This window comes from Photorhabdus luminescens subsp. luminescens (genome assembly GCF_001083805.1).
Lineage (GTDB): Bacteria > Pseudomonadota > Gammaproteobacteria > Enterobacterales > Enterobacteriaceae > Photorhabdus > Photorhabdus luminescens.
In genome coordinates, this window is the sequence record NZ_JXSK01000005.1 from 288358 (window position 1) to 346028 (window position 57671).

The 57671-nt window shown below is 50.8% G+C and carries 43 protein-coding genes and 9 pseudogenes (2 of these 52 only partly in view); 13 read left to right on the forward strand and 39 right to left on the reverse strand.

The features are described from left to right. Positions 1–986 (forward strand): annotated as a pseudogene (locus TI10_RS14385) (MalY/PatB family protein); its annotated part reaches 7 nt to the left of the window's first position; the annotation flags it as partial. 134 nt (positions 987–1120) lie between these two features. Here the strand turns inward: TI10_RS14385 and TI10_RS14390 are convergent. The 7 genes and pseudogenes from TI10_RS14390 to TI10_RS26665 all read right to left on the reverse strand — a co-directional run bounded on the left by TI10_RS14390 (position 1121) and on the right by TI10_RS26665 (position 9524). Beyond that, a pseudogene (locus TI10_RS14390) lies at positions 1121–2091 on the reverse strand (IS30 family transposase). A gap of 96 nt (positions 2092–2187) precedes the next feature. Continuing rightward, positions 2188–2556: a hypothetical protein gene (locus TI10_RS14395; protein ID WP_049584088.1), complete on the reverse strand. Its 369-nt coding sequence runs from the start codon at positions 2554–2556 to the stop codon at positions 2188–2190. After that, complete coding sequence (locus TI10_RS26035) at positions 2550–3035, reverse strand: lysozyme (RefSeq protein WP_081348040.1); 486 nt, start codon at positions 3033–3035, stop codon at positions 2550–2552. The genes TI10_RS14395 and TI10_RS26035 overlap by 7 nt, the downstream gene beginning before the upstream one ends. Before the next feature lie 213 nt (positions 3036–3248). Beyond that, a pseudogene (locus tag TI10_RS14400) lies at positions 3249–5159 on the reverse strand (type VI secretion system Vgr family protein); the annotation flags it as partial. Positions 5160–5180: 21 nt separating this feature from the next. Beyond that, entirely contained in the window at positions 5181–6521 is a 1341-nt protein-coding gene (locus TI10_RS14405; RefSeq protein ID WP_049584089.1) for a VasL domain-containing protein, read from the reverse strand. A gap of 79 nt (positions 6522–6600) precedes the next feature. Further along, positions 6601–7660, reverse strand: a pseudogene (locus TI10_RS24520) (ImcF-related family protein); the annotation flags it as partial. 1286 nt (positions 7661–8946) lie between these two features. Next, a pseudogene (locus TI10_RS26665) lies at positions 8947–9524 on the reverse strand (Imm43 family immunity protein). Positions 9525–9654: 130 nt separating this feature from the next. Between TI10_RS26665 and TI10_RS14425 the strand changes: the two are divergent. After that, a complete protein-coding gene (locus TI10_RS14425) occupies positions 9655–9828 on the forward strand; it encodes a DUF7706 family protein (RefSeq protein WP_422615682.1) in 174 nt (57 codons plus the stop codon). A gap of 56 nt (positions 9829–9884) precedes the next feature. Here the strand turns inward: TI10_RS14425 and TI10_RS14430 are convergent, their stop codons facing one another. The 4 genes and pseudogenes from TI10_RS14430 to TI10_RS14445 form a co-directional block, all read right to left on the reverse strand. Beyond that, entirely contained in the window at positions 9885–10490 is a 606-nt protein-coding gene (locus tag TI10_RS14430) for a hypothetical protein (protein WP_049584090.1), read from the reverse strand. A 332-nt stretch (positions 10491–10822) separates the two neighbouring features. Further along, positions 10823–11416, reverse strand: a pseudogene (locus TI10_RS23955) (RHS repeat domain-containing protein); the annotation flags it as partial. An 18-nt stretch (positions 11417–11434) separates the two neighbouring features. After that, complete coding sequence (locus TI10_RS14440; RefSeq protein WP_049584091.1) at positions 11435–11938, reverse strand: SMI1/KNR4 family protein; 504 nt, start codon at positions 11936–11938, stop codon at positions 11435–11437. 18 nt (positions 11939–11956) lie between these two features. After that, a pseudogene (locus TI10_RS14445) lies at positions 11957–12433 on the reverse strand (RHS repeat-associated core domain-containing protein); the annotation flags it as partial. A gap of 98 nt (positions 12434–12531) precedes the next feature. On the opposite strand from TI10_RS14445, the gene TI10_RS25125 reads away from it, so the two are divergent. After that, positions 12532–12675, forward strand: a complete 144-nt coding sequence (locus TI10_RS25125) for a hypothetical protein (protein ID WP_155416485.1) — start codon at positions 12532–12534, stop codon at positions 12673–12675. Positions 12676–13355: 680 nt separating this feature from the next. Here the strand turns inward: TI10_RS25125 and xerC (TI10_RS14460) are convergent. From xerC (TI10_RS14460) to TI10_RS14465, 3 genes are all read right to left on the reverse strand, one after another. Further along, on the reverse strand, positions 13356–14360 hold the full coding sequence (gene xerC / locus TI10_RS14460; protein ID WP_049584182.1) for a site-specific tyrosine recombinase XerC: 1005 nt from the start codon (positions 14358–14360) through the stop codon (positions 13356–13358). A gap of 491 nt (positions 14361–14851) precedes the next feature. Next, a complete protein-coding gene (locus tag TI10_RS25130; RefSeq protein WP_139180592.1) occupies positions 14852–15097 on the reverse strand; it encodes a hypothetical protein in 246 nt (81 codons plus the stop codon). A gap of 138 nt (positions 15098–15235) precedes the next feature. Further along, on the reverse strand, positions 15236–18013 hold the full coding sequence (locus TI10_RS14465; RefSeq protein ID WP_049584097.1) for a CHC2 zinc finger domain-containing protein: 2778 nt from the start codon (positions 18011–18013) through the stop codon (positions 15236–15238). Positions 18014–18134: 121 nt separating this feature from the next. Between TI10_RS14465 and TI10_RS14470 the strand changes: the two genes are divergently transcribed. The 3 genes from TI10_RS14470 (at position 18135) to TI10_RS14480 (ending at position 19146) form a co-directional block, all read left to right on the forward strand. Beyond that, positions 18135–18539: a helix-turn-helix domain-containing protein gene (locus TI10_RS14470; protein WP_046973910.1), complete on the forward strand. Its 405-nt coding sequence runs from the start codon at positions 18135–18137 to the stop codon at positions 18537–18539. Positions 18540–18611: 72 nt separating this feature from the next. Continuing rightward, the gene (locus TI10_RS14475; protein WP_049584100.1) at positions 18612–18935 is read left to right on the forward strand and encodes a SymE family type I addiction module toxin; all 324 of its coding nucleotides are present in this window, start codon (positions 18612–18614) and stop codon (positions 18933–18935) included. A 13-nt stretch (positions 18936–18948) separates the two neighbouring features. Beyond that, a complete protein-coding gene (locus TI10_RS14480; RefSeq protein WP_041381610.1) occupies positions 18949–19146 on the forward strand; it encodes a DUF7706 family protein in 198 nt (65 codons plus the stop codon). Between the two features lie 50 nt (positions 19147–19196). Here the strand turns inward: TI10_RS14480 and TI10_RS14485 are convergent, their stop codons facing one another. From TI10_RS14485 to TI10_RS26675, 3 genes and pseudogenes are all read right to left on the reverse strand, one after another. Next, positions 19197–19739 carry an SMI1/KNR4 family protein gene (locus tag TI10_RS14485; RefSeq protein ID WP_012777139.1) on the reverse strand — a complete coding sequence of 181 codons (543 nt, stop codon included), beginning with the start codon at positions 19737–19739 and terminating at the stop codon, positions 19197–19199. Between the two features lie 13 nt (positions 19740–19752). Further along, positions 19753–20025 (reverse strand): hydrolase, encoded by a 273-nt coding sequence (locus tag TI10_RS26670; RefSeq protein WP_012777140.1) that lies wholly within the window; start codon positions 20023–20025, stop codon positions 19753–19755. 117 nt (positions 20026–20142) lie between these two features. Beyond that, positions 20143–20235: pseudogene (locus TI10_RS26675) on the reverse strand (RHS repeat-associated core domain-containing protein); the annotation flags it as partial. Between the two features lie 98 nt (positions 20236–20333). Between TI10_RS26675 and TI10_RS25135 the strand changes: the two are divergent. Beyond that, entirely contained in the window at positions 20334–20477 is a 144-nt protein-coding gene (locus TI10_RS25135) for a hypothetical protein (RefSeq protein WP_155416485.1), read from the forward strand. 680 nt (positions 20478–21157) lie between these two features. Here the strand turns inward: TI10_RS25135 and xerC (TI10_RS14505) are convergent. The 3 genes and pseudogenes from xerC (TI10_RS14505) to TI10_RS14510 form a co-directional block, all read right to left on the reverse strand. Further along, complete coding sequence (gene xerC / locus TI10_RS14505; protein WP_049584182.1) at positions 21158–22162, reverse strand: site-specific tyrosine recombinase XerC; 1005 nt, start codon at positions 22160–22162, stop codon at positions 21158–21160. Between the two features lie 490 nt (positions 22163–22652). Further along, entirely contained in the window at positions 22653–22898 is a 246-nt protein-coding gene (locus TI10_RS25140) for a hypothetical protein (protein WP_139180592.1), read from the reverse strand. A 138-nt stretch (positions 22899–23036) separates the two neighbouring features. Next, positions 23037–25811: pseudogene (locus TI10_RS14510) on the reverse strand (CHC2 zinc finger domain-containing protein). 121 nt (positions 25812–25932) lie between these two features. Between TI10_RS14510 and TI10_RS14515 the strand changes: the two are divergent. From TI10_RS14515 to TI10_RS14525, 3 genes are all read left to right on the forward strand, one after another. Next, the gene (locus tag TI10_RS14515; protein WP_046973910.1) at positions 25933–26337 is read left to right on the forward strand and encodes a helix-turn-helix domain-containing protein; all 405 of its coding nucleotides are present in this window, start codon (positions 25933–25935) and stop codon (positions 26335–26337) included. Between the two features lie 72 nt (positions 26338–26409). Further along, positions 26410–26730, forward strand: coding sequence for a SymE family type I addiction module toxin (locus TI10_RS14520; protein WP_049584101.1), 321 nt, complete (start codon positions 26410–26412; stop codon positions 26728–26730). A 14-nt stretch (positions 26731–26744) separates the two neighbouring features. Beyond that, entirely contained in the window at positions 26745–26942 is a 198-nt protein-coding gene (locus TI10_RS14525) for a DUF7706 family protein (protein WP_049584102.1), read from the forward strand. 39 nt (positions 26943–26981) lie between these two features. Here TI10_RS14525 and TI10_RS14530 read toward each other — a convergent pair whose 3' ends face one another. From TI10_RS14530 to tssB, 19 genes are all read right to left on the reverse strand, one after another. Beyond that, complete coding sequence (locus TI10_RS14530) at positions 26982–27428, reverse strand: DUF6386 family protein (RefSeq protein ID WP_049584103.1); 447 nt, start codon at positions 27426–27428, stop codon at positions 26982–26984. An 11-nt stretch (positions 27429–27439) separates the two neighbouring features. Next, positions 27440–31885 carry an RHS repeat-associated core domain-containing protein gene (locus tag TI10_RS14535; protein WP_244161602.1) on the reverse strand — a complete coding sequence of 1482 codons (4446 nt, stop codon included), beginning with the start codon at positions 31883–31885 and terminating at the stop codon, positions 27440–27442. Positions 31886–31906: 21 nt separating this feature from the next. Further along, the gene (locus TI10_RS14540; protein ID WP_049584104.1) at positions 31907–32326 is read right to left on the reverse strand and encodes a DUF1795 domain-containing protein; all 420 of its coding nucleotides are present in this window, start codon (positions 32324–32326) and stop codon (positions 31907–31909) included. Between the two features lie 44 nt (positions 32327–32370). Further along, the gene (locus TI10_RS14545; protein WP_049584105.1) at positions 32371–34275 is read right to left on the reverse strand and encodes a type VI secretion system Vgr family protein; all 1905 of its coding nucleotides are present in this window, start codon (positions 34273–34275) and stop codon (positions 32371–32373) included. Between the two features lies 1 nt (position 34276). Next, complete coding sequence (locus TI10_RS14550; RefSeq protein ID WP_049584106.1) at positions 34277–35638, reverse strand: VasL domain-containing protein; 1362 nt, start codon at positions 35636–35638, stop codon at positions 34277–34279. A gap of 79 nt (positions 35639–35717) precedes the next feature. Beyond that, positions 35718–39263: a type VI secretion system membrane subunit TssM gene (gene tssM, locus TI10_RS14555; protein ID WP_049584107.1), complete on the reverse strand. Its 3546-nt coding sequence runs from the start codon at positions 39261–39263 to the stop codon at positions 35718–35720. Further along, positions 39260–40693: a type VI secretion system protein TssA gene (gene tssA / locus TI10_RS14560; RefSeq protein WP_049584108.1), complete on the reverse strand. Its 1434-nt coding sequence runs from the start codon at positions 40691–40693 to the stop codon at positions 39260–39262. The genes tssM and tssA overlap by 4 nt, the downstream gene beginning before the upstream one ends. 5 nt (positions 40694–40698) lie before the next feature. After that, positions 40699–41346 carry a type VI secretion system-associated protein VasI gene (gene vasI / locus TI10_RS14565; protein WP_049584109.1) on the reverse strand — a complete coding sequence of 216 codons (648 nt, stop codon included), beginning with the start codon at positions 41344–41346 and terminating at the stop codon, positions 40699–40701. After that, the gene (locus tag TI10_RS14570) at positions 41343–42143 is read right to left on the reverse strand and encodes a helix-turn-helix domain-containing protein (RefSeq protein WP_049584110.1); all 801 of its coding nucleotides are present in this window, start codon (positions 42141–42143) and stop codon (positions 41343–41345) included. The genes vasI and TI10_RS14570 overlap by 4 nt, the downstream gene beginning before the upstream one ends. Next, positions 42140–44785 carry a type VI secretion system ATPase TssH gene (tssH, locus tag TI10_RS14575; protein WP_049584111.1) on the reverse strand — a complete coding sequence of 882 codons (2646 nt, stop codon included), beginning with the start codon at positions 44783–44785 and terminating at the stop codon, positions 42140–42142. The genes TI10_RS14570 and tssH overlap by 4 nt, the downstream gene beginning before the upstream one ends. 10 nt (positions 44786–44795) lie before the next feature. Beyond that, entirely contained in the window at positions 44796–45566 is a 771-nt protein-coding gene (gene icmH, locus TI10_RS14580) for a type IVB secretion system protein IcmH/DotU (protein WP_139180560.1), read from the reverse strand. Then, positions 45566–46918, reverse strand: a complete 1353-nt coding sequence (tssK, locus tag TI10_RS14585; RefSeq protein ID WP_049584112.1) for a type VI secretion system baseplate subunit TssK — start codon at positions 46916–46918, stop codon at positions 45566–45568. The genes icmH and tssK overlap by 1 nt, the downstream gene beginning before the upstream one ends. A 2-nt stretch (positions 46919–46920) precedes the next feature. Further along, entirely contained in the window at positions 46921–47487 is a 567-nt protein-coding gene (tssJ, locus tag TI10_RS14590) for a type VI secretion system lipoprotein TssJ (protein WP_049584114.1), read from the reverse strand. Continuing rightward, complete coding sequence (gene tagH, locus TI10_RS14595) at positions 47487–48773, reverse strand: type VI secretion system-associated FHA domain protein TagH (protein WP_049584115.1); 1287 nt, start codon at positions 48771–48773, stop codon at positions 47487–47489. The genes tssJ and tagH overlap by 1 nt, the downstream gene beginning before the upstream one ends. A 5-nt stretch (positions 48774–48778) precedes the next feature. Beyond that, on the reverse strand, positions 48779–49831 hold the full coding sequence (gene tssG / locus TI10_RS14600) for a type VI secretion system baseplate subunit TssG (RefSeq protein ID WP_049584116.1): 1053 nt from the start codon (positions 49829–49831) through the stop codon (positions 48779–48781). Further along, positions 49795–51642 carry a type VI secretion system baseplate subunit TssF gene (gene tssF / locus TI10_RS14605; protein WP_049584117.1) on the reverse strand — a complete coding sequence of 616 codons (1848 nt, stop codon included), beginning with the start codon at positions 51640–51642 and terminating at the stop codon, positions 49795–49797. Before tssF ends, tssG begins: the two co-directional genes overlap by 37 nt. A 1-nt stretch (position 51643) precedes the next feature. Further along, positions 51644–52084, reverse strand: coding sequence for a type VI secretion system baseplate subunit TssE (gene tssE / locus TI10_RS14610; protein WP_049584118.1), 441 nt, complete (start codon positions 52082–52084; stop codon positions 51644–51646). 6 nt (positions 52085–52090) lie between these two features. Further along, complete coding sequence (gene tssC, locus TI10_RS14615; protein ID WP_049584119.1) at positions 52091–53569, reverse strand: type VI secretion system contractile sheath large subunit; 1479 nt, start codon at positions 53567–53569, stop codon at positions 52091–52093. Positions 53570–53592: 23 nt separating this feature from the next. Next, on the reverse strand, positions 53593–54090 hold the full coding sequence (gene tssB / locus TI10_RS14620) for a type VI secretion system contractile sheath small subunit (protein ID WP_049584120.1): 498 nt from the start codon (positions 54088–54090) through the stop codon (positions 53593–53595). Between the two features lie 908 nt (positions 54091–54998). On the opposite strand from tssB, the gene TI10_RS14625 reads away from it, so the two are divergent. The 3 genes from TI10_RS14625 to gorA form a co-directional block, all read left to right on the forward strand. Beyond that, a complete protein-coding gene (locus tag TI10_RS14625; protein WP_036780207.1) occupies positions 54999–55517 on the forward strand; it encodes an Hcp family type VI secretion system effector in 519 nt (172 codons plus the stop codon). A 632-nt stretch (positions 55518–56149) separates the two neighbouring features. Beyond that, entirely contained in the window at positions 56150–56992 is an 843-nt protein-coding gene (locus TI10_RS14630; RefSeq protein WP_049584121.1) for a 23S rRNA (adenine(2030)-N(6))-methyltransferase RlmJ, read from the forward strand. 111 nt (positions 56993–57103) lie between these two features. Next, positions 57104–57671 carry the 5' end (the start) of a glutathione-disulfide reductase gene (gene gorA, locus TI10_RS14635; protein ID WP_049584122.1) on the forward strand. 785 nt of this gene lie beyond the right edge of the window, so only the first 568 of its 1353 coding nucleotides appear in the window; its start codon is at positions 57104–57106; the stop codon falls past the right edge of the window.

Genomic DNA, 57671 nt, shown 5'->3' on the forward strand with positions numbered 1-57671 from the left:
GTTGGCAGCATGAAGAATTTCTTGGTGCTATTCGTCATTGGTACCAACAACGTTTTAATTGTGAAATTAATACAAATTGGGTGGTTTATGGTCCTTCTGTGATTTACATGGCGTCTCAATTAATTCGTATTTGGTCTAAACCTAGTGAAAATATCGTTGTTCATACTCCTGCTTATGATGGTTTTTATAAAATTATTCAGGAGAATAAGCGGGGATTGCTTCCTTGCCCACTTGAGAAACAAGGCAATAACTGGGTGTGTGATATGGAAAAACTTGAAGTTTTGCTATCACAACCAGAAACCAAAATATTATTACTGTGCAACCCACACAATCCAACGGGCAAAGTCTGGAGTCATTCTGAACTTAAAACGATGTCTGTATTGTGTGAGCGTTATAATGTTAACGTTATCAGTGATGAAATTCATATGGATATAACCTTGGGGGGAACAAAACATATTCCTTGGAGTAAAGTTGCCACGACACATTGGGCATTAATGACCTCAGCATCCAAGTCATTTAATATTCCTGCGCTTACCGGTGCTTATGGTTTTATCAATGATAATCATAGTCGTGAGGCATATTCTCATCAACTAACGCAGTGTGATGGATTATCTTCTCCTGCTATTTTAGCGGTATCAGCCTATATTGCAGCTTACCGGGAAGGACATATCTGGCTTGATGAACTGCGCAATTACCTGAGTAATAACTTGAATTATGTGGCACAAGTACTGAATGCTGCATTTCCACAATTGAACTGGCAACCACCCCAGGCAACTTATTTGGCTTGGATAGACCTGCGTGATCTGAATATTGATGATGATAAATTGCAGCAGATACTTATCCATGAAGAAAAAGTTGCCATTATGCCGGGTAAAATTTATGGTGAAGCAGGTAAGGGATTTCTTCGTTTTAATGCGGGGTGCCCCCGTAGCAAAGTTGAATTGGGTATTCAAAAATTGATCTCAGCGTTGGGAAAACTTTGCTGATAATAAGCTGTTCTAATAGTTGAACAACTTATATTATTAATTATACACTGGTTCAGTGAGAATTGAGTTATCTAATCAACAGAACTCAATTCTTTTCTTTTTGATGGTAGATTCACATAATAAGTGCAACATCGTTAATCTGGAAGTAAACATGTTCGCATACCCTTAAATAATTCATTCGGTGTCTTCCCACCCCGTGTTTTTCGGGGGCGATGATTTAATCTGTTTACCACAAAATTTATTTCCTGATCAGAGACTTCATTAAAATCAGTTCCCTTTGGAAAGTATTGTCTAATTAACCCGTTGATATTCTCATTGATCCCTCTTTCCCAAGGCGAGTAAGGGTGGGCACAAAGTAAATTTCGGTTTCTAATTTTTTACTCATGGTTTCATGATCTGCGAACTCCAAACCGTTATCGAAGGTGATGGTCTTAACCCTTTGTTTTAACGGATATAATACTTTCACCACCGCCTTTGTGACTTCTGATGCTCGCTTGCCATCCAGTTTAACAATAATTGTATACAGCGTTTTACGATCAACCAGGGTTAATAAGGCACGTTTTTTATCTTTCCCATTATCGTATCACCTTCCCAGTCGCCGATACGCTCTTTTTTATCAACGATTTCCGGGCGCTTATCAATACTGACCCGATTTTTAATTTTGCCTCTTTTTTCATAGCAACCATAGCGTTTACGATAGGGTTTTCTAGCAATTCGTAGATGTTGCCATAAATCACCCCCCCTCTATTTTATCTTGATAAATCAGCCTATAAATCGTCTCATGATGCAAAAATATCCCTTTATGTTGCTTCAAATAATCCGCCACCTGCTCAGGACTTAAATCTTTCCAAATTAACCGTTTTATCCATTTTTTTACTTCCGGTGTGATTTTTACGGCTTTCTTAGCAAAATGACGACGAGCCAATCCCTTTAAATGAGCCTGTTCGGGGCAGTATGTCTGGACTTCTTGATTTCTCTTCAATTCTCTGCTGATGGTCGATGGGCTTCGCTTAAGTGACTCAGCAATGAAACGCTGTGAAAAACCCGCTTTTTTTAAACTGGAAATCTGATATCTTTCTGTCTCGGTCAGTTGTGTATAGGCCATAGTGCATTTTCCTGTGGCGGGAAAGGTGCCTACTATAGCAACTGACCGCCTTTCTGAAAAATTGCACTTATTAGTCGAATCCGCCATATCAAATCATTATTGGGAATTCCATTTTCCGATTTCTGATAAAAGCAATTTATTCCCTTGAGTGATTTCTAATATTCCGTCGAGATATATTGTATATGTCGTACCACGATTAATAAATTCATAACCATATAAGTTACAAGTTCCTGTTTTACAGTTTTTATTTAATGTTTTCCCTTTAAGTGTCAGTGTGGCGCTATCTTTTTTTCTTATTCCAGTATACACAACGTCATCACAAGTGACTTCACCTTCTGAGCAAAGAACATTAATAGTAATAATAAATTTCTCTGTTTCCAATGACGAAGTATAAGACGCAAACGATGTATAAGAATGGGAAATGGAAATAATCCCAATAAGAATAGAAAATATTTTTCTTACCATTTTTCATAGACTCCATTATTAAATATTTTTAACTCGGCTTCTCGTCGATTTATTAAGCCTTGATTGACCTTACCTTGTGATTTATTCCATGCTTTCCAGGCATCATCAATGCTGTCATAACCTGTCTTCGCATTTTCATCATTTATCATTTTTACAACAGATGATTTTTCAAATCCACCGATACCAATGTTATACGAAAATAAAACTAAAGCATCATATTCATTTTGTTTTATTTCCTTTGTTATTCCATCGTTCACAGCTTTTTCGTAAGGTGCAAGCGTATCCTTGAATAACTGTTCTGCTTCATCTTCTGTAATGCCATTTTTATATGTGTCCCATTCACTTCTTGAAATCAATTTACCATATCCGATAGTTGCCCCCTTAGTCCAATTATCTATATTTTTACCTGTTTGGTCATCATAGGGTTTCAATCGCAATCCCTCGATTTCTTTTAATAAATTTAATCCATCCTCGCTCATTGATTTTTCATTATCATCTGAAATGGTCTTGTTTTCAGATTGAGGCGATTGGCTTGTGGGTCTTGCCGTAATCGCGCTATTCACAGGTGCAGATTGTTTTTCTCCTCCCTGACTTGTCGAAGGTAAAATGACAGGGGCCGCATCAGGAACAGGGGATTTAGTTGTCGCCCCATCAGCCGCAGGTGAAGCAACGCTGCTTTGACCGCCTCCGTTATTTAAACTAATTTGGGTGCCATTAACCCACACACCGCCCGGATTGAGTTCAATCACGGAATTGCCAAAGGTAAGCTCAATATGCTCTTTGGTTATTACCGTGTTCCCCGCCCCGACGGTGAGGGTGATGTTGTCGCTGGCGGTGTACAGTTGCGTGCCCTCGCCGGCTTTACCGGCGCTGGCCTTGACCTGCACCTGATTGGCGTCGGTGCTGCGCAGCCGGCAGATGGTTTCCGTGAGGCTGCCCTGTTCAATGCGGGTCTGTTCATCCCCGGTCTTTACCGCCACCTGGCGGTTGCCGGTTTCCACCACCAGAGTCTGGTCGTGTTTCACCACCGTGTTCATGTCGCGCTGGGCGTGCAGCGCCAGCTCTTCGCTGCCTTTGGCGTCCTCGAAGCGCAGTTCGTTGTAGCCGTCCCCTTTATGGGTTTTGGAGCGCAGGGCCATCTGGGTTTTGCTGGCCGGCAGGTCGCCCGGCGGGAGATTGCTGGCATGGTAGGCGCGGCCGGTGACTATCGGCTGGTCCGGGTCGCCGTTAAGAAAGTCCACCACCACTTCCTGCCCGATACGCGGTATCGCCAGCATGCCCCAGCCCTGACCGGCCCAGGGCTGGGCGACCCGTATCCAGCAGGAACTGTTGTCGTTGCTCCGGCCGTAGCGGTCCCACAGGAATTGCAGGCGGATGCGCCCGTATGAGTCGCAGTAGATTTCTTCGCCTTCCGGGCCGACCACTTTGGCAATCTGCGGGCCTTCCATCACGGGTTTGGGGAGCGGGGTCGGGCGCCAGTGCTGGTTATCGGGAATGAAGGTGAAGCGGTTGCTCATCACGGTGCCGCTCTCGCCGGCGGCCTGTTCCAGCGCCTGCGGCTGGCTGCCGTGATGGATGACGCCGACCAGTTGCCAGAGCCGGTTCAGGTCATTCCGGGGATGGTTGACCAGGGTGAGCAGCACCCCGGGGCGCAGGGCGGCGTGGTTGCTTTCACCGTCCCCGGTCAGGGCATTGTTGCGCAGGGCTTCCAGCCGGTAGCGGGTGAAATCGGCGCCGTGCTGGGCATCTTTGAAGCGGCCGGGAAAATCAAAGTGTTCATAGCCGGTATGCTGGAGGTCCTGCTCCCGCATCTGATGACGGAACTCCGCCGCCCAGGCCGGGTTTTTGAAGGTGTAATCTTTGAGTTCCACCACCGCCGGCCGCACCTGAGCCTGGCGGGTCAGCCGGGTAATGCACAGCTGCTGAGCCTGTTCGGCGTCGCCGGGGTGATAGGGCAGTACCGGGCCGTTGACCACGGCGCCGGCATCGTCGGCAAACACCAGGGTATTTTTATTGCCGCTGAATTCAAAGAAATAAAAAATACCCTCTTCGGCGGTCAGTCGTTGCAGAAAGTCAAAATCGGTTTCCCGGTACTGGACGCAGAATTCCCGTTCCGGGTGCGGGTTGCGCAGACTGAACGCCACATCCCGGACGCCGTTTTCTTTGAGCAGGGCGGTGATAATGGTCTGGATATCCTGCTGCTGAAAAATGCGGGAATTCTGGCGCAGGGTGGCGCGCCACATATCGGGCCGGACCGTCATTTTATAGCCGGTCTGATGTTTGCCGGTGTTGCCCTGCTCAAAGCAGGCGACCATGCCGGTGACGGCGCGCTCGACTTTGCCTTCGCGCAGGATGGTCAGGGTGGCGGTTTGGTCGAGCACCGCGGCGAAATCGATGGCCGGGTCGGTGCTGGCTAAACTGACCGCCAGGGTGAACGGGGTGGATAAAGCTTCGTTCAGGGTAAAGGCGGAGACGACAAAGGTGTGGGGCGGCAGTCCGCCGGCGGTGAGGGTGAACTGTAAGCCGCCGGCGCTTTGGGGACGGAGGCGGTCGGCGATGTGCTGGGCGAGGTTGCCGGCGGTCTTTTTGGGCTGAAATGACATATAAGGGTTCCTTCTCTGAATTTACGGGCGGTGTTGTTCAGGGCGCGCGGTCAGTCCGGCGGCGTTCTGCAACGCGTAGTACCGGCTGAGTAGGGCGTTAAAACGGTCGTCGGTCTTTTTTATCAGCGCCGGGGAGACGGCCTGCCCCTGTTCGACGGCAGCGGCCAGCTGGCGCAGCAGCTCTTCCAGCGGAACGTCACGGTTGTGGCTGTGCTGAATCTGATAAATCGCGGTTTTCAGGTAAGAGAGGGTGAAACTGCCCCGGTTACGCTCCTGTTCCAGGATTTTGTCCGCCAGCCGCTGGAGCTGATGCCGGGTCTGGCGCCAGCTGCCGGGCGCCGGCGCGTTTTCCAGCCGGATGGTCTGTAACTGCTGCCAGCGCTGGGTTTCACGTTGTTGCTGACGGTCCTGCGGCCAGGTTTTTTGTGCCGTGGCGGTCAGTTGCTCAGCCTGTTGCAGGACGACCAGCGGGGAGGTGTCCGCTAACCGGGTTAACTGCTGTGCATAGGTTGGCAGGTCGGGATGAGACAGCCAGGCCAGTCTGGCCCCGTCCGGGGTGCCGGTCAGGGCCGTCATCTGCTGTTGTAAGGGCCGGTAAAGGCCCAGCCAGGTCCCGGTCAGGACAAACACCCCCAGTAATACGCCCAGTCCGAACCCCTGTAAGGCGCTCATCGGTCGCGGCGGGGGTTCAGGGAAATGGACCTGCACTTTGGGCTGGCTGCGGTCGTCACTCATGCTGTCGTCCGTTTCCGGTTCAGGCGGCGCCGGTTCAGTGCTGGCGAGGTAAACCAGCGGCGGCAGCTGCGCCGGTCTGGCGGCCGGTTTGGGTAATATACGGGCCTGTTCCAGTTTTTTGGCGGTGTTCTGGAAAAACCACAGCAGGTTTTCGACCTTCGGCAGGCGTTTCAGGTCGGACTGCTGGAGCCGGTCGACGATGAGCTGTAAGGCCCGCTCGGCCCGGTAAATCATCCGCAGGTCGCGGGGGGTGTAATCGTGCTGGCGTAAGGCGTTGCCGCAGCGGGTGTTAAACCAGTCCAGCATCTCGGTACGGACCGCCGGCTGCGGCGGCCACAGTTCATCCCACTGGCTGACCATCACCTCGGCCAGCAGTTCGCAGCCTTCCGTAAAGCCCGCCAGACCGCTGAGCTGCATCCGGGCCAGCGTGTAGTAAATCGCGCTCTGCAAATCGACGCCGTGGGTGCGAAACAGCGTCAGGGCCAGCGATTCAATCAGCGGCCAGTTCACTGCCGGCTGAGACGGGTGATTGATTTTGTTGATTTCTTCGCGTATTGCCGTGAACGCCGGCAGATTCATCGGGTTGCCGCCGGCGCGGATAATCAGGTTTTCAGGGTGTTCACGCATGGCCGTTCATCCTTTAGCCTGCCTCCGCCGGCGCGGAGGACAGGGTGGGTTGCTATTTTGTAATGAATAAAATTTGCCATTAATACAGCGTGTCGGGCAGTCTGAACTGACTGAACAGGCCGCCGGCAAACGGGTTGTCGGATTCGTCCACGTAGATACGGTAGGTCATGTCGCCCCCGTCCACCGTGAACCGCACGTCAAACGCATCCTGACGCACGTTGGTCAGTGTGCCGCTGTTAATCAGACGCAGCTGGGCCCACGGGCCGGTGAAGCGGATGGCGCGCGGCGATTTGCCGCTGGCGTCCGGTATCAGCGTGAGCTGGCTTTCCACCCCGGCCCGCATCGAGTTGGGCCATATCAGGTGCGCGATGCTGCTGCGGCCGTGGGCGTAATCGAGCAGCTGGCCGTCGAGATTGAGCAGGCTGCGGCGTTTATTGCCGGTCAGGCTGAGAGGCTCAATGGCGAACTGGGTCCCCAGACCGTTTTGCGGCGTGAAGAAGGTGTCGCGGATACGGTCGGCCAGTTTCAGTTGCGCCAGCACATCCGGGCGGATAAGCTGTTTGCCGTCGGCGCTGTGGGTCAGGTTGTTTTCAACAAACGGTTTGAGGTTTTGCTGATAGAAGGCATCCAGCGTGCCGCCGGGGCGGAAGAAGCGGTCGAACTTGTAACGGACGCTGACCGTTAAAGGCCTGACTCCAGCGCGTCCGCATGTAGTGTTCGACCAGCGATTTATTGCGGCCGCTGCCGTCTTCCAGCATCCGCATGATGCGCAGGACTTCCAGTTTTTCTTCACTGCCTTTAGGCGCCCGGTTCAGGTCGTCCAGCAGGCCGTTCATTAAGGCGGGCAGGAAGCGCTGAGACAGCAGTTGCAGGTAGGTGTTTTCCACATACGGGCCGATATCCGCGCCCTGATAGAGTCCCATATCCGCCAGCAGCCCTTTATGATGGTAATCCCCGTAGGCCAGCGTCGCCTCGCGGATAGGATTGAGCAGGGGCAGCTGTAAATTCCCGTTGCGGTCTTCGCCTTTGGGCGGCGGAACCGACAGGAAGGTTCTGGCCTGCGTCAGCACCTCGTCCCCCGCCCGGTAGTTTTTCTGATAGTAGTGGTGCCAGCCGGTCCACAGGGCCAACAGCACGACGGATCTCTCTCTATTTATTCTCTATTCTTTAATAAGAATAGGGTTGAAAATAACTCATGCCTTTTTGTCTTTCTTTATACCGCACGGCATAATTCCTTTTTTGAATATAGAAAATAGGGTTTCTAATTTAGCGTTCTGATTAAAAGAAAATAAATATTGATGAATGCTTATCATATTTAACCTGTCATTATATTTGTCATTATATTTGTCATTAACTTCATTAACTTCATTAACTTCATTAACTTCATTAACTTCATTAACTTCATTAACTTCATTAACTTCATTAACTTCATTAACTTCATTAACTTCATTTAGAAAATTATCGTATTTTATGTTATCAATTAACCCTTGTTTATTTCTTATAAGATATTATTTTCTTTTTCTCATATTTTCTTTAACTTGATCCTGGGTAGATATTTTTACTCTATTCAGAGAAAAAATCACTCCAAACCATAGAGTTGCCTGATATGTCTTGATCGAAAATAAGCTTTAACGCCCTATCTTTATTATGAATAATTTCATATTCATTAAACTCTTCAATAGAACCGGATAAAAAATTCGAACTTTTAAAAAATTTAACGGTTCCATATAGAAATTTATTATCTCATCCATATTGAACTATCCTAAAATTTTACTCCAGAGATCAAAGACGCGTTGTCTTACTTTTTAATTTACGTCTTTTTCCTGGATATTAGTATTATATCTATTTTGGGGTTTAATAATATTGCTATTCTCCATATCTTTTTTGGCTATATTTTTTATGTGAGTCACTTGTTTCGATATGGCATCAGTTGATTGATTTAAATTTATTTTATCCAGAGCATTGCTTATTGCACCAGTATATCCGTGATGATCCTTGCTATTGCACTAACCCGTCGGCGTTGACGTGGCATGGGTATTCACCTCGGTAAGAAAGAAGCCAGCCGGAAGCGATTCCGGCTTTTTGCTGTTTCAGAGAGAAAACAGAATAAAATAGCTAAAATATAGCCTATGTATATATTTACTATGAATCTTATATTTTTCTGTATTATTCCTTTGTTTATCTTCTTATTTGTTTTATATTTTTTTTTTGATTTAAATTATATATTTAATATATAAGTCTAACACTGTAAGCTATTTGTTTTAAACATAAAAATAACAAAGCTGAAAGATCACGGGGATCTTTTTAGCTTTTTGCTATTAGTTTAGGGTAATTTTATTTTCCCTTTTTTGACATTAGCTTTAATGTCGTACCTAAAATCTACACAATAGTGATTCAAGACTTCATCTAATTTAATTAGCTTTATTCATTTGATATTTTCTTTACTTAATTTGTTAGCTACTTTTTCTGAAATAAAGATAAATCCTGCTAATAAAGTAGTTCGTATTGAAAAAATATCATAATTTAATGATTCATTATGAAAAGGTAATTTATGAGGAATTAAACTTCCATATTTATCTTTTTCCAATATGGAATCTTTTTCATTCAGAAATAACGCCTTGTCAGTAAAAAAAAGATAATTTAATGAGCTATTGATAGTTTTTCCATCTTTAATAGATGTCGCAATTAATTTTTTAAAACATGAACGCTTAATTTAAATTCATTGATAATATCGAAAAATCTATCAGATAGGATATGAGCCATATTGTGTTGATAATAATTAAACCCCAATTTCCCAATATTTTTATTACATAATAAATACAAAGAATTAGAGTATGCCTTATCTAAGAGATAATAAGGCATATCATGCCTGGAGCCTTCATAATCCCATTTGTCATTAATTTGCTTCTCGGTATCTATTATAGCATGAAGATATCTTGGCATGAGTGAAGAATTATAATCGTTCATTAATACATAATAATTCATTAATTTACTCTCCCACATTTGGTTGTAGACATTTGACCAGACTATATTTTATTTTTCGTATCCATCTGATTATTGTTTTTAAAATCATATTTTCTTCATGTGGATGAAAAGCATCATTAAGCGTCATTTCAATAATATTGTTCTGATCATGGATAAAGAAAATTTCATTTTTGAAGCACTGGCCTTAGCACAACTGGTTAAGCGGCTGAACTGGGCGGAGATACGCGCCTGCGCGGTGAATGATGAGGAAGCGTATCAGATTAAGGATGCGATCTCTAAGCTCCAGTCCGCGTTGGCTTACTGTGGATATGCGCCACGGTAGATCATGAAGAAGGCCGGAAGATCACAGGGGATCTTTCCGGCTCTGCCACTATATAATTACCACGCCTTAAGAAGATTGAATGAATCAAGTTCTACAAATAATACTTTTTCTTTTTCAAAAAGCAGTACTATTTCATCCCATAGCTCAGGTTTAAAGACAATTAATGTTTTACCTGATTCTGGCATGTAAAAATCACTAATAATAAAACCACAACCATGTTTTATTAATTCATTAACCTTTTCATAGCGATATAAATTATCTTCATAGAGATCTAAAAGAACAGGATTTGAAGGTAAAGAAATAAGAGGTAACCCTTTTTTCTCTCTAAGTTTATTTTTTAGCATAATATGATTGTAATTATAAACTTCACTCATTATTTTTTCATTTTCGTTGTTTTCTCCATAAAAATATATTCCATCTTTATTAATGTTTTTACATTTCTTTAACGAGTTGATTGTAGAATCAAAAAAACACAACTCATTGAATGTTAATGATATTATTTTTTGGGCTATATCAGTAAGAAAACCATAAGGTCCATAACCGTTCTGAGTAACATTGTATTGATAGCAAATACAATATGGTTCAACGATTAATTTATTTACGTCAGTAAAAACATTTGCCCATTCAGGGAAAGGATATTTAATTAATTTTTCTATATACATACATGGTCACCTTCTTACCATACAAAAATACGCTCAACTCCCTTCGGATCTACTGCGTGTATATGCCCTCCGGAGTGATGTTCTGGAATACCAGGTTGCCCAGCGTCAGGATGACCGTCCGGATGTTCAAACCAATTATTTTTGCCATTGGGATTGCGGCGACCTAATTTTTTACCACCTTCAGCTTTCATTTTACCCCAATTATCCCCACGGCTACTTGCATTCAATTCATCAATTCCAATATCTTGGCCACCTCTTGAATTTCTAGGAACTTGCGCATGATTTTTGGCCTGACGGATAGCATCATTTCTACTTTTTGCCTTGACAGCATTACATCCGGCCAACCCGAATGGATCAATCCAGTTCGCCGGATTATGCACGTAACTGTAAGGATTTACTCCTCCGGCTAAGTTCAGCGGATCGGGCGATAGGTACTGGCCTGTTTCACTCTCGTAATAACGGTGCCGGTTGTAAAACAGCCCGCTTTCCTCGTCTTCGTATTGCCCACAAAACCGGAAATTACACGTCAGGTTCCGTGGGTCGTTGACCGTCAGCACCGGCCAGCGCTCCGGCTCGCCCCAGGTGAGCAGCCGGCCCGCCCAGAGCAGTTCTCCCGCTTCGGTCAGAATTTCCCGCACCGTCCCTTGGTGGTCGCTCACCACATAGTATAGCTGACCTTTTTGATACCGTGCCGAAGGGGTCAGGGCGCCCGGCTCATAGAGCCAGTGAATGCTCTGTTCACAGTCAACGGTGCCGTCCGCATACACCGGCGTCTCTTCAATCAGCTGCTCTCCGCTCCACAGGTAATCATAGCCGATTATCGCGGTCGGTTTGGCCGGCGGTCCGGCCGGGTCTGCTTCCTTCCGCTTGCTAATCCGCCGCCCGAAGGCGTCATAGCAATGTTCCTGATAGTTGCCGTTTAGGGTAAAATTTTAATGGTATCCTTATAATTTTTTACCTTTACTTTCTACTAAGCTGATAAACCATTCATTAAATGATATGAAGTCAGCTTCTTCTATCCAAAACTCAGGGGGAATATCAGGGTAATATATTGAATAATTGTTATCGGACTGATTTTTTGTCCAAAAACCTCCAAAATAGCCAAATTTTGGAATTGAAGTGGTTAACAATAAGTTAGGATATAGATCATCACCAAAATTATAAAATACACTCTTAGAGAAATTTTTAACATCTAAAGGAGATAAAATTTCTATTCCAGAATCAATGTCGGTAGAAAAAATATCAACAGCTCCCACATTTATTAAAAAACATTTATATTGTTCAGGCAATTTAACTTTTGTATCTGATTCAAATTGATATAGTTCAGCATCTGAGAACAATTTTAACCGAGTAAATGAATACTTTTCTGAATTACCAATATTAATAACTTCTCCATTGCTACTATTAATCCATAAATTCATTTGATTATAAGCGTCTACAATATTCACAACTTGCTCCTATGAATCTTATAAATACCAAAGTCTTCCACCAGTTTTTTGGTAAGGCATATGGGTACGAAGGGCAGAACCCTGACCATGAATTGTTCCTGTATGTGGGTGTTGAACTGGGATGATATTCCACCATTCATTAGAACCACCATTTTTAATAGGAATAACATGATGGGGAGTTGCTCTTTTGCCATTAGCTTGTGTCGGCCAAGTCATTCCTGTTTGGTTTTCCCATTCTTTTATTATTTTAGATTCATTATCATTGAAATACTCTCTCATTTTCTTATTAAGAACACTTGATCTTTCTTTTACAACCGAAAGCTTATCTTCGATCATTCCTTTTTGCCGATCACTTATCTTGGCTAAAGACCATTTATCAACATCATCCAATATTTGTTTCATTGGACATCCCGCCAACCCGAACGGATCAATCCAATTGACCGGATCATGCACATACCCGTATGGGTTAAATCCGCCACTAAGATTCAGGGGGTCTTCGGCACTATCCCGACGCCATCATACTCTTTAGGCCACTTTTCCCTTTGATTTAGCAGCCTTTTTCTCCGCCGCTTTTTCCCACCCTGTTAAAGAGCATGCCAACTCGCCCCGACGGGCATTTTGCCGATGTTAGCGCATTTTTTCCCCGACGTCAGCACCGGGTTGAGGCCCCGTTTTCCTGCCGGAACCGGGTTTTATCGGGAACCCGCGACGGCGGGGCAGCTTGTCTGCGCCGCTGACGCGGGTTGGCCGGGTGCGGGCCGGCGAGGCCCGCAGGTGAAGCTTTTCTGCGGGGAAGCCCCTGGGGGCTGCACGGGGCGGAGATGGCGAGCACGGGAACGAGCAAGGAGCCTGCGACTGCGAGCCGGGCGCAGCCAGTGCAGCGGGGTTGGGGCGGGGGCAATAAACCGCGGCCAGCTCGCTGGCCTGCTTTCAGGGCTGTTGACCTTAACAGGCTGACCGGCAACAGTTTCAGGTAGATTTGGGTGCCGGAGCCGCCACGGACGGCGGCGATTGCGGCGGTGGGTTTTAGCACTGATACTGACAGCAGCGGGTGAGCGAGCGAACCCGGTGCGCCTCTGGGGCTGAGAAGCTCAACCCGGCGGCCAGCCGCACGCTGTTGTTGAGGTGACCGCGCAGCGCCCTTGGGTGGGCGGCGCCGACATAATGTTCCGTTAAGCGTGGCGGGCCGTTCAGGCCCATTGCGCTTAATGCCACATTATGTTCAATGGCGGCTGACCGGCAACGGTTGTGACAGAGAACACCGGAGCTTAGGGCCGGGCGGCCGGCATTTACCGCCGGCACTCAGAAGGTAGGGGGCAGTCTGTGCGCAGGGACGCGCACAGTCTGCCTTTCACTGCACCCCACGTGCTCACAGGGAACCGGCTAACCTTAAAGACTGTCCGGCAACTGCGGGCGTTCAGGCCGGCTTCGGGCTGTCCGGCTTATCGCTATCCGCCTGTTTGTCGTCTGGCGGCGTTGCCTGCTTTGACTGCCGTTCTGCCGGGTGGGTCTGCTCATGCACTTTCTTTAAGTGACCGATAGCCACCCGCGTATAGATTTGGGTGGTTTCCAGCTTCTCATGCCCCAGTATCGCCTGGATGTGCCGGGTGTCCGCGCCGTTCTCCAGCATCTGGGTTGCCATTGAGTGGCGGAACAGATGGCAGGCCCCCGGTTTAGCCAGTTGCGCCTGTTTACGGATGCTGTCAGCGGCTATCTGGGTTAACGTGCCTCTGGCCAGCCCCCGGCCTTTCCTGGTGATAAACAGGTGACCGCTGTCCTCCCGCCGCGTTAACTGGGGCCGGACACTGAGCCAGCGGCTTAACCAGTGCAGCGCCTGTTCGCCGATGGGCACTACCCGGTCTTTACCGCCTTTACCCTGTCTGACCATCACCACGCCGCGCCCGAAGTCCACCTCGCTTAACAGCAGGTTCGCCACTTCCATCCGCCGGATACCGGTACTCCACAGCACTTCAAGGATAGCCCGGTTTCTCAGGCCCGTGAGTGTGTCGATACTGGCGGCAGCTAATACCGTGTGGGTTTCGTCTTCATTCATCACCTGCGCCGGCAGCCGTTTTTCTTCTCTTGGCAATACCATGTTATCCGTCGGGTTATACAGGATATGGTGACGTTGCAGCAGCCAGCGGAACCACTGACGTAAGACACTCAGGCGGTCCCGCTGACTGCCCGGGCTGTAGGGTTGGCCGTTCGCTTTACGGGAGCTTCTCAGCCAGCGCTGGTAACTTTCCAGCAACGGCAGGCTGACCTGCGGTGCGGTCATTACTCCACGCGCTTCGCACCAGCTGACGAACGGCAGCAGCCGCTCTTCATAGGACTCCTGAGTCCGTTCGCTTAAGCCCTGTCCCCGCACGGTTTCCAGCCAGGCGGCCAGATGCTGGCGTAAGGTGGCGAAGCGGGCCGGTATGGCGTCGGGTTGACCGTGGGTCTCCGTCACCGAGGGGCGTTTTTTTCTGTCTGGCGCGGCCAGTGTTGCCGCCGGGCTGGTCGGGATAGCGTGCTGTTGCTGCAACCAGTCGAACCACAGGCGTAAGGCGCGCAGGCGTCGGCGCTGACTGTCCGGCGTATAGGGCTGACCGTTGGCTTTGCGGTACCGGGTCAGAGACTGCTGCCAGTTTTCCAGTAACGGTTCGGTGACCTGAGCCGCGGATATTACGCCCTGTTCCTCACACCAGTTGACGAACGGTGACAACCGTTCATGACGGGCGGACTGGCTCTTTTGACTCGCCCCCTGCAACAGCAGGTTATCCAGATACGCGTCCAGATGCTGGCGCAGGGTCAGCCGGGCAGGTTCAGATTGACGTTTAACGGGTGATGACATGATGGGATTTCCTGTAGGGAACAGCGGTTAATGGTTATCGGTGTGTGATGCATCACTACGGTACGATGGCTTGATTGTTAAGTGGCCGGAACAGTCCTTTTCTGTCTGCCCCAACTTGCAGACCGCTCCACCCAGTATTGCTGCGGTCTGGCGTCCATTTTCCGGCCTCCAACTTGGACCCAACTTGACCCCAACTTGAGGGCAACTTGCGGTTCAGTCAGTCCAACTTGCGTCGGTCGTATTCCGGGTTTTCGGGTTCGATGATGAGCTGGCAGTACGATACGACGACTTTTTCTTATTATTGCCGGAACAGTGTTTTTCAACCTTCCCCAACTTGCGAGCCGTTACATCCAGTATTGCTGCGGCCTGAAGCCGGTTTTACGACCTCCAACTTGGACCCAACTTGACCCCAACTTAGGGGCAACTTGCGGTTCAGTCAGTCCAACTTGCGTGAGTCATATTCAGGGTTTTACCGGTTTTTCCGGCGCTGTCAGGTCAATCAGGCCGCACAGGTGGGCTTCTTCTGCGCTGTCGCCGTTCCACAGCAGTTCATACTGCAACAGATGGCCCCGGCTGCCGCCGTGGACTAACAGGTATTCCATGTCGGCCAGTCGCTGACAATGGACTTTTAACTGGTTATCGCTCCATTGGGTGTAACTGCGGATATCCCGGCGGGTAAAGCGAACCGCGTTCACCGGGCGTTGCTGCGCTGTCGCCGTCTCTTTCACCATCGCTTGTATCAGCAGTAACAGTTTTCGGGTCTGGGGCGACATTTCATCCAGCGTGCGGCCTAATATCTCGTGGGCCAGCCGGTTTGCTAAGCTAATATCGTCTTTGGTCACTTCGATATATTCAAGCCGTTTGCCCCGGTGTTCCGCGGTCTTCACCTCGCGCTGGTATTGATGCAGCAGGGCGATACTTTGTATCAGGGTGAGATATTTCATGTGGTCGCGTCGGGTGCGGGTTTTATCGCTCATGAACGTTAATTGACTGGCGAACGGATTCACCACATTCAGCGGGCGTAGCAGCCGTTGGGCGTTTTGGTGCAGCTCGGTGATATAGGTCTTTTCATTCTCCGCCAATAAGCCTTCGAGGGTCTGCTTATGGCGCTGCAACGCGTGGATAGCTTCGGTCTGTTCCCGCGATTCGTTCACGGTCAGCACCAGACAACGGTTTAACAGCTCTTCATCGACATCAATCGCCGTGGTGGTGAGCATCAGCATCACCGGGCCTTTCACCGTGTACTGTTTGGTCACCAGATTCCCGCTGGCGTCGTCTTTACCGGTGCTGGCAATGGTCAGTTCGCCGTCGCTTTGCAACAGTTTGAGCGCATAGGCGGCCTGCCGTACCCCTTCCTCTTCGGCAATGGCTAAGATTTTATGCTGGAGATTGGTTTCGCCCAGATAGAACAGACTCTGGCCGGTCATGGCGCTGTATTGCAGGCGTTCTTCTTCCGGTATCAGATTGAGTACGGCATCCATCAGTGAACTTTTCCCGGCGGCGCTACTGCTCTGTATCAGCACGGCCAGCGGACGGTCCAGCTTGCGACTGACCGCCGCTAAGTAACCGGCCAGCAGGTTGGTGCTTTCCCCCACCACGCCACAGGCGGCTAAGTCAGCGGTGATACGCTCGCTCAGTTTCGGGTCTTGCAGCAGCGCCAGCGCCGCTGCCCGCTGGTCCTCGCTCAGTTCGGGAACCGGCTGGGTTTCGGTTTGTTCACCGACACCGGCCTGTTGACACTGTTCCAGTACCAGCAACACCTGCCCCAGCGCCCGGCGCAGGTCGCCTTCGGCCAGCCCGAGTTCGGTGGCGGCCAGTCGCGCATACCCGCCCCGGCTGCGGGCGCTCATCATGTCCACGCTGTCCGCGAACATCACGCCGCTGTCGGTATCAACCACCTGAACATTCACTTTCATCACCGCCGCCCCGGCTTTCACCTGTGACAGGCCGCGGATACCCCACTGTTGTGTGCCGAGGGTGAGGGATATCTCGCCGTTAGCGCCGGTTTCCCAGACCACATTCGGCATCGACGGCAACGCCGCTATACTGGCGGCTAAGGTGCTGACTGTGTCCGGCACCGGAACCGGCTGGTGTTCAGCCAGCGCGGCCCGCTCTGTGGCGGTGGTTGCCTGTATTTCCGCCGCATCCTGCATCGGCACGGCACTGTCGAGCAACAACCCGAAGGCCCGTTCCGGCTCGGCGACCTGACACAGATAACCGTTGGCATCCATGCCCTCGGGGAACACCACCCGGAACACGGTGATACCGACGGCGGTTAGTTCAGCGGCCAGTTTTACCGCCGCTTCATTGCCTGCCGGATCATTGTCGTAGGCGATCAAGACCTGCTTAACGCCATGCCGCTGAAACGCCTGCCGCATCTCATCGGTGAAGCCGTTCACCCCATAGGCGGCGGTGACATGGCGGTGACCGGCTACCCAGAACGACAGGGCGTCGATCAAGGATTCACAGAGGATGACCGCTCCTGAACTGATCAGCGCCGGCTCATTCCATATCCCGCCATGTGCGCCGGGAAGGTACAGATGCAGCGGCGTTCCGCTGCGTAAGCGGTCGGTGATTTTGCGCCCGTAGATCTCACGGATCTGGCCGTTCGGGTCGATAACCGGTATGACCAGCGAACCGGTAAAGTGCTCGTGCCCGCTGTCGCGCATCAGCCCCACGGCCCGAAGACGGGCGCGGATCTGTGCGCCGGCCTGCACCGCCTTGATGGGCAGGCGATAGGCTAACGTGCGGTTGGCAAAGCCCAGTTTAAACCGGGCGACTAATTCCGGGTGGTTGAGCCGCCGTTTTTCCAGATAAGCCAGGGCTTCGGGGGCATTCAACAGCGTATGATGGTAGAACCCGACGACCCGACTGAGCAGCGCCTGCCGTCCGGCGTCATCATCGGCCAGCATGGCGGGTTCATCCGGTTGCACCAGCGGCGCCACCGAGGGGTTATCTCCCAGTATCCCGCGCAACTGTTCCACGGCCCGGCGCAGACTTAAGCCTTTGGTTTTCATGACCCAGTCCAGCACGGAGCCGCCGGCATCACAGCCAAAACAGTGATAAAGATTTTTTGCCGTTGAGATAACCATTGACGGGGTTTTCTCCTCATGGAACGGGCACAGCAGCACGTAATCTTTGCCGCGTTTAAAGAGCTGTCGCCCCTGTTGCTCCACCACGGCGACTAAGGAGACGGCGGCTTTCAGGTGCTGTAATTCTGCGTCGGGTATCCGTGCCATGCTGTTGACTCCTAAATCCTGTCAAGATTTAAATTGACTCTTAATTGGATTTATTTATAATCCTTTTAGGAGTTACTTGCAACCCCTAATTCAGACAAGCCCTTACACTAACGGAGTCACTATGCAAACAGAGTTTTTGATTATGCAAAATGCTGAACTCCGCAAAGAGTTTGGGGTACGTCTCAAGGCGCTACGTAAGCAGAAGGGATGGCCTCAGAAAGAACTGGCTGGGAAAGTTGAGATCCGTTTTCAACAACTGAACAAGTACGAAAGCGGACTTAACATACCTCCCGCTGAGATGATGGTTAAGCTGGCTGATGTGTTAGGGGTCACTGTGGATTATCTGCTGACAGGCAATCCTGTTGAAGATTCACCGTTGGCTAACTCTCGATTATTTAGGCGTTTTCAGGTTCTGGAACAACTGGCACAGGAAGATCAGGAAACAGTTATCAAGATCATTGATGCCATGATCGCCAAGCAGCGTATGGAGTCTGCATTGCTGCCCGTCGATGAACCGGAAGGATAAAAATAGCGCGGCGCTGATGTGTTGAGACCACACCAACGCCGCTCACCACAAGCAACTAAACAGGAGTTGATTATGGCTAAGGCGCATTCTAAAGCAGAAGCGGCGATAAATAAAGCTGTGAAAACAGAACGTTATTACACGGTGGGTTATGTGCCGAACGGGAACAGGGTCAACAATGCCACACCGGCGATACATCTGAAGGGGCAGTGGCTGAGACAGGCGGGGTTTAATACCGGCGGCCAGATTACGGTAAAGGTGATGGACGGTTGTCTGGTGCTCATTCCAGAGAGTGAGGCCACCCAACAACAGCATCAGCAATACCAGCGGCAACAGAACCAGCTTAATGAGATTAAGCTGCGGATGCGTGAGATGCTGGCTGAGTACAACGCGGGCTAAGGGAGGGGATAAAATGAAAATGGTGATTGAACATTTACAGGACATTCAGTTAACCCACATTGAAGCGCTGGCCTTGGCCCAACTGGTTAAGCGGCTGAACTGGGCGGAGATACGGGCTTGCGCGGTGAATGACGAGGAAGCGTATCAGATTAAGGATGCGATCTCTAAGCTTCGATCTGCTCTGGCTTACCGAGGGTATGCGCCAAGATAGATCATAAGAAGGCCGGAAGATCACGCGGATCTTTCCGACCTTAACATCATTTAATTTGCTATTTCTTCCCAAAACTCATTTGTCTGAGAGCCAACATATTTGATAATTTCTGTGAATGTTTCTTTACCTAAGAAAATAGTTCCAGCACCTCTGATAAATAATTCAAAATTAGCTGAAACTTGTTCAAAGTCATCCATTGATGATTCACTGGTCATAACAAAAACCTCACCAGTAATAGTGTTTAGTAATATGGTATAAGGATCAGATATTGCTATAACGATAAACTCTTTAGGTCTATTTTCACCAATCCACCAATGATTAAAAGTACCCTCACTATTAATATTTACTATCATTTCGAGATAATCAGAACTATTACCAAATGATATGTTTCCTAATGAAAAATTATCTAAATCATAGTCTTTCATGAATGATAGAAATTCTTTAGGGAATATGATATTCAGTTTTTTTTCTGAAATTTCAACGTTTAATAACGGTTTGTATCTTTTCGATAATTTCAGATCATCAAAGTCATCGCCTAACGGTGAGAATTTTTCATCTAATTGTTCGCTTATTTCTTTGATCGTTAGCAACATAAAATTCTCCTTTTTATTTTGTATGCCATATACCGCCGCTGCCAACATGAGTTGAACTCGGGACAGGTATTGCGTAACGCCCAAAATCAACATGATGGTGAATTAATGTTTCACCTTTGTAATTCACATGTTCTGGAAACGCTTTAATCCATTGATTATCTATTTTAGGTGATAATCCTAACTCTTTTATTCGGTACATATTACTTTTACTCAAAGAATCTGGCTGCAAATTACTCCATTGTTGCCAAAATTCTTTATTGTTTCTGATACCACCATTAGCAGTCATTTTGCCACTAGTGAAAGTACTTGTGTCTATTGAATACTTGGGATCAGGTCTATTTGGGATTCTTGGATCTACCCTTGTTTGATAAGGATTATCACCCCTTGAAATTTCTTTTGTGCTAGGGCAACTAGCAAGACCAAGCGGATCAATCCAGTTCGCCGGGTTATGCACGTAACTGTAAGGATTCGGACCCCCATTTAGCCCTAGCGGATCTTCGGCACTATCCCGACGCCATCATACTCTTTAGGCCACTTTTCCCTTTGATTTAGCAGCCTTTTTCTCCGCCGCTTTTTCCCACCCTGTTAAAGAGCATGCCAACTCGCCCCGACGGGCATTTTGCCGATGTTAGCGCATTTTTTCCCCGACGTCAGCACCGGGTTGAGGCCCCGTTTTCCTGCCGGAACCGGGTTTTATCGGGAACCCGCGACGGCGGGGCAGCTTGTCTGCGCCGCTGACGCGGGTTGGCCGGGTGCGGGCCGGCGAGGCCCGCAGGTGAAGCTTTTCTGCGGGGAAGCCCCTGGGGGCTGCACGGGGCGGAGATGGCGAGCACGGGAACGAGCAAGGAGCCTGCGACTGCGAGCCGGGCGCAGCCAGTGCAGCGGGGTTGGGGCGGGGGCAATAAACCGCGGCCAGCTCGCTGGCCTGCTTTCAGGGCTGTTGACCTTAACAGGCTGACCGGCAACAGTTTCAGGTAGATTTGGGTGCCGGAGCCGCCACGGACGGCGGCGATTGCGGCGGTGGGTTTTAGCACTGATACTGACAGCAGCGGGTGAGCGAGCGAACCCGGTGCGCCTCTGGGGCTGAGAAGCTCAACCCGGCGGCCAGCCGCACGCTGTTGTTGAGGTGACCGCGCAGCGCCCTTGGGTGGGCGGCGCCGACATAATGTTCCGTTAAGCGTGGCGGGCCGTTCAGGCCCATTGCGCTTAATGCCACATTATGTTCAATGGCGGCTGACCGGCAACGGTTGTGACAGAGAACACCGGAGCTTAGGGCCGGGCGGCCGGCATTTACCGCCGGCACTCAGAAGGTAGGGGGCAGTCTGTGCGCAGGGACGCGCACAGTCTGCCTTTCACTGCACCCCACGTGCTCACAGGGAACCGGCTAACCTTAAAGACTGTCCGGCAACTGCGGGCGTTCAGGCCGGCTTCGGGCTGTCCGGCTTATCGCTATCCGCCTGTTTGTCGTCTGGCGGCGTTGCCTGCTTTGACTGCCGTTCTGCCGGGTGGGTCTGCTCATGCACTTTCTTTAAGTGACCGATAGCCACCCGCGTATAGATTTGGGTGGTTTCCAGCTTCTCATGCCCCAGTATCGCCTGGATGTGCCGGGTGTCCGCGCCGTTCTCCAGCATCTGGGTTGCCATTGAGTGGCGGAACAGATGGCAGGCCCCCGGTTTAGCCAGTTGCGCCTGTTTACGGATGCTGTCAGCGGCTATCTGGGTTAACGTGCCTCTGGCCAGCCCCCGGCCTTTCCTGGTGATAAACAGGTGACCGCTGTCCTCCCGCCGCGTTAACTGGGGCCGGACACTGAGCCAGCGGCTTAACCAGTGCAGCGCCTGTTCGCCGATGGGCACTACCCGGTCTTTACCGCCTTTACCCTGTCTGACCATCACCACGCCGCGCCCGAAGTCCACCTCGCTTAACAGCAGGTTCGCCACTTCCATCCGCCGGATACCGGTACTCCACAGCACTTCAAGGATAGCCCGGTTTCTCAGGCCCGTGAGTGTGTCGATACTGGCGGCAGCTAATACCGTGTGGGTTTCGTCTTCATTCATCACCTGCGCCGGCAGCCGTTTTTCTTCTCTTGGCAATACCATGTTATCCGTCGGGTTATACAGGATATGGTGACGTTGCAGCAGCCAGCGGAACCACTGACGTAAGACACTCAGGCGGTCCCGCTGACTGCCCGGGCTGTAGGGTTGGCCGTTCGCTTTACGGGAGCTTCTCAGCCAGCGCTGGTAACTTTCCAGCAACGGCAGGCTGACCTGCGGTGCGGTCATTACTCCACGCGCTTCGCACCAGCTGACGAACGGCAGCAGCCGCTCTTCATAGGACTCCTGAGTCCGTTCGCTTAAGCCCTGTCCCCGCACGGTTTCCAGCCAGGCGGCCAGATGCTGGCGTAAGGTGGCGAAGCGGGCCGGTATGGCGTCGGGTTGACCGTGGGTCTCCGTCACCGAGGGGCGTTTTTTTCTGTCTGGCGCGGCCAGTGTTGCCGCCGGGCTGGTCGGGATAGCGTGCTGTTGCTGCAACCAGTCGAACCACAGGCGTAAGGCGCGCAGGCGTCGGCGCTGACTGTCCGGCGTATAGGGCTGACCGTTGGCTTTGCGGTACCGGGTCAGAGACTGCTGCCAGTTTTCCAGTAACGGTTCGGTGACCTGAGCCGCGGATATTACGCCCTGTTCCTCACACCAGTTGACGAACGGTGACAACCGTTCATGACGGGCGGACTGGCTCTTTTGACTCGCCCCTGCAACAGCAGGTTATCCAGATACGCGTCCAGATGCTGGCGCAGGGTCAGCCGGGCAGGTTCAGATTGACGTTTAACGGGTGATGACATGATGGGATTTCCTGTAGGGAACAGCGGTTAATGGTTATCGGTGTGTGATGCATCACTACGGTACGATGGCTTGATTGTTAAGTGGCCGGAACAGTCCTTTTCTGTCTGCCCCAACTTGCAGACCGCTCCACCCAGTATTGCTGCGGTCTGGCGTCCATTTTCCGGCCTCCAACTTGGACCCAACTTGACCCCAACTTGAGGGCAACTTGCGGTTCAGTCAGTCCAACTTGCGTCGGTCGTATTCCGGGTTTTCGGGTTCGATGATGAGCTGGCAGTACGATACGACGACTTTTTCTTATTATTGCCGGAACAGTGTTTTTCAACCTTCCCCAACTTGCGAGCCGTTACATCCAGTATTGCTGCGGCCTGAAGCCGGTTTTACGACCTCCAACTTGGACCCAACTTGACCCCAACTTAGGGGCAACTTGCGGTTCAGTCAGTCCAACTTGCGTGAGTCATATTCAGGGTTTTACCGGTTTTTCCGGCGCTGTCAGGTCAATCAGGCCGCACAGGTGGGCTTCTTCTGCGCTGTCGCCGTTCCACAGCAGTTCATACTGCAACAGATGGCCCCGGCTGCCGCCGTGGACTAACAGGTATTCCATGTCGGCCAGTCGCTGACAATGGACTTTTAACTGGTTATCGCTCCATTGGGTGTAACTGCGGATATCCCGGCGGGTAAAGCGAACCGCGTTCACCGGGCGTTGCTGCGCTGTCGCCGTCTCTTTCACCATCGCTTGTATCAGCAGTAACAGTTTTCGGGTCTGGGGCGACATTTCATCCAGCGTGCGGCCTAATATCTCGTGGGCCAGCCGGTTTGCTAAGCTAATATCGTCTTTGGTCACTTCGATATATTCAAGCCGTTTGCCCGGTGTTCCGCGGTCTTCACCTCGCGCTGGTATTGATGCAGCAGGGCGATACTTTGTATCAGGGTGAGATATTTCATGTGGTCGCGTCGGGTGCGGGTTTTATCGCTCATGAACGTTAATTGACTGGCGAACGGATTCACCACATTCAGCGGGCGTAGCAGCCGTTGGGCGTTTTGGTGCAGCTCGGTGATATAGGTCTTTTCATTCTCCGCCAATAAGCCTTCGAGGGTCTGCTTATGGCGCTGCAACGCGTGGATAGCTTCGGTCTGTTCCCGCGATTCGTTCACGGTCAGCACCAGACAACGGTTTAACAGCTCTTCATCGACATCAATCGCCGTGGTGGTGAGCATCAGCATCACCGGGCCTTTCACCGTGTACTGTTTGGTCACCAGATTCCCGCTGGCGTCGTCTTTACCGGTGCTGGCAATGGTCAGTTCGCCGTCGCTTTGCAACAGTTTGAGCGCATAGGCGGCCTGCCGTACCCCTTCCTCTTCGGCAATGGCTAAGATTTTATGCTGGAGATTGGTTTCGCCCAGATAGAACAGACTCTGGCCGGTCATGGCGCTGTATTGCAGGCGTTCTTCTTCCGGTATCAGATTGAGTACGGCATCCATCAGTGAACTTTTCCCGGCGGCGCTACTGCTCTGTATCAGCACGGCCAGCGGACGGTCCAGCTTGCGACTGACCGCCGCTAAGTAACCGGCCAGCAGGTTGGTGCTTTCCCCCACCACGCCACAGGCGGCTAAGTCAGCGGTGATACGCTCGCTCAGTTTCGGGTCTTGCAGCAGCGCCAGCGCCGCTGCCCGCTGGTCCTCGCTCAGTTCGGGAACCGGCTGGGTTTCGGTTTGTTCACCGACACCGGCCTGTTGACACTGTTCCAGTACCAGCAACACCTGCCCCAGCGCCCGGCGCAGGTCGCCTTCGGCCAGCCCGAGTTCGGTGGCGGCCAGTCGCGCATACCCGCCCGGCTGCGGGCGCTCATCATGTCCACGCTGTCCGCGAACATCACGCCGCTGTCGGTATCAACCACCTGAACATTCACTTTCATCACCGCCGCCCCGGCTTTCACCTGTGACAGGCCGCGGATACCCCACTGTTGTGTGCCGAGGGTGAGGGATATCTCGCCGTTAGCGCCGGTTTCCCAGACCACATTCGGCATCGACGGCAACGCCGCTATACTGGCGGCTAAGGTGCTGACTGTGTCCGGCACCGGAACCGGCTGGTGTTCAGCCAGCGCGGCCCGCTCTGTGGCGGTGGTTGCCTGTATTTCCGCCGCATCCTGCATCGGCACGGCACTGTCGAGCAACAACCCGAAGGCCCGTTCCGGCTCGGCGACCTGACACAGATAACCGTTGGCATCCATGCCCTCGGGGAACACCACCCGGAACACGGTGATACCGACGGCGGTTAGTTCAGCGGCCAGTTTTACCGCCGCTTCATTGCCTGCCGGATCATTGTCGTAGGCGATCAAGACCTGCTTAACGCCATGCCGCTGAAACGCCTGCCGCATCTCATCGGTGAAGCCGTTCACCCATAGGCGGCGGTGACATGGCGGTGACCGGCTACCCAGAACGACAGGGCGTCGATCAAGGATTCACAGAGGATGACCGCTCCTGAACTGATCAGCGCCGGCTCATTCCATATCCCGCCATGTGCGCCGGGAAGGTACAGATGCAGCGGCGTTCCGCTGCGTAAGCGGTCGGTGATTTTGCGCCCGTAGATCTCACGGATCTGGCCGTTCGGGTCGATAACCGGTATGACCAGCGAACCGGTAAAGTGCTCGTGCCCGCTGTCGCGCATCAGCCCCACGGCCCGAAGACGGGCGCGGATCTGTGCGCCGGCCTGCACCGCCTTGATGGGCAGGCGATAGGCTAACGTGCGGTTGGCAAAGCCCAGTTTAAACCGGGCGACTAATTCCGGGTGGTTGAGCCGCCGTTTTTCCAGATAAGCCAGGGCTTCGGGGGCATTCAACAGCGTATGATGGTAGAACCCGACGACCCGACTGAGCAGCGCCTGCCGTCCGGCGTCATCATCGGCCAGCATGGCGGGTTCATCCGGTTGCACCAGCGGCGCCACCGAGGGGTTATCTCCCAGTATCCCGCGCAACTGTTCCACGGCCCGGCGCAGACTTAAGCCTTTGGTTTTCATGACCCAGTCCAGCACGGAGCCGCCGGCATCACAGCCAAAACAGTGATAAAGATTTTTTGCCGTTGAGATAACCATTGACGGGGTTTTCTCCTCATGGAACGGGCACAGCAGCACGTAATCTTTGCCGCGTTTAAAGAGCTGTCGCCCCTGTTGCTCCACCACGGCGACTAAGGAGACGGCGGCTTTCAGGTGCTGTAATTCTGCGTCGGGTATCCGTGCCATGCTGTTGACTCCTAAATCCTGTCAAGATTTAAATTGACTCTTAATTGGATTTATTTATAATCCTTTTAGGAGTTACTTGCAACCCCTAATTCAGACAAGCCCTTACACTAACGGAGTCACTATGCAAACAGAGTTTTTGATTATGCAAAATGCTGAACTCCGCAAAGAGTTTGGGGTACGTCTCAAGGCGCTACGTAAGCAGAAGGGATGGCCTCAGAAAGAACTGGCTGGGAAAGTTGAGATCCGTTTTCAACAACTGAACAAGTACGAAAGCGGACTTAACATACCTCCCGCTGAGATGATGGTTAAGCTGGCTGATGTGTTAGGGGTCACTGTGGATTATCTGCTGACAGGCAATCCTGTTGAAGATTCACCGTTGGCTAACTCTCGATTATTTAGGCGTTTTCAGGTTCTGGAACAACTGGCACAGGAAGATCAGGAAACAGTTATCAAGATCATTGATGCCATGATCGCCAAGCAGCGTATGGAGTCTGCATTGCTGCCCGTCGATGAACCGGAAGGATAAAAATAGCGCGGCGCTGATGTGTTGAGACCACACCAACGCCGCTCACCACAAGCAACTAAACAGGAGTTGATTATGGCTAAGGCGCATTCTAAAGCAGAAGTCGCTGTAAATAAAGCAGCGAAAACAGAACGTTATTACACGGTGGGGTATGTACCGAACGGGAATAAGGCCAACAACGCCACCCCGGCGATACATCTTAAGGGCCAGTGGCTCAGACAGGCGGGGTTTAATACCGGGGGCCAGATTACGGTGAAGGTGATGGACGGTTGTCTGGTGCTGATTCCAGAGAGTGAAGCCACGCAACAACAGCATCAGCAGTACCAGCGACAACAGGCCCAACTGCGGGAGATTAAGCAGCAGATGCGGGCGTTGATAACCGGTTTTGCGGGTTGAGGGGAGCGCATGAGATGACGATAGCGATTGAGCATTTACAGGATATTCAGTTAACCCACATTGAAGCGCTGGCTTTGGCCCAACTGGTTAAGCGGCTGAACTGGGCGGAGATACGGGCTTGTGCGGTTGATGACATGGAAGCCTGGGTTATCAAGGCTGCGATAGGGCGGCTCCAGTCCGCGTTGGCTTACTGTGGATATGCGCCACGGTAGATCATTAAGTAGGGCAGAAGATCTTCTGCCCTACTTGAATTAACCTAACCTAATAGGCTCCTGAAGGTTATTTGCAAAATACTGACTTTTTATAAATGATATCTGTATGTTGTTTTCATTTTTCTTTAATAAGATAAGATAATTTCCTTTTTCTAAAGATACCTTCTTTCCTGAAATATATTCTGAATCATCAGGTTCTAAATCTCCTCCTGTGGTATCTTCCCCGGCACCAATAAATATTTGGCCCGATGGTGCTTTTATGTGCAGGCTAATATCTGGTTGTTTAATATCATCAATAATTTCAATGGAATAATCCCCATCATCTCCTAGGCCAAAAAAAGCAATATTACCTTCATTTACTTCTTTTAATTCATCGTCTGGAATACTCCACCAATCAGGAGTATCTGTTATTCTGTGTTTTATTGCTTGTAAATCAAATATAGCTAAAGTTGCCGTATCTGTTGTGAAAAAAAAAGAACCGTTCATTGAAATTATCCTCAGATGAATACTATTTCACTAATTTTATCGCCAGCTTTTAACCCTGCTTTCCTGCCAGCATTTTTTAAAGAGCTACCAACACTTTTATTAATGGACTCATTGAGCATTTTTAGCCTTTGTGTTGCGGAACCACCTACTATAAGGTCTACTGGATGGTCAGCATTAAGTTTTGATAGATCAGGAGCTTTATTGAACATTCTTTCATAGCGTTCTGCCACTGCTTTTCTATAAGAATTTTGTAAAGATGAAATCCTTACATCATGTGTGCCTGGAGACCAAACTAATTCACCTCGTTTAGCCGCTCTGCTTAATGCATTTTGTTTTATCCTAAATTCTCTTTCAAGAAACTTCCGTTCTGCATCAGATAAGTTAGGGTTGCTTAAAATCTTTGGTTTATTAACCGTTAATGTCGAACACCCCGCTAGCCCCAGTGGGTCGAGCCATCCGGTCGGATTATGCACATAGCTATAGGTATTCTCACCACCCCAGAGGCCCGTTGGATCAGGACTGAGATAACACGCTGCTTCCGGTGAGTAAAAGCGGTGCCGATTGTAACAAAGCCCCGACTCTTCATCCCATAACTGCCCGGCGAATCGGAGGCCCGGATCGAGCTGGGGATTCTCTGCCTGTCCGCCCAGCCGCAGCCCGTACAGGGACTGCTTCGGTCGCCGCCAGACCCGTTTCCCTGCCGGGTCGAACAGCGCCAGCGGCTCCCCGGTCGGGGCGCTGACTGCATACTGGGTCTGCACCTCCCCGGCCATCAGTTCCACCCGGTTGTCCAGATTGAGGGTAAACTGTTGCGTCTGCTGCGCTATCAGCTCCCAGCCGTCAAACACCAGATGGCGGACCATTTTCAGCCGGCCGTGCTGATACTCGCGGATTTCCGCCGGCACATCGCCGTCCCACAGATACGTGATCAGCTTACCGGTCTGGATACACCGTTTTTCCGTCCGTCGTCCGAAGGCATCATAGCGATATTCCCACCGGATGTCATCCGGCGTGATAAGCCCCGTCAGCTGGTTCTGGCTGTTCCAGCGGTATGTCGTCAGCGCCGGCCGGTAACCTTCCGCTAAAAACTGTTTCTCCTGCACGCGACCGGCCCGGTCGTAGACAAACCGGTGCGAACCCACCCAGTTCAGGCGGTGGCCCTCCTGGTAGAGGGTTTCCCCCATAATCTCCTGTACCCCGTCAAACCGCCTTGACGGGTAACCGGCGGCATCATACTGATAATGCTCCCGCAGTGTCCGGCCTTCACCCACCGACATCACCTGGCCGTTGCCATTGAGAAGATAGTCCAGCTGCTGCCCGTCATCACTGGCCGCCGTCAGGTTCAGTGCGGCATCATATTCATACCGGCGCGCCATCCCCGCATAAGCGGGCCCGGCAATCTCTTCCAGTTCAGCCGGCCGGAAGAAATGCGGGTTGCGGCCCGCCCGCTGCGCGGTCAGTTGCCCCATCAGGTTATACTGCTGACGCAGAATAAATCCCCCTTCCACATAACGTCCCGTATCCCTGCCGGCGTCATCCCGTTCTATGGTCAGGGGCGACTGCTCCTCCAGTGTCAGTCTAATCAGTTCTCCCGCCCGGTTAACTTCCAGCCGGCTCTGCCAGTGGCTGAGGCGGGTCTGCCCGGTAAACCGGGCGGGGCCGATCGGCTGTGCCGTTTCTCCGGTGAACAACTGCCGTTCTGCGGCGCGGTTATCCGGGTAGCGACGCTGAATTTCGCCGTGCGGCTGGATTTCCCGCACTATCCGGTCCTGGTCGTCATATTCAAAATGCAGGGCGCTGTCCGGGGATTCCACGGTTAACAGTCGTCCCAGAATGTCGTGATGATAACGGGTGACGCCTTCCGGGGTATGCAGGGCCGTCAGCCGGCGGGCCGCATCATAGTCATAGCGGGTGAGGTTCTCTTCTCCATCCCGTTTCTCAATGCAGTTCCCCGACAGGTCATAACGGTAGTGCCACTGCGTGCCGGCATAATCCTGCTCGGCGATAACCCGGCCATCCGCATCCAGTGTGTAGCTGTAGGTTTCCCCCTGTGGGTTAATCACCTGCGTCAGTTGCAGCGTATCCGCATCGTAACGATACTGCCAGCGATGTCCTTCGCCATCCCGCCGGGCGACCGGCAGGTCAAACGGGCCATATTCCACCTGCCATTTCACGCCGCGGGCATCGGTCCAGCAGGTTAAGTTCCCGTGGCGGTCGTGGGTAAAGCGCTCAGGATGGTTGTCCGGCCGGTCGCTGACCGCAACCCGGTGATGACGGTCGTAACGCCAGCGCCACAGCGCTCCCGCTGCCGTCAGGCTTCGTAACCGGTCCTGACTGTCATAACCCAGATTGACAGTCCGGTTTTCCTCATCCAGCACTCTCACCAGCCGCTGATGCTTATCATATTCCTGTGTGAGACAGTTGCCGTCGGTGTCGGTTTCTGACGTCACCAGTCCGAAAGCATTGCGGGTCAGCGTGGTTTTCCGGCCGTCCGGCGCAATAAATCCGGCGGGCTGGCCCTGCTCATCATATAAAGGCAGCCAGGTACGTTGCAGCGGGTCGGTCATGCCGGTCAGTTGCAGGCTGTCAGCATCATAGCTGTATTGCCACACGGCGCCGGCGGCGTCGGTCAGTGAGGTGACCCGGCCGGTATCTGCCAGCCAGGTCAGCGTCAGGGTTTCCCCCATAGGTAATATCTGTCTGACCAGATTGCCCCAGCGATCATATTCATAGCGGGTCACACTGCCGCACGGGGTGTGGATTTCCGTGACCTGCTGTTGCTCGTTGTAATGCCAGGTGGTGGTATGCCCCTGCGGGGTGGTGGAACGGGTCATGCCGGGCGCATAGTCCAGGCGGACCGGATAGAAGCCGCCGGCGCCGATGCTGTCAGTACAGCGTCCTTCACTGTCGTAGCGGTAATCCACCCAGGTCTGGTCGCCGTCAGACCAGCGGCTTATCAGTCCCTGTGCGTTATATTCATAGTACAGGTGGAAATTTTGGGTGCTGTCCGCTTCCGCCAGCCGGCCATCATCGTGGTAGTGATAACGGGCCATCACTTCCTGTAACCCTTCATCGGTGCGGAGAATCGCTGTCAGTTGCCCGTTCAGGTTGTAACGCAGCGTCAGTACCGGTCCGTCACTGTGGATAACCTGCGTCAGCTGATGGTGTTCGTTATAAATAAAGCGCAGCCGGTTGTCATACACATCCCGGAGTTCCGTCAGCAGCCAGCGCTGAGATGTTTCCTCTGCGGCCGGTGACGGGTGTCGCAGGGCAAAGTATTTGCTGACCGGCGAGTCACGGTGGCGGAGGATGTAACCCTGCTCGCCCCGGCTCAGGGTAAAGTCCGGGTGGTCGGGGTTGGTGCTGTGTGTATAAGCCGGTGGTAAAGCAAAGTAAAGCGACGCCCCTTCGGTAGTACGGATTTCTACCCGGTCGCCGGTCGTCAGGGCGCATTCGGAGAAGCTGTCCGCCCAGCCCGGTCCCAGTAAGCCCTGTTCTTCCGGCGCCCAGCTGCGCAAAAAGACCAGCGGCAGGGTCTGACCGAGGGTGATGTCGGTACGCTGGTCAAATAGCTGGCCGGTGGTGACGTCAATCGGGTCGCCGGTAAAGAATTTTTTAGTCGCTTCCCGGTAACGTTTTACCCCCCGGGTTTCTCTGAAAGCGGTTTTGGCACAGCAGAACGTTTTACCCGATAGTATCTTTCCGGCCTGTCTGGCGCCGGCAATGGCTCCGCTGACTGCCTTTGCCCCGGCTTGTTTGGTAAACAGTTTACCGAGACCTTTAATCGCTCCCCGGGAGGGCGGCACCAGAAATTCAACGGCTATCAGCACCGCCCGCTCCCAGGCCGAGAACTCTTCGGCGACTTCCAGGTAAGTGCCCTGGCCGGAGCCGATAAACACCGTTTTAGCCCCGGATTTAATGGTGGCGCCGCACACCAGTTTGTCATCCACCCGGGCTGCGGGAGAACCGTTAATAAATACGGTTTCACTGCCCTGGGCAATCAGGGGCGGCGCAGGGTGTTTGCTACAGGCAGCGATATCGGCCGTGGCCCTGGCAGCGGGTTTGCCTTCGATAAAGACATTGGGGGAGCCGCTGCCCAGCGCGCCGCTCGGCGGACCGACGCTGTCCACCATTTTTGTGACCGCCGAGCTGGCGGCGCTGATGACGTCACCCAGTGCAAACGTGGCGGCTGTCCCCAGGGCAATGACGGCCACGGTGGCCAGTCCTCCGGTGAGGACAGTCAGCCCCACCAGTGCCGATGCCGCAGCGAATACGGCGGCCCCTATCAGTGCGCCGGTAATGGCCCCGGCCAGCGCGCCCAGGAAGCTGGCATGTTTTATCGGGTCGCCCTCGCGGGCAGCCGCCGGACCGGGGCTGCCCTGCGGCGGGGAAACGCGCACAGCATGTTGTGCGCCGACCCGTGCTATCCGGGTGACAATCTCATCACCAAGTGACATGGTGTTCCTCCTGTCAGGTCATCAGGCCGCCTGGAAGCTGTTGATAACGGCCAGCAGTGCATCACGCTGATTCTCTTCAAAGGGCGCGGGAGAAGTCAGGTTGAAGGTCAGCAGCAGCGTGCCCCGGATTTGCAGTACCACGGTCTGGTACATGTCGCCTTCCGGGCTTTTCCACTGGTAATCCAGACGGCGGGCAGGTTGCCGGCTGAGGGTGATTTCGCTGCGCTGATGCTCCTGGTAACCGGGCAGGTGAGTGCAGAACTGTTCCAGGGTCTGTTCATAGTAAGCGTTGTTATCCATGCCGGCAGGAACTGGCGTGCGGCTGACTACCAGATTAATGCCGCTGTCGTCCGGCAGCACAAATACATTCATGGATTCATCCCGCCAGTTGTCAGGGATAGCCAGTGTGCCTTCATTCATCTGATATGGTGTGTTTTTCATGTGTTTTCCGTTGTTGATTGAAATAAGTTGATAGTCAGTACCGGTCAGTTCACATTGACCTGTTTGCCATTGATAGTGATATTGGCGCCCTGGATGCTGATATTGCCGGCATTATCGATGGTGATGCTGCCCCCGGCAGTGGCAATTTCGATCCCCCCGGCCTGGGAATGTATCTGAATGTTATTTTTTACGTTCAGCAGGCTGTCTTTTTCGACGGTGATTTGACGCAGGCCGTTGATGGCGCTGACTTCATTTCCCGTCACCTCTTTATGACGGTCGTTTCTGACCGACAGCATCTGATTATGGCCGATGCTTTCGGTGTGGTCGTTCATGACCCGGGTTTCACGGTTATTGAGTACCACGGTGTTCATGTCGCGCTGGGCGTGCAGCGCCAGCTCTTCACTGCCTTTGGCATCTTCGAAGCGCAGTTCGTTGTAGCCTTCCCCTTTATGGGTTTTGGAGCGCAGGGCCATCTGGGTTTTGCTGGCCGGCAGGTCGCCCGGCGGGAGATTGCTGGCATGGTAGGCGCGGCCGGTGACTATCGGCTGGTCCGGGTCGCCGTTAAGAAAGTCCACCACCACTTCCTGCCCGATACGCGGTATCGCCAGCATGCCCCAGCCCTGACCGGCCCAGGGCTGGGCGACCCGTATCCAGCAGGAACTGTTGTCGTTGCTCCGGCCGTAGCGGTCCCAGAGGAATTGCAGGCGGATGCGCCCGTATGAGTCGCAGTAGATTTCTTCGCCTTCCGGGCCGACCACTTTCGCTATCTGCGGGCCCTCCACGACCGGTTTGGGTAACGGGGTCGGGCGCCAGTGCTGGTTATAGGGAATGAAGGTGAAGCTGTTGCTCATCACGGTGCCGCTCTCCCCGGCGGCCTGTTCCAGCGCCTGCGGCTGGCTGCCGTGATGGATGACGCCGACCAGTTGCCAGAGCCGGTTCAGGTCATCCCGGGGATGGTGGGTCAGGGTGAACAGGACGCCGGGTTGCATGGCGGCGGCATTACTTTCACCATCACCGGTCAGGGCATTATTGCGCAGGGCTTCCAGCCGGTAGCGGGTGAAATCGGCGCCGTGCTGGGCATCTTTGAAGCGGCCGGGAAAATCAAAGTGTTCATAGCCGGTATGCTGGAGGTCCTGCTCCCGCATCTGATGACGGAACTCCGCCGCCCAGGCCGGGTTTTTGAAGGTGTAATCTTTGAGTTCCACCACCGCCGGCCGCACCTGAGCCTGGCGGGTCAGCCGGGTAATGCACAGCTGCTGAGCCTGTTCGGCGTCGCCGGGGTGATAGGGCAGTACCGGGCCTTTGACCACGGAGCCGGCATCGTCGGCAAACACCAGGGTATTTTTATTGCCGCTGAATTCAAAGAAATAAAAAATACCCTCTTCGGCGGTCAGTCGTTGCAGAAAGTCAAAATCGGTTTCCCGGTACTGGACGCAGAATTCCCGTTCCGGGTGCGGGTTGCGCAGACTGAACGCCACATCCCGGACGCCGTTTTCTTTGAGCAGGGTGGTGATAATGGTCTGGATATCCTGCTGCTGAAAAATGCGGGAATTCTGGCGCAGGGTGGCGCGCCACATATCAGGCCGGACCGTCATTTTATAGCCGGTCTGATGTTTGCCGGTGTTGCCCTGCTCAAAGCAGGCGACCATGCCGGTGACGGCGCGCTCGACTTTGCCTTCGCGCAGGATGGTCAGGGTGGCGCGGTTGTCGAGCACCGCGGCGAAATCGATGGCCGGGTCGGCGCTGGCTAAACTGACCGCCAGGGTGAACGGGGTGGAGAAGGCTTCGTTCAGGGTAAAGGCGGAGACCACAAAGGTGTGCGGCGGCAGTCCGCCGGCGGTGAGGGTGAACTGTAAGCCGCCGGCGTCGGGGGAACTGAGGCGGTCGGCGATGTGCTGGGCGAGGTTGCCGGCGCCGGCCGGGCCGGCGGTTTTTTTCTGGAATGACATATTAAGGGTTCCTGTGCTGAATTGACGGGCGGGGATGTTCAGGGGCTGCGGTCAGCCCGGCGGCTTTCTGCAACGCGTAGTACCGGCTGAGCAGGGCGTTAAAACGGTCGTCGGTCTTTTTTATCAGCGCCGGTGAGACGGCCTGCCCCTGTTCGACGGCAGCGGCCAGCTGGCGCAGCAGCTCTTCCAGCGGAACGTCCCGGTTGTGGCTGTGCTGAATCTGATAAATCGCGGTTTTCAGGTAAGAGAGGGTGAAACTGCCCCGGTTACGCTCCTGTTCCAGGATTTTGTCCGCCAGCCGCTGGAGCTGATGCCGGGTCTGGCGCCAGTTGCCGGGCGCCGGCGCGTTTTCCAGCCGGATGGTCTGTAACTGCTGCCAGCGCTGGGTTTCACGTTGTTGCTGACGGTCCTGCGGCCAGGTTTTTTGTGCCGTGGCGGTCAGTTGCTCAGCCTGTTGCAGGACGACCAGCGGGGAGGTGTCCGCTAACCGGGTTAACTGCTGTGCATAGGTTGGCAGGTCGGGATGAGACAGCCAGGCCAGTCTGGCCCCGTCCGGGGTGCCGGTCAGGGCCGTCATCTGCTGTTGTAAGGGCCGGTAAAGGCCCAGCCAGGTCCCGGTCAGGACAAATACCCCCAGTAATACGCCCAGCCCGAACCCCTGTAAGGCGCTCATCGGTCGCGGCGGGGGTTCAGGGAAATGGACCTGCACTTTGGGCTGGCTGCGGTCGTCACTCATGCTGTCGTCCGTTTCCGGTTCAGGCGGCGCCGGTTCAGTGCTGGCGAGGTAAACCAGCGGCGGCATCTGCGCCGGTCTGGCGGCCGGTTTGGGTAATATACGGGCCTGTTCCAGTTTTTTGGCGGTGTTCTGGAAAAACCACAGCAGGTTTTCGACCTTCGGCAGGCGCTTCAGGTCGGACTGCTGGAGCCGGTCGACGATGAGCTGTAAGGCCCGCTCGGCCCGGTAAATCATCCGCAGGTCGCGGGGGGTGTAATCGTGCTGGCGTAAGGCGTTGCCGCAGCGGGTGTTAAACCAGTCCAGCATCTCGGTACGGACCGCCGGCTGCGGCGGCCACAGTTCATCCCACTGGCTGACCATCACCCCGGCCAGCAGTTCGCAGCCTTCCGTAAAGCCCGCCAGACCGCTGAGCTGCATCCGGGCCAGCGTGTAGTAAATCGCGCTCTGAAAATCGACGCCGTGGGTGCGAAACAGCGTCAGGGCCAGCGATTCAATCAGCGGCCAGTTCACTGCCGGCTGAGACGGGTGATTGATTTTGTTGATTTCTTCGCGTATTGCCGTGAACGCCGGCAGATTCATCGGGTTGCCGCCGGCACGGATAATCAGGTTTTCAGGGTGTTCACGCATGGCCGTTCATCCTTTAGCCTGCCTCCGCCGGCGCGGAGGACAGGGTGGGTTGCTATTTTGCAATGAATAAAATTTGCCATTAATACAGCGTGTCAGGCAGTCTGAACTGACTGAACAGGCCGCCGGCAAACGGGTTGTCGGATTCGTCCACGTAGATACGGTAGGTCATGTCGCCCCCGTCCACCGTGAACCGCACGTCAAACGCATCCTGACGCACGTTGGTCAGTGTGCCGCTGTTAATCAGACGCAGCTGGGCCCACGGGCCGGTGAAGCGGATGGCGCGCGGCGATTTGCCGCTGGCGTCCGGTATCAGCGTGAGCTGGCTTTCCACCCCGGCCCGCATCGAGTTGGGCCATATCAGGTGCGCGATGCTGCTGCGGCCGTGGGCGTAATCGAGCAGCTGGCCGTCGAGATTGAGCAGGCTGCGGCGTTTATTGCCGGTCAGGCTGAGAGGCTCAATGGCGAACTGGGTCCCCAGACCGTTTTGCGGCGTGAAGAAGGTGTCGCGGATACGGTCGGCCAGTTTCAGTTGCGCCAGCACATCCGGGCGGATAAGCTGTTTGCCGTCGGCGCTGTGGGTCAGGTTGTTTTCAACAAACGGTTTGAGGTTTTGCTGATAGAAGGCATCCAGCGTGCCGCCGGGGCGGAAGAAGCGGTCGAACTCACTGAGCGGCACATCCTCGGCGGCTTCCGGGTCGAAGGGATAGCGGCCGGCCAGGTAGGTCTGGTACTGTCTGACCACGGTGTCGCTCCATTCGATTTCCAGCGAACTGACGGCTTCCATCATCACTACCCGCCAGGCCTGTTCGGCCAGTTCGCCGACCCAGCGGTTGAGCGGCGCCGGCAGGTTTTTCGCCAGTTGCCGCACGTCGAAAATCGGGTCGCTGTTATTCTGCTCAAGCCGCTGCTGAACGGCGATCAGGGCGGCTTTACCCGGTACCGGCGCGTTCTGAATGGCCAGCAGGTAACGATGCAGCGCCACCAGTTTCTGATAAACCTCCTGTAAGGTGCTGTTTTTGTCGCCGTATTCCACCAGCACCGCGGTTTCCGGCGCGAATTCCCGGTTAATCCGCGCCAACAGGCGGTAATCGGGGGCATCGCGTAACTGCTGCTGCTCTTTGGCCGGCAGCGTCTCGTTAATCACCGGCAGACGGGTGTTGTCGCTGAGGATTTGCAGGGCGCGGCTGATGGGTTGTTCGCCGCTGATGACCTGCTCAATGGCGCTGATGGCCTGCGGGATATCGGTAAAATCACGAATATCCAGATTGTTCATGGCCCCGCGCCAGGTGGCCGTGTAGTCCCCCAGGTACTGCTCGGTGATTTGTCGCTGGATTTCTTTGCGGTCGGTGTCGCTGTACTGCGCGTTGTGCGACAGGTTCAGCACCCAGCTGTCCATGACCGTGAGGTCGATCAACTGGTCGTCCTGTTTGACGAAGTAGTTGTTCAGGCCGTTTATCGTCAGGAACTGCGGGATAATCAGTTGCCTGTCATTATTGGCGATAAAGAGGCTGTCAAAGCTCGGGCCGATCTGGTCGCGCAGGTTAAGGGGCGGCGGCAGCGAATCCTGCGCTTTAATGCGCAGGTTCTGATAGACGCGCTGATAAATAGAGAGCTGACTTAGCTCTTTCTCGGCCTTCATGAGCGGCAGTTTGTAAGGCGCAAAGCTGCTGATGGCGGCCTGATCGCCCGCCTCCCGCGCGGCCCGCCAGTCGGTGTGATCCAGGGCATAGTCCAGGTGAGTCAGTAACTGCGCCTGTAACGGACGCTGACCGTTAAAGGCCTGACTCCAGCGCGTCTGCATGTAGTGTTCGACCAGCGATTTATTGCGGCCGCTGCCGTCTTCCAGCATCCGCATGATGCGCAGGACGGCCAGTTTTTCTTCGCTGCCTTTAGGCGCCCGGTTCAGGTCGTCCAGCAGGCCGTTCATTAAGGCGGGCAGGAAGCGCTGAGACAGCAGTTGCAGGTAGGTGTTTTCCACATACGGGCCGATATCCGCGCCCTGATAGAGCCCCATATCCGCCAGCAGCCCTTTATGATGGTAATCCCCGTAGGCCAGCGTCGCCTCGCGGAGAGGATTGAGCAGGGGCAGCTGTAAATTCCCGTGACGGTCTTCGCCTTTGGGGGGCGGAACCGACAGGAAGGTTCTGGCCTGCGCCAGGACCTCGTCTCCCGCCCGGTAGTTCTTCTGATAGTAGTGGTGCCAGCCGGTCCACAGGGCCAGCAATACCCCGGCGCCCGTCGTGGAAAAGGTCAGGAGTTTGCGGCGGTTGCGGCTTAACCACAGGCGATTTTCTGCCGCCAGATTCGGCTCGGCCAGCAGGACCTCTTCAAACAGCGCGCGGGTGAAGTAGGGGACGGTATCCGCCACCGGCCAGGTGGGAAAGGCCTGCGGCCCCAGATGATACTGTACCGCGGCAGACTGGGTAAACATGTCATCCATCTGACCGATTTGTCTGGACGAGGTGAGATAAACGCCCCGCAGGCCGGGCTGTGCCGGGCCGCCGTTGTAGAGAATGCCCTCCAGCAACTGGACCAGATAGCTGTGCAGCCCCTGTATCTGACGGGTGAAACTGAACAGCGGACTGCGCTGACTGCCGTCCACCTTATTGAGCATCATGTCCGGCATGGCGGCATTGAGCTGTTGCATCCACTGGCGCCAGAACTGTGCCAGCTCAGTGCGCCAGCGCTGCTCATCCTGCGCATTCAGACTGAAGGTGACGCCCAGGATCTGTGCGCGCTGCGGTCTGTCCAGCGACTGAAAGGCGGCGCTGAAACCGTGCAGCCGATCGAGTTTGGTCAGCACCAGATAAAAAGGCAGATGATGATGCAGGGTTAAGCGCAGATCCTGTAGGCGCAGGTGAAGCGCGGCAATATACCGTTCCCGCTGTTCTTTGTCGTCGGTCAGTAAGCGGTGAGTATCCACGGTCAGAATAATGCCGTTAAGGGGCTGGCGCTGGCGGTTTTCGGTTAACCAGGCGAGCAGCGCCTGCCACAGGCGGCCGGGGAGCTGGGGTTTACTGGCGTCCGGCGGCGATAGCTGGTCGATAAGGAAGCCGTCCGGGTCAATGATGACGGCTTTCTCCCCCAGCCAGCAGCGCAGATGCAGGGGCAGCGCCTCTTCCCCGGTCAGGGCGTCCGGCGCGGCAATGTCAGTCAGCCGGTAACCTTCCTGGATCAGGGCGGTTTTGCCGCTGCCGGTGTTCCCCATCACCAGGTACCAGGGGCGCTGGTAGAGATAATCCCAGGTGCCCAGATGGCGTTGCAGCTGGGCTTTCCAGTGATTGAGATAACTGTCCTGACGGGCGATATCGGCCTGTACCGGATCGACGGTGTTCAGTTCCACCTCCAGTTTGAGTTTTTCAAGCTGGCGCAGGCGGCGCCAGATTTTCATGCCGACAACGCTCAGGGCCAGCAGGAGGAGGATAACCGTCGCCAGCCAGCGGGCAGACAGGGTTTCCAGCGGGTGAGTCTGTTTAAACTGCCAGCCGGGTCCCCACCACCATACCCAGATGAGGGCAATACAGGGCAGGAGGGCCAGTATCAGGGAAGCGGCGGCTTTCAGTGGCGGCAGACGCGGCATCGCCGGTTTTTTGATATTTTTTAGCAGTAGAGAAAGCCAGTTCATGGGTTAACGCTCCTGTTTGCAGTCGTCTCCGTTGAGGGGGCGGTCATCGAGGCTTTTTCTGCCAGTACCGCCAGCAGGCCGGGTTCCCAGTGGGCGAGCGACAGGTGTTGCCCTGCCTGGAGCAGATGGCGGTAATGTTGTTGCGCCAGCGCATTCATTCCCGCCTGCTCCAGTAACTGAGCCGTCAGCAGTTGACCGTAGAAGTGATCCCGGGGTTCGGTCAGGTGTTGCTGATGTTGCTCCGCGGCGTTGAGCGCGGCTTCCAGTCCGTGTTGCTGAAAACAGTGCCAGATAGCCTCCTGTTCCTGAGCTGTGCCGCTGTTGACGGTGGCGGTCGCCGGGGGATGCAGCCAGTTCAGGGTGGCGTCTGAGATAAACGGGCTCATATCGGAGAAAGACAGGCGCTGTAAAACCGGCAGACGGTCGAGAAAGGCCCGGAGTTCATCGCGAATAGCGTCAGCCACGGCGCGGTAACCCAGTTTTTCGGCGGCCTGAGCGGCGAGAGCGTGGCCGTCAAGCCAGTAAGGGGCCAGTGTCAGACTCTGTTCTATCTGTTGCAGCAGGGATTTATCCGCCGCCGGGAGTTTCGCCAGATACTCTGCGGTACGGTCTGCCGAAGTCGGCGCCAGCGGTGTTTTGCCTGCGCCGTTCGCCATCGGCGCCGTAGTCAGGGTGTGCCAGATGGCATAGCGACGCAGACGGTAACCCACAGGGGAATCAGACTGGCATTCACACAGCAGGTCGGCCACGGTCAAGAGCGTTTGTTTCCAGGCTTTTTCACTGGAACTGTCTACGGTGACATCTGGTATGGGGGGGGATGTCGATGCTGAAGTGTTTGCGGATTGTGCCGTCGTTTCTGTCGATTCAGCCGGCGCGGCAGCCGGTTTTGGCTCAGGTTTACGGGCATAGCGGGGGCGTAACTGGTCGATCTCTTTAGCCAGTGCCGGTTCATCGGTATGCCAGCATTGTGCCAGATGAGCCAGTGCGCCCTGCGCCTCTTCTCGCTGAGTCTCATCCGCCTGTTCGCAGAAGCCGGGTTGCGCAGAGTCAAAACGTTTAATCACCTGTTGTGCCAGGCGGCGCTTGAGCAATGGTTTTTGTGGCCAGGCTGTCTGCCAGTAATGTTGGATGTAATCGGCTAACAGCTCCATTGCCAGGATGAGTTCAGCGGGATTACTGCCGTGTTGCAGTGTCCGCAACAAATGCACCATCAGTCTGAAATCTTTGCTTTTTTCGCTGAATAATTGCAGAGCCTGACGCTGGAGCTCTTCAATATTAATGCTGGAATGGGCCAGTGATCCCAGCTTAACCATTTCCCCATCAATATATTCCCAGGCGGGTTCGTTTTCATCCAGCTCCCGGCTGATGAGTTCATCCGATAGAGGTGTCAGCAGGAGACCCTGCCAGTCAAATTGTTTCCTGATATCCATTGGGATCACCAACGACAGGCGGAGCGTAAAGGTTTCACCGCCTGTTCCAGTTGAGAAATGTTGAATGTCATGCGGTTTCCGTTGCTGGTTTTGATGGTCAGGGTTTTTCCTGTCATCAGTCGTTTTAGTTCTTCAATGCCTGGTAGTCCACGGCTGGATTCCAGCAGGTAGCCGTTTTCGCGCAAGAACCAGTCAGCACTGAATTGGCTGATTTCCGTCGAAATCATCACAGTGCCATTATCTTGGGGTTTAGCCAGGGCAATTTGTATTCGGGTAATGTTATCGATACAACTCAGCATCAGTACTGGACGTGGTGGTGGAATACCAAGCGCGGGTGTGGTCAGTATGACGCGAGTCGGTATGCTTTCAGATTGGGTGGTGATAAAACCGGTTGAATGGTCAGTTCGTTTCATCTCCTGTTCCATTGCTTGTTTCCAGACAGGGCCAGTTTTTTCTAACGGGATAACGGCAATATTATCCAGTTTATCCAATAGACGGTCATAGCAATCGAGTCTGACCAACGGTGACGATTCTGCCCGGCATTGCAACAAAGCAGGTAGTGAAGGTGCTGTTGTGGTTTCCTGAGCTGGCTGAATATCCGGTTTGCCTGTCAGAGAGGCGATTAATGAACTGACCAGTAACAGAAAACTCATAATTTACACCTGTATTTCGCCAGTTTGTAAGTCAGTGTACGGGGCGCAATACCCAAGCTTGCGGCAATTTGTTTGGTGTTATTGCCATAAATATGTTGGCGTTGTATCAGTACGGCACATTCGAACTCTTCGAGTGCCTGAAGTAAATTGTCGATTTTGCTGTAATCGTGAGAGACACTGGCGGATGTTTTGTTTTCTGCGGTGGAGCTTAACGAAGCCAGCAGCTCATCAAGTTGTTTTTCTTTCTGGCGCTGTGTCTGAAAAACTTGGCGGATCTGGCGCAATTGTGCGCGCAGTTGTTCCAGTTCCTGCAATTTTTTCAATCGGTGTTGCATGACATGGCAGTAGATGTAAAACATGTTGCTATCGTCAACAAAACGATGGACATCTTTGGCAAAAACAGCAATCACGCCACACGCTTGCCCGTTGCAGTTAAACAACGGGATTGCATGTAGGCCGCAGCGGTTAGGCAGTTCTTCGACGAAGAGGCGAAAGTTTCGATTGTCTATTCGTACCCCTTGATTGAGCGATCCCCAAGTTGTGGGGGTGCCTTTATACAATATTTGTACCAGTGGATGGTTGATATCACCGATATTGACATCCAGTTGCAGCGCGCTTATCTGATTGGGTGCTGGCAGCCGGTAGCATTCCAGACGGTTTTCATTCACGTTAAGCAGAGAGACCAGCAAGGCGTCAAAACGCTGGCGTTGGTGATTCACCTGGAGAAAGTGATGAACCAGTTGCTCGATAGAGTCATTTTCCAGTAACGCTAATGCGCTTTTCAGCCGTTGTTTCATGGTGTCTCCTCAACCACTGCGTTGAATTGATGGTCGTTAACGGTTAGCTGGATAGTGCTGATCTGCTTGCCGGCCGCCATTTTTTGCAGCAACAGCAGAGATAACGGCGGCAATAAAGCGCCATCAATGATCGATTCCAGCATGCGTGCGCCATTTTCAGCCCGGGTTGCTCGTTGCAGTATCTCTTCAACCACATCATCACTAAGGGTAACTTCGGCATTGAAGCGTTGACGCAATAGGCTATCGAGGCGCGCCAGTTTGCCCTGAATAATGGTTTTCAGGGTGTCGTATCCCAACGGTAGATAAGGCACTACTTCCATTCGCGCTAGTAATGCTGGTTTGAAGAAAGCCGCCAGTTCAGGATAAAGCAGGTCATTCATCTCTTCTGGTTTATCGGCATTATCGACGATAGTTTGATAGCCCAGGTTGGAGGTTAAAAAGAAGACCACATTTTTACAGTCAATGACTCGGCCTTCCCCATCGGCTAACTCACCTTTATCGAAAGCTTGGTAGAACAGGTTCAGTACATCAGGATGGGCTTTTTCCACTTCATCAAGTAGGACGACGGAATAAGGTTTCTGGCGAATAGCTTCGGTAAGTACGCCACCTTCCCCATATCCGACATAGCCCGGAGGGGAACCAATCAGGCGGGAAACGGTGTGTTTTTCCTGAAATTCCGACATATTGATAGTGGTCAGATATTGACGTCCACCAAACATTAATTCCGCAATCTGTAAAACGGTTTCGGTTTTACCAACACCACTTGGTCCTACCAACAAGAAGGCGCCCAATGGACGACCGGGACGGCGCAGGTCGGCTCTGGCAGTCAATAAATGTTGATGCAGGCATTTAATAGCAAGATCTTGTCCTTTTATGCTTTGTCCCAAATGAATTGGCAGTTCAGTCACCACGGAGAGTTCACTTTGTGACAGGCGATTAAGTGGTACGCCAGTCCATTCAGCGATAACCGCCGCAATCTGGTTCTTATCCACATGAGGAGAAACGAGCGTTTGTTGTTGCTGTAATTGTTCCAACTGTTCATTAAGTTCAGCCAATTGTGCAATCAACTCTTCAGTTGTTATCTCGGTCGATGTTTCGCTTTCTTCTGCTTGGTTGGTCAATTCTGTTTCGTTGGTTAATAGCTGATGGCGTAGCTCAATAATTTGCTGAACCAATTGCTGTTGCTGCTGCCAACTGGTTTCCAGTTCAGCCAATTTCTCCGTGGTTTCTTGCTGTTGTTGCCGCAGTTCATCCAGTCTATCAGTGTGCTGATTGAGTCCCATGCGCTGTTCCCTTGCCAGCACGTCTGATTCCATTTGCTGCTGATGCAGTTGGTTTTTCAGGGCAGAAATTTGGCGCGGAGGTGAAGTCAAGTTGATGGCGACGCGGGCACAAGCGGTATCCAGCACATCAATAGCTTTGTCTGGTAACTGGCGTCCAGAGAGGTAACGGTCGCTTAATACCGCAGAGGCTTTTAGCGCTTCATCATCGATTAATACGCCATGAGAATGTTCATAGATTGCCCGCAGGCCACGCATAATAATGATGGCTTCTTCCGCAGTCGGTTCAGCCACTTTAACGAGTTGAAAACGGCGGGAGAGAGCCGCATCTTTTTCGAAATATTTTTTGTATTCGCCCCAAGTGGTTGCAGCGATTGTTTTCAACTCACCACGTGCCAGAGCAGGTTTTAGCAGGTTGGAGATATCCAGTCCGCCTTGTTGATTACCTGCGCCAATCAGGGTATGAGCTTCATCGATGAATAGAATAATCGGTACGGATGACTGATTTATTTCATTCATAATGCCTTTGAAACGTTTTTCAAATTCACCTTTTACCGCTGCACCTGCCTGTAATGCCCCCAGATCCAACGTCATCAATTCACTGTTACGCAGTTTTTCTGGTACTCGGTTGTCGATAATGCGTAGAGCTAACCCTTCAATGAGCGCACTTTTACCGACGCCTGCTTCACCCACTACAATTGGGTTATTTTTACGGCGACGGCAGAGAATATCGATCATCAGGTCGATTTCTCTGTCACGGCATAGAACAGGATCGAGTTTTCCCTGACGAGCTTGTTCTGTCATATTTTGAGTAAAACGGGCGAGCAGGCTATCACTGCTGGCGGCAGCTTTGCCCTGCCCGTTTTTATCGCTTTCCACAACTGGTTGTTCGGCAGAACCCGCTGTCCATTGGGCAAAATTCTGGCGTAACAATTCGCGGTTTATTCCCGATAAAAGACGTGCCGATTGTGGTGTCAGGTAGCGTAACGGGCTGAACAGCAAGGTCATCAGCATGACGCCGCTGCGTAATTCCTGATGTTGCATCTCAGTCGATGCTAACAGCCAGCTATCCTGTAACCACTCCACCAGCATTGGAGAGAAGTTAGGATAGGCCTGAACCATTGCTTGATGGTGAGGGATCATCTGATCAAGTTGTTCTTTCAGTAGATCACTATCCACTTCTGCTTGATTGAGGATCGTTCTGACATCACTAAGAGGCGTGTTGATCATTTGCAGTAGTAACTGAGAAACAGTGATCTCAGGTTGTTGCTGGCTGACACACTGCGCTGCTGCTGCTTCTAGAGCGTGCCGAGTCATCGGATTTAAGCGATTAACTAATGTAGGTAGATCAATCTGAATCATCGGTTCTTTCCTAGCTCAGTAAGTTATTTAGCTGTTGTAAGATGTTCTGGGTTTGGTTATGCAGACGGATAGCATAGAAGCCATAAATTACAGCGAGCAGGGCAGTACCGCTCCAGAACAGATGTTTAATGGTCAGACGCTTACCCAAGCGATAGCGATCATCACGCTCATTGGCGTTACTGTGGAGAATGATGGGTGGAGCTTCGCCCCGTAGCGCATGCAGTTGTTGGTGTAATCGACGGAATAAACGCTCAAAGTCGTCACTTTTCTGCGAGGTCACTTTGTAGCGACCACGATAGCCAAGACAGAAACAGAGATAGATAAACTCCAGCAGATGTTGATAGCGCTGAGATTCACCCATCAAACGATCTAGTAGCAGAAAGACTTTTTCACCACCCCAGGTTTCGTTATGGAATTGAACTAACAGTGATTGTTGCAACCAGCCGTTCTGACTGTTCCAGCCATGCCCCAGTGCGGTTTCATCAATGAAGGTGCAGAGCATATAGCGGAAAGAGACAATCGCGCCTGGTTCATAACCTTTGGTTTGTAGAAGTTGCTCGATTGCTTGGATATCAGTAACGACCTGTTGATAAAGTTGGTCTGGCAGCGGTTGATCACCCATGTCTTTTAAACGCATGACCATACCAAGCAGCGGTGTGGCGGCATCGATCATCGGGTTCAGGCTTTCTCCACGTAGCGGTAACTGGTACTGACGGTGTAGAGTCGTATCGGTTTCCGTCTGCATCAGAATGGCGTTATCATTCATGGCTTCGGTTTTCATTAGGCACTCCCATTCCTAACCGCCCAGAACTGCATGTCTAATCCTGGGAATTCTCCCGAAACGTGAAAGGCGATGGAGTTACCTTTTAGAATGTCTTTCCATGCGTCGCCTTGTTGATCAAGCCGAAAGTAGGTGTAACCAGCATGATAAGGCAACTGACGTGGGGCAGAGGGAAGCGCAACCAGTGCTACAGCAGGCAGCTGGATGCTGACCATTTCGCGGATCCTTTCAGCCGATGTAACTTTAGTCTGTTTAGCAAACTGGCGGAGTAATTGATCATGTGGAACCTGCGCGCGGATTGCCAGAATAAATTCCGCGTTAGTCAAGACATTACGATCATGGATGTGCGCTACCCGGATACCATTGGCTTGAGTTTGGAGCTTAATCGGAATCGCTCGCGGGGTCAGCACAACGCCCATTGCTTCGCGCATGATGATCATGACTTCCTCGAATGTTTCAGTCAGATTGTCGTGTTTGTAAATCGGCACATTGCCGACCTGACGGGATTCATGAGTGAATGTTCTCAGTTCACCACAGGTTTGGATCAACTGAGTGAAAAAATCTTGTGGATGTAAAATGGCTTGTCCTGCGTAGTGGGTAAACCACGGCTGAACTCGGTTGACTAGTTGGAGCATCATAAATTCAGCAACATCAGCAACTCCTTGCTGTCCGGGAGAACCAATCTGGTTAGCGAGTGATCTACCTCGTTCTGTCATCGCCCTATCCACTTCATCTATATAATTTTTTAATTGAGTGGAGACCCTGATGGATGTACAGGTTGGTACGAAATCGTCATTCAGTATGATAGTTCCGGTAGGAAGCTTTTCTCTTATCTGGCATAGCGGTAGTACGGAAAAAGCGCTGAGATCTTCTGAGCCTTGTTTCAAAATCGGCGTCAGTTGCGCCAGCATGACTTGGCTGATGTCACCGCCATCTGTATGCAGGTCACGGATATCTTCCATATGTTCACGGTAGCGCACAGCTCCTGCATGATTGGATTCTGAATGAGAGATTTCGTTGAGAATATCGTTGGTTATTGGCAGTGCCAGGTAGATATCTTTACTGTTGTTCTCATGAATATTCACAACATCAAGTGGTTGAGGAGTCGCATCCTGATGAGGAATTGAGAACACTGTGCCATCTGGCATAATACCGCTGGCCTCGATGATACCGATACGCCCCAGAGCGAGAAGGTCTGCGTCGAGTGTCAAGGAACTGAAGCCGTAACTATAGCTGGTTAAGGACGTCAAGCGACTGTGAGCTAAATAGTCATTATGTTTTTGTTGTTGCTGAAAGTGTTGTGGCTTGATGAATAATCCTTCGCGCCAAATTACCCGATTCTTACCTGGCATAGTTATTGTTCCTCTTTTCTAAGTTCAACTTCGTTCGCTCTGATGTGCACCAGAATGTTGTATTGCTGTCCTGTGTCTTTCACACGGATGACCTTTTTCCATTCGGATTGATTAATATCGGCATAGCGAACGATAACGCCGATGTAACGGCTATTTTTTTCCAGTGGGATGACTGTCAGTGGTTTGTATTGCCCCGGCAATAAGGTGTAATCCTGATGGTCGATATAATTTTTCCCCAGCGCTTTATCCAGCTTGTCACTCGCCAATTGGTCATAATCAGCGGCAAGTAGACGGGAATCTTCACTAAGATAGAGCAGATGCATTTCAACCGGAGTGGCTTCTCCATTTTTATTAGGGTTGATATCAGGTTCTGCCAGCAAAGTGATCGCAACGGTGGAAGGTAAGTTCGCAGGTTGACCAACAGGAGTTGATGGGTCCCAGACTACCTGTCCGACTTTCTTCGTTGCCTGCCATGCACCGCTACAACCACTTAACATTAGCGCTGCCAGCAATACAAACCCTACGGTATAACTACCGGACCATGAGATATTACTGCCGGAGCGCTTCATTACTGGCTATCCTCTAAACCTTGACGCAGAGCACGGTCATAAGCTTGTTCATAGACTTCACCGAACAGTTTTTCGAACCCTTGTTGACGACTGGAAGCCAGTTCGCGGTAGTAACTGGTGTACATTTCCCATGCCCAGGTTGCATCTTTTTCCTGCGTCTCATTACTGCGGCGGTACTGGGAGAAACGACTCAGTAGATGTTCCGGTGAGAAAGCATCCAGCATAGTGTTCAAGGCGGCAGTGATCGCAATCCGGTTAGCCTGATAGTGTAATTGCAAGTTATGTAAGCTTTCAGCGACAGCGGAGGGGGCAGAGAGATGTACTGGGCTTTTTTGATCCGCAAACATCACTTGCATAGTGGTGTTGTAATCCATGTTCAGTCGTAGCGGATTATCTTCAATAGGTCGCAATTGTTTATCTCGTAGCCCATGCTGTGTACGCTGCAATACCAGCAAACCTTCAATGGCCGCTTTCATGGTTTTACCCATTTCTTCCAGAAAATCGTTTGCCTGCTGGCTATTATGCAAAGGCAATTGTGTGTTCAACCCTCGCATCAGGGGGGTGATAGCAACATGTTGCTGTTCCATGTCCTGAAACTGTTCATTAAAAGGCGAAGAGATACCGGGTAAATCAACAAAATCCTGATCCATAGCATTGCCTCTGTTATCTAAGAGGGAAGAGAAAAATAATGGGGCCTGGGAACGGCCTTGTTGCAGACTGCGGTCTACCTCGTTATCCACTGGTGTTTGGCTCAGTGTGGTCAGATTTTCGCTATCGAGAACCTTGAGCGGATCATGGCTGAAATCATGCTTGATCGTGGTTGCTAAAAGACTATGATCGGTGAAATTGGTATCCTGAACGGGATCTTTCTCCATCATGGCGTCCAGTGGATTGCTATAGCTGGAGACCAGTGATTCCGGTGGTACTGTCATGGGATCAGTCCGATCTGCGTCGGAAAAACTGATATAGCTTTTGATGACGAGTTTACCGATAGTAATTTCATCCGCTTGTTGCAGGCGGATAAAACCAGCGCCAGAAGTCAGGGGTGACTGATTCACAAACAGGGGGCCAGCGATCATTTGTAAGCAGAATGCGCCATCACGCCACTGGATAGTAAATTGTGACGGATTGATATTCCCCTTTTGATCTTGAACGGACCAAAGATGGCTCTCACTGCTGCCGACTGTGCCGCCTTGAGTAGAGAATAGGCAGCTAGCCGCTTTGCCACTTTCCAGTTGATCGCTGTTGATCACTCGTAATGAGAGAGTTGGTTGTTGTTTTTCCATTGTCTTTATCCACTCACTGAAATCGTGATAAAGGGTTTCTTTTCCGGCTCGCCGAGAAAGCTGGTCCACCCCAGGTTATTGTTTAATTTCGTACCAAGTACCATGCCGCCTGCTTGGTTTTCAGCTAATCCAAGACGAAGATCCCAAGCTAATTGATCACGCAGGACAAAACAGAGAAACATCACTAGTGGCAGGAAATTCTTGCCGTCCGGGAGAAATGATAAGAAATGTTCACGTGAAAGGTTGTTGATGCATAACGTGAATTTACTATTGCAGCTTCTCACCCATGAACCGAGGAAAAAATTTTTTCCTATTACAGACTGTTCAATCTTTGGTTTCCGACCCTTTATTTTCAGCATTCCACCCAAGCGATTTTGTTGTGATGGCTCGATAGCGATTTTTCTGATCTGCCAGCCATGTACCGTAACGTCTGGTAGATCAAAACAGTGTGAAACCAGGCTGCATATCACTTCTGGCGATCGACCGGGGCTAGCTAACAGGCCGGCATAGGCTAGCATTTTGCTGTGATTGATATTTAAATGAGAACGGTTAACATCGCTGCCAAGCCCCACTAGAGCGAACATACGTTGAGAAAAATCGTCTTGTCCGTTTTTGTCAAAACAGATGTAATAACGGTATTTCCGCCAGATCTGATGAAGCATGACAATTGAACGGTGATTAAAAACATTAAGAAAATTAGTCAGTTGGTTTTCATCTTGAGCTTCTTCCCATGCCAACGAATCAAGGTAATAACCTGGCATAGGCGATTGGCTGCCATGCAGTCCAAGAAAGGAGATTTCCACTTGGAAACGCCCCTCCTTAGAACGATTTACAGAGACAACATCTCTAGTTGGAAAAGCCAGGCTAGCACTGGATTTAAATCGGATTGCTTCACGGTCCGGGCGGTTAGTTTGCCCGGTTTTTTCCCACGCTACCGCCAATTGGTTGAGTAATTCGACCAATTGATAAAAGTTATACCTTGACACATCTAGTGTTTGATTTTCTGGCGAGTTTTCACTCGTTACATCAACGCATGTTGACCTGTCTGTTCCGGCCATTCATAACATTCCTGATTATCTAAATTGATCACCTTCAACATGTGGAAGGAGTTAACGCTGGCATATAAGGCAAAGAAGCGTGACAGTATGTTACAAAACAGATAGAGCTCACCTTCAGAGCTGAAAGCCTGTTGTCGGATATACAATGTTGATTCTAGTCCGCGTACCGGTAGCCCTTTAAATAGACGATCTATTGGTTTTGTTTCAATCCGTTCGATTGCATCCAGCCGTTTTTGTGATGATCGTGATGACTGCCGGTTATACAGACTAGGAAGATCATAAGTACGCAATACCTGTTTCAGTGCGTCTTTATCCAGTAATGTCATATAATTCAGTGACATATTAGAAATGAGTGACCAGTGGAATTTACCGCTCATCAGTGGATAAAGTGGAACAGACGGACGGGTTATGTTGCGGAATGGCGCAAATGACGGGTTTCCCTCTAAAGCGTAATTAATATCACCTACCCGTAGTTGCAGTGGCAGTTCACGGTTGGTGCAAGTCAGTCGAATAGAGACATTTTCCTCACTTAATAGCAGTTGAGATTCATCGCCACGGACAAAAGAGATGTAGTGTTCAAGCCCTTTGCGAAATGGGGACTCCTTGATTCTGATACGAAAATAGCGAGTATTCAGTTCGCTTTCGTGTTCGATTTGATGATGAAAACTTTCAAATGGCACATAAGACCGCCTACCATCATGGCTTTGTTTAGGTTTACCATCAGGCCCAACTAGCCAGCTTTCTACTTTATCAATGGAGAAAATATCGTAGCGATCAGGATGGCTGTAACTCGCTTTTAATGGATATTCAGACTGACCGCCATTTAGCTGAATAACTTCACCGTCCATTGGGAAGAGGTTGATTGCCGGAACACAATTCAGCCGAAAAGTGTCCTGACGGATTTTGATTTCTGGCGGCAGCGCTTCTGAGAAATAGAGATTCAGTGTGAAATCTGTGGCTTTAAGATTTGTCGGTAACTTAGGAAAACCCGTAACATCGAAAAATAAAAAACCTTCAGAAAAACAGAAGTACTCTTGTAAGACGCGATAACCCATATAGGCATTTTTCGGGTAAGGCAATAGGGCGTCTTCCCGATTAAAACCCACTGGAACGAAGTCGAAATCCGGCAATGGAATCGTGGTATCGCCTACGACAAGTTTTGCATCCTCAAGGTAGTAACTGAGCCAAAAATAGAGTTGTGTACTGCTGTAATCATCTCCGCTTAGATAAAAACGCAGCTTATCAAGTTGCAGTTCCTGTAAGTTAAGTTCTGTTTTTGAGGTGAAATTCAGACCGATGACACCTTGTTCGTTACTGTTATTGACCGAAATGTCCCGGATAGACATTGGAAACAGCCAAACATCGCGGCATAAGGTGAAAGTACAGCGATGGCCTTGCTCTGTTTTTTGAGTATTGGTATTGCTTAAGTAAGTATCTTCATCCTCATCGTCATTTCCGCTATCATCCGGCAGCGGGCGGCTCTTGATTTGAGTTCCGCGCTTAATTTGTGTAGCTTGCGTGTTGGCGCTATCTTCAGGGTTATATTGGATAATGGTCATGCTAGGCGTTGGCCGCAGGTAATTTGGCCATAGCATATGTAGCAATCCATGAGTGAGTTCAGGGAATTCATCATCAATTTTTGCCCGCAAGTTACCCGCGAGAAAGGCAAATCCTTCTAGCAGACGCTCAACATCCGGGTCAGAGCCTTGTTCAGACAAAAATGAGGCGAGGTGAGGATGTTCAATTGCGGCTTGTCGCCCCAATTGCCTAATGTAATCCAATTCCTCTCTAAAATATTTTTCAAGTGACATTTTATTGAGTCCTCTCTAGGCAATAACGCCGGTTGTTATCCAGTTGAATGTTAAATTCAACAACGTCATTAATATCATCCAGGGATACCTGGGCGCTGATGTGAAAACGTAACAACAGCGGATCACTATCATCGTGGATTGCATTGACAGTGACTGACGATATTCTCGGTTCATAATTTATGATGCAGTGCTCTATTGCCTGTTCAATACTTTGTTTAAAGTCAGTTGCCGTGGTTGTGGCGTCATTGAGATCAATGACGCCAAGATCAGCCGCACTCTGACAGGCGCCTGGATGAGTATTAAGAACATGATTCAGGTGCCGTTTTATGGAGTTGAGTAGCTCACGCATTCTTGATTGGCGGGAAGAACCGGAGCTCTTCCCCTGAATACGCTCGAACAAGCTGGCAGAACCTTCTCTATTCCAACTGTACAGCGCAGCCATGATTCATTACTCCTTATCCAAACGCCCTACTAGTGACAACTCGAAGCTGGCTCCCATATATTTAAAATGAGGGCGAACCTGCATTGCCACTTGATACCAACCTGGATCTCCTTCCACATCCAAAACCTGAATTTGGGCAGAGCGCAGGGGGCGACGACTACGGACATCCGTTGGTGGATTTTCCTGATCAGCAATGTACTGTTTCAGCCAAGTGTTCAGTTCACGCTCCAAATCCTGACGTTCTTTCCAGGAACCAATCTGCTCGCGCTGTAGCACTTTGATGTAGTGCGCAAGGCGGTTGATGATGAACATATAGGGCAGTTGAGTACCCAGTTTGTAGTTGGTTTCAGCCATTTTCCCTTCACGAGTATTGGGGAAAACTTTTGGCTTCTGGACTGAGTTGGCAGAGAAGAATGCGGCGTTGTCACTGCCTTTACGCATTGTCAGGGTGATAAAGCCCTCTTCCGCCAATTCGAATTCACGACGATCGGTAACCAAAACTTCTGTTGGGATCTTGGCCTGGATCTGGCCCATAGCTTCGAACAAGTGAACCGGCAGATCGCTGACAGTACCTCCGCTTTGCGGGCCGATAATGTTCGGGCACCAGCGATATTTGGCGAAGCTGTCAGTCAAACAGGTTGCTAATAGATAAGCGGTATTACCCCATAGGAAATGTTCGTGATCTTTGCTGACATCTTCCTGATAGTTAAAGTTTTTAATTGGGTTTTCGACGGTTGAATAAGGTAGACGCAACAGGAAGCGTGGCGCTGTCAGACCGAGATAACGCGCATCCTCCGATTCACGCAGCGAACGCCATTTAGTGTGTGCCGGACCTTCGAAGACAGATTTCAGATCCTTAATCGCTGGTAACTCGGTAAAACTGCTGATACCAAAGAAATCAGGCGCAACGGAAGAGAGGAATGGCGCGTGAGCCATTGCGCCAACCGCGCTGACGTATTGCATCAGTTTGATATCGGGCGAGCTATTGCTGAATGCATAGTTACCGATGACCGCAGCAACCGGTTCGCCGCCAAACTGACCATAACCTGTTGAGTAAACGTGTTTGTATAAACCTGATTGGATGATTTCTGGTGAAAATTCGAAATCTTCCAGTAACTCTTCTTTGGTCGCATGGATGATGTTGATTTTGATGTTTTCACGGAAATCGGTGCGATCAACCAGCAATTTCAGTGAACGCCATGATGATTCCAGCTCCTGGAACTCTTTGGCATGCATAATTTCATCGACTTGAGCGCTGAGTGTCTTATCAAGCTCAACAATCATTCTATCAACGACAAGTTTGTTGACAGGTTCTTCGCTAGTACCGGTATCCAAAATGCTGCTGATAAAAGCGGCGACACCCTGTTTTGCGATATGGTAGCCATCATTTTCCGGCGTCATTCTTGCCTGAGACATAATCTCGTCAAGCAAAGAGGTAGTGGACCCTGGGGTTAATGTTGTACTGCTCTCTTCATGCAAGGACATGTTAAAAACTCCTTTTTAGTCAATTACTTTTGATTGACGATTTCAAGCTCTTTTAGAAGTTGTTCGCGGACTTTTTCATCACCCAATAATTCCTGTAAGCGGGTGCGGAATGCCGGAATATTTCCTAATGGCCCTTTTAGTGCGACAAGCGCCTCACGCAGTTCTAAAAGTTTATTTAATTCAGGTACTTTCTTCGCTACGTTATCGGGTGAGAAGTCATTGAGTGATTTTATTTCTAGGTTAATTGGCAGGTCATCTCCGCTATTATCATTGAGACGATTGGGGACACTAAAGGTGAGATTGATATTGGCTTCATTCATCACGGCATTAAAGTTATTCTTATGCACAGAAACAGTTTGCCGTTCTTCAATTGGCGTATCTTCTTTTGTTCCTTTGAGATCACCAACAATAAGCAGGTTAAGGGGTAATTCAATTTCGGCTACTTGATCACCGGTATTCGGAACGTATTTGATATTAATCCTTTCTTTTGGCGCTACGCTACCTGAACTATTTTTACTCATATTTAAATCCTTTGGGTAATACAATTAGGCAATTAGGAATTATCTGATAACAATATTGAGAGAGAGTTGCCCTTGATACCTACCTATATGTGACGGAGGACATAAAATTCTCCTGGATTAAAAACAGGAGATTTGCTGCATTAAACTGGATAGTAAGCTGACTTTTGTGAGCATATAGATAAATACGAAATTCAGAATATTCTTACTCATCGAGCAATAGCATCAATATAGAGCGCTCTGCAAGCCGGAGTGTCTCATTTTGTTTTTTTATTGTAAAGCTAAAATATATGTGAATATACCTGTCTATTCAACCTTTTGATGGTTTTATTTTATTTGGCAATAAGTTACGTCTTGATGGTTTCTTAATCTATTTCTTAATTAAAGTACTCTATGTAGGTATAGAATATGGCATAGAAATGATTTTTTGTTTCATTGTGTAACAAAGTATTTCTAGATGTATTTTTGTTTACATTTTAGAATTGGTTTCATATTGAAAGTATTAGTTTTGTTATTAACTAATTGGGTGTGTTTGTTTTTTTGATCTAGTTCTCATTTTTTAATTGGTCAAAATATAATTTAGATGTTAATTGTTAAAGTTGTTCAATTTCATATAGATATGTGATTTCTTATTTAAATTAAATGCATGTTTGTAGTTAATTATTCTGTAAATAAAGCTAATTATAAAACCATTTTTTAAAATCGGCATCAATTATAATATTTTTATTTGTTAGTGATGGGTTAACAATTTTGCAATTTAGATTTTATTTTGAAACGAGCTGGTTGGTATTTATTATCGTTTTGGCGTTCAATGTAGTTATAAGTGATCTTTCCCAAGATGAAATAATCACTATTGAAATTAATATGAACGTTGCCTTAATGTTGACTCAATCTCTATAAAGGATATTTTTATGCCAACTCCATGTTATATTTCCATCACCGGAAAAACACAGGGCAATATTACTGCGGGTTCATTCACTGCTGAATCAGTGGGTAATATTTACGTACAGGGCCATGAAGATGAAATGCTGGTTCAAGCATTTGATCACGTCGTTACCGTACCGACTGACCCTCAATCAGGTCAGCCTTCAGGTCAGCGTGCTCATAAACCATTCCGTTTTACAGTTGCATTAAATAAATCTGTTCCACTGCTTTATAACGCATTGGCTTCGGGTGAAATGCTGACGAGTGTAGTATTGAAATGGTATCGCACTTCTGTTGAAGGTAAACAAGAGCATTTCTTCACGACGCAGTTGGAAGATGCCACTATTATCGACATTGATTGCAATATGCCTCATTGTCAGGACCCAACAAAAGCTGAATTTACTCAGTTGGTTCGTGTTTCTTTGTCTTATCGTAAGATTAATTGGGAACATACAACCGCAGGGACTTCCGGCGCAGATGATTGGCGCGCGCCTATTGTTGCCTGATAGGTAATATAATCATTCAGCCAATGAAATCTCTCTTCATTGGCTGAAAAGCTTAATTTTTCTCTATTTTAAGTTGAAGATTTTTAATAACTGTCTTCAACTTCTTTCAGCTTTTTTGATTTTTTTCTTCCTTTCCTTTTAATTTTTTACACGTATCATTTAACGATATTACTTAATTGTTCAGGTAACTCTTGTATCACTCTTACTATCTTTCCTTTTGATTATTTTTTCATAGTAGGTGTTAGCATTTTTTAGCCTTGTTTCTGATTAGTGATTTGGTAAACACCAACATAAGGACTTGTATATCTAAGTGATCGTTTAATGTCTTTTTTAATTTCGTAACTTTTACTTATTGGTTGTTCGTAAGTATTACTTATGACTATCAGTGAAAATATAGATAGCATCACTTGCTTAAATATCACATTGCATTCGGACAGAATTTTCTACTTATCCTAAATTTTAATTAATATCACAGAGCTTTCAGGGGGAGGAAGTTCAGCAGTCTGCCATTTTTATCATTAATAGGGCTATAATAGTGCCTTACCATCTGTCTCATCTACTGGGATGGGTTTCTAGTTGTCAGGCACTCCGTCTGACAATCAACCTATTCTCTGCTCTGGGGTCTGAACTTAATGTTAAGTTATCGTCACAGTTTTCATGCCGGTAATCATGCTGATGTGCTGAAACACACGGTACAAAGCTTGATCATTGAATCTCTCAAAGAAAAAGAAAAACCTTTTCTCTATCTGGATACACATGCCGGTGCGGGCCGCTATCAACTTGGTAGTGAACATGCTGAACGTACTGGTGAATATCTGGAAGGGATTGCCCGCGTCTGGCAGCGTGAAGATTTGCCGCAGGAATTAAACGCTTATATGAGTGCAGTGGCTGCATTGAATAAAGGTAGCCACCTACGTTATTACCCAGGATCGCCTTTAATTGCCCGCCATTTGTTACGGCAGGATGATAAGTTCAATCTGACAGAACTGCATCCGAGCGACTTTCCCTTAATACGTAATGAATTCTCCCGTGATAACCGTGCTAGAGTTGTGCGTGAAGATGGTTATCAGCAATTAAAATCACAATTGCCGCCACTGAGTCGCCGCGGATTTATTCTTATTGATCCACCTTATGAACTGAAATCGGATTATCAGGCTGTTATACAAGCAATTCAGGAAGGTTATAAACGTTTTGCAACCGGTGTTTATGCGTTGTGGTATCCGGTGGTATTACGCCAGCACGTCAAACGACTGGTTAAAGAGCTGGAAGCAACGGGCATTCGCCGTATTCTACAAATTGAGTTGGCTGTCCGGCCTGATAGCGATCAACGAGGAATGACTGCTTCTGGCATGATCGTGATTAATCCGCCTTGGAAACTGGAACAGCAGATGAAATCGGTGTTGCCGTGGTTACATCAGGTTCTGGTGCCGGAAGGCATTGGTCACACTGTGGTTAAATGGGTTGTTCCAGAATAGCTTTTAACAATGGCAGCGAGAGCCAGAACCATCATGCCTGCTTGATATTTTTTGTCATAATAGGCTTTGGGTATTAACTCCCTTGAACTGATTAGATGGAAACAATCCAGAATGAGCAAACATTACGACTATATAGCAATTGGTGGTGGCAGTGGTGGCATAGCATCAATTAACCGTGCGGCTATGTACGGGCAGAAATGCGCCCTGATTGAAGCTAAAGCACTGGGTGGAACTTGCGTCAATGTGGGCTGTGTGCCGAAGAAAGTGATGTGGCATGCGGCGCAAATTGCAGAATCTATTCACCAATATGGGCCAGATTATGGCTTTGATACGACAGTCAACCACTTTAACTGGAAGACTCTGATTGCTAGTCGCACTGCTTATATCGATCGTATCCACCAGTCTTATGAACGTGGCTTGGGTAACAATAACGTTGATGTGATCCAGGGATTTGCCCGTTTTGTTGATACATATACTGTTGAAGTGAATGGTGAAAAAATCACCGCAGATCATATTCTGATTGCGACAGGTGGCCGTCCTGTGCGGCCTGATATACCAGGATCAGAATATGGTATTGATTCTGATGGTTTTTTTGCATTGGAAGAGATGCCAAAGCGGGTTGCGGTTGTTGGAGCAGGCTATATCGCTGTGGAAATTGCCGGTGTATTGCATGCACTTG

What these genes read in the sequence shown, in the direction of transcription:
- TI10_RS14520 (WP_049584101.1), top strand. Translation starts at nt 26,410, where the DNA reads ATGGCTAAGGCGCATTCTAAAGCAGAAGTCGCTGTAAATAAAGCAGCG.
- TI10_RS14395 (WP_049584088.1), bottom strand. Translation starts at nt 2,556, where the DNA reads ATGGTAAGAAAAATATTTTCTATTCTTATTGGGATTATTTCCATTTCC.
- TI10_RS26670 (WP_012777140.1), bottom strand. Translation starts at nt 20,025, where the DNA reads ATGACTGCTAATGGTGGTATCAGAAACAATAAAGAATTTTGGCAACAA.
- tssJ (WP_049584114.1), bottom strand. Translation starts at nt 47,487, where the DNA reads ATGAAGCGCTCCGGCAGTAATATCTCATGGTCCGGTAGTTATACCGTA.
- tssA (WP_049584108.1), bottom strand. Translation starts at nt 40,693, where the DNA reads ATGGATATCAGGAAACAATTTGACTGGCAGGGTCTCCTGCTGACACCT.
- TI10_RS25125 (WP_155416485.1), top strand. Translation starts at nt 12,532, where the DNA reads ATGCCAACTCGCCCCGACGGGCATTTTGCCGATGTTAGCGCATTTTTT.
- tssH (WP_049584111.1), bottom strand. Translation starts at nt 44,785, where the DNA reads ATGATTCAGATTGATCTACCTACATTAGTTAATCGCTTAAATCCGATG.
- TI10_RS14630 (WP_049584121.1), top strand. Translation starts at nt 56,150, where the DNA reads ATGTTAAGTTATCGTCACAGTTTTCATGCCGGTAATCATGCTGATGTG.
- TI10_RS14485 (WP_012777139.1), bottom strand. Translation starts at nt 19,739, where the DNA reads ATGTTGCTAACGATCAAAGAAATAAGCGAACAATTAGATGAAAAATTC.
- tagH (WP_049584115.1), bottom strand. Translation starts at nt 48,773, where the DNA reads ATGGAAAAACAACAACCAACTCTCTCATTACGAGTGATCAACAGCGAT.
- TI10_RS14480 (WP_041381610.1), top strand. Translation starts at nt 18,949, where the DNA reads ATGAAAATGGTGATTGAACATTTACAGGACATTCAGTTAACCCACATT.
- tssC (WP_049584119.1), bottom strand. Translation starts at nt 53,569, where the DNA reads ATGTCCTTGCATGAAGAGAGCAGTACAACATTAACCCCAGGGTCCACT.
- TI10_RS14540 (WP_049584104.1), bottom strand. Translation starts at nt 32,326, where the DNA reads ATGAAAAACACACCATATCAGATGAATGAAGGCACACTGGCTATCCCT.
- TI10_RS14425 (WP_422615682.1), top strand. Translation starts at nt 9,655, where the DNA reads ATGGATAAAGAAAATTTCATTTTTGAAGCACTGGCCTTAGCACAACTG.
- TI10_RS14545 (WP_049584105.1), bottom strand. Translation starts at nt 34,275, where the DNA reads ATGTCATTCCAGAAAAAAACCGCCGGCCCGGCCGGCGCCGGCAACCTC.
- TI10_RS14625 (WP_036780207.1), top strand. Translation starts at nt 54,999, where the DNA reads ATGCCAACTCCATGTTATATTTCCATCACCGGAAAAACACAGGGCAAT.
- TI10_RS14475 (WP_049584100.1), top strand. Translation starts at nt 18,612, where the DNA reads ATGGCTAAGGCGCATTCTAAAGCAGAAGCGGCGATAAATAAAGCTGTG.
- TI10_RS14515 (WP_046973910.1), top strand. Translation starts at nt 25,933, where the DNA reads ATGCAAACAGAGTTTTTGATTATGCAAAATGCTGAACTCCGCAAAGAG.
- TI10_RS25135 (WP_155416485.1), top strand. Translation starts at nt 20,334, where the DNA reads ATGCCAACTCGCCCCGACGGGCATTTTGCCGATGTTAGCGCATTTTTT.
- vasI (WP_049584109.1), bottom strand. Translation starts at nt 41,346, where the DNA reads ATGAGTTTTCTGTTACTGGTCAGTTCATTAATCGCCTCTCTGACAGGC.
- icmH (WP_139180560.1), bottom strand. Translation starts at nt 45,566, where the DNA reads ATGAAAACCGAAGCCATGAATGATAACGCCATTCTGATGCAGACGGAA.
- tssB (WP_049584120.1), bottom strand. Translation starts at nt 54,090, where the DNA reads ATGAGTAAAAATAGTTCAGGTAGCGTAGCGCCAAAAGAAAGGATTAAT.
- tssM (WP_049584107.1), bottom strand. Translation starts at nt 39,263, where the DNA reads ATGAACTGGCTTTCTCTACTGCTAAAAAATATCAAAAAACCGGCGATG.
- TI10_RS14525 (WP_049584102.1), top strand. Translation starts at nt 26,745, where the DNA reads ATGACGATAGCGATTGAGCATTTACAGGATATTCAGTTAACCCACATT.
- tssK (WP_049584112.1), bottom strand. Translation starts at nt 46,918, where the DNA reads ATGCCAGGTAAGAATCGGGTAATTTGGCGCGAAGGATTATTCATCAAG.
- tssG (WP_049584116.1), bottom strand. Translation starts at nt 49,831, where the DNA reads ATGGCCGGAACAGACAGGTCAACATGCGTTGATGTAACGAGTGAAAAC.
- tssF (WP_049584117.1), bottom strand. Translation starts at nt 51,642, where the DNA reads ATGTCACTTGAAAAATATTTTAGAGAGGAATTGGATTACATTAGGCAA.
- TI10_RS26035 (WP_081348040.1), bottom strand. Translation starts at nt 3,035, where the DNA reads ATGAGCGAGGATGGATTAAATTTATTAAAAGAAATCGAGGGATTGCGA.
- TI10_RS14530 (WP_049584103.1), bottom strand. Translation starts at nt 27,428, where the DNA reads ATGAACGGTTCTTTTTTTTTCACAACAGATACGGCAACTTTAGCTATA.
- TI10_RS14430 (WP_049584090.1), bottom strand. Translation starts at nt 10,490, where the DNA reads ATGTATATAGAAAAATTAATTAAATATCCTTTCCCTGAATGGGCAAAT.
- tssE (WP_049584118.1), bottom strand. Translation starts at nt 52,084, where the DNA reads ATGGCTGCGCTGTACAGTTGGAATAGAGAAGGTTCTGCCAGCTTGTTC.
- TI10_RS14405 (WP_049584089.1), bottom strand. Translation starts at nt 6,521, where the DNA reads ATGCGTGAACACCCTGAAAACCTGATTATCCGCGCCGGCGGCAACCCG.
- TI10_RS14470 (WP_046973910.1), top strand. Translation starts at nt 18,135, where the DNA reads ATGCAAACAGAGTTTTTGATTATGCAAAATGCTGAACTCCGCAAAGAG.
- TI10_RS14570 (WP_049584110.1), bottom strand. Translation starts at nt 42,143, where the DNA reads ATGAAACAACGGCTGAAAAGCGCATTAGCGTTACTGGAAAATGACTCT.
- TI10_RS14465 (WP_049584097.1), bottom strand. Translation starts at nt 18,013, where the DNA reads ATGGCACGGATACCCGACGCAGAATTACAGCACCTGAAAGCCGCCGTC.
- TI10_RS14535 (WP_244161602.1), bottom strand. Translation starts at nt 31,885, where the DNA reads ATGTCACTTGGTGATGAGATTGTCACCCGGATAGCACGGGTCGGCGCA.
- TI10_RS14550 (WP_049584106.1), bottom strand. Translation starts at nt 35,638, where the DNA reads ATGCGTGAACACCCTGAAAACCTGATTATCCGTGCCGGCGGCAACCCG.